At 40.9% G+C, this 57,671-nt stretch carries 52 protein-coding genes and 1 pseudogene (2 of these 53 only partly in view); 25 read left to right on the top strand and 28 right to left on the bottom strand.

From position 1 onward, the window contains the following. A protein-coding gene (locus ACT29I_RS18085) for a PEP/pyruvate-binding domain-containing protein (protein ID WP_430935789.1) crosses the window boundary here: on the bottom strand, positions 1–231 show its 5' portion. 2,742 nt of this gene lie to the left of the window's left edge; 231 of the gene's 2,973 nt are visible here — the first part of the coding sequence; the start codon lies at positions 229–231; its stop codon lies beyond the left edge, outside the window. 129 nt (positions 232–360) lie between these two features. Between ACT29I_RS18085 and ACT29I_RS18080 the strand changes: the two genes are divergently transcribed. Further along, positions 361–762: a thiol-disulfide oxidoreductase DCC family protein gene (locus ACT29I_RS18080; protein WP_430935787.1), complete on the top strand. Its 402-nt coding sequence runs from the start codon at positions 361–363 to the stop codon at positions 760–762. A gap of 1 nt (position 763) precedes the next feature. On the opposite strand, the gene ACT29I_RS18075 is transcribed toward ACT29I_RS18080, so the two are convergent. Continuing rightward, positions 764–1,549 (bottom strand): PhzF family phenazine biosynthesis protein, encoded by a 786-nt coding sequence (locus ACT29I_RS18075; protein WP_444794060.1) that lies wholly within the window; start codon positions 1,547–1,549, stop codon positions 764–766. 359 nt (positions 1,550–1,908) lie between these two features. Between ACT29I_RS18075 and ACT29I_RS18070 the strand changes: the two genes are divergently transcribed. The 15 genes from ACT29I_RS18070 (at position 1,909) to hisIE (ending at position 14,338) form a co-directional block, all read left to right on the top strand. Next, positions 1,909–2,100, top strand: a complete 192-nt coding sequence (locus ACT29I_RS18070; RefSeq protein ID WP_430935783.1) for a hypothetical protein — start codon at positions 1,909–1,911, stop codon at positions 2,098–2,100. Between the two features lie 260 nt (positions 2,101–2,360). After that, positions 2,361–3,776, top strand: a complete 1,416-nt coding sequence (locus ACT29I_RS18065) for an anthranilate synthase component I family protein (protein WP_444794059.1) — start codon at positions 2,361–2,363, stop codon at positions 3,774–3,776. 78 nt (positions 3,777–3,854) lie between these two features. Continuing rightward, entirely contained in the window at positions 3,855–4,427 is a 573-nt protein-coding gene (locus tag ACT29I_RS18060) for an anthranilate synthase component II (RefSeq protein WP_430935779.1), read from the top strand. A 41-nt stretch (positions 4,428–4,468) separates the two neighbouring features. After that, the gene (trpD, locus tag ACT29I_RS18055) at positions 4,469–5,464 is read left to right on the top strand and encodes an anthranilate phosphoribosyltransferase (RefSeq protein ID WP_430935777.1); all 996 of its coding nucleotides are present in this window, start codon (positions 4,469–4,471) and stop codon (positions 5,462–5,464) included. Between the two features lie 77 nt (positions 5,465–5,541). Continuing rightward, positions 5,542–6,351 (top strand): indole-3-glycerol phosphate synthase TrpC, encoded by an 810-nt coding sequence (trpC, locus tag ACT29I_RS18050; protein WP_430935775.1) that lies wholly within the window; start codon positions 5,542–5,544, stop codon positions 6,349–6,351. Between the two features lie 42 nt (positions 6,352–6,393). Further along, positions 6,394–6,996 carry a phosphoribosylanthranilate isomerase gene (locus tag ACT29I_RS18045; protein ID WP_430935773.1) on the top strand — a complete coding sequence of 201 codons (603 nt, stop codon included), beginning with the start codon at positions 6,394–6,396 and terminating at the stop codon, positions 6,994–6,996. A gap of 69 nt (positions 6,997–7,065) precedes the next feature. Then, positions 7,066–8,253 carry a tryptophan synthase subunit beta gene (gene trpB / locus ACT29I_RS18040; protein WP_430935771.1) on the top strand — a complete coding sequence of 396 codons (1,188 nt, stop codon included), beginning with the start codon at positions 7,066–7,068 and terminating at the stop codon, positions 8,251–8,253. A 4-nt stretch (positions 8,254–8,257) separates the two neighbouring features. Continuing rightward, positions 8,258–8,890 carry a LysE family translocator gene (locus ACT29I_RS18035; protein ID WP_444794058.1) on the top strand — a complete coding sequence of 211 codons (633 nt, stop codon included), beginning with the start codon at positions 8,258–8,260 and terminating at the stop codon, positions 8,888–8,890. A gap of 67 nt (positions 8,891–8,957) precedes the next feature. After that, positions 8,958–9,731, top strand: coding sequence for a tryptophan synthase subunit alpha (gene trpA / locus ACT29I_RS18030; protein ID WP_430935767.1), 774 nt, complete (start codon positions 8,958–8,960; stop codon positions 9,729–9,731). Between the two features lie 257 nt (positions 9,732–9,988). Next, a complete protein-coding gene (gene purU, locus ACT29I_RS18025) occupies positions 9,989–10,855 on the top strand; it encodes a formyltetrahydrofolate deformylase (protein WP_430935765.1) in 867 nt (288 codons plus the stop codon). Positions 10,856–10,862: 7 nt separating this feature from the next. Beyond that, positions 10,863–11,390, top strand: a complete 528-nt coding sequence (locus tag ACT29I_RS18020; RefSeq protein ID WP_430935763.1) for a TlpA family protein disulfide reductase — start codon at positions 10,863–10,865, stop codon at positions 11,388–11,390. Between the two features lie 56 nt (positions 11,391–11,446). After that, the gene (gene hisH / locus ACT29I_RS18015; RefSeq protein ID WP_430935761.1) at positions 11,447–12,046 is read left to right on the top strand and encodes an imidazole glycerol phosphate synthase subunit HisH; all 600 of its coding nucleotides are present in this window, start codon (positions 11,447–11,449) and stop codon (positions 12,044–12,046) included. Between the two features lie 105 nt (positions 12,047–12,151). Beyond that, positions 12,152–12,877: a 1-(5-phosphoribosyl)-5-[(5-phosphoribosylamino)methylideneamino]imidazole-4-carboxamide isomerase gene (gene hisA, locus ACT29I_RS18010; protein WP_444794057.1), complete on the top strand. Its 726-nt coding sequence runs from the start codon at positions 12,152–12,154 to the stop codon at positions 12,875–12,877. Then, positions 12,877–13,635, top strand: coding sequence for an imidazole glycerol phosphate synthase subunit HisF (gene hisF, locus ACT29I_RS18005; RefSeq protein WP_430935757.1), 759 nt, complete (start codon positions 12,877–12,879; stop codon positions 13,633–13,635). Before hisA ends, hisF begins: the two co-directional genes overlap by 1 nt. 106 nt (positions 13,636–13,741) lie before the next feature. After that, positions 13,742–14,338 carry a bifunctional phosphoribosyl-AMP cyclohydrolase/phosphoribosyl-ATP diphosphatase HisIE gene (hisIE, locus tag ACT29I_RS18000; protein ID WP_444794056.1) on the top strand — a complete coding sequence of 199 codons (597 nt, stop codon included), beginning with the start codon at positions 13,742–13,744 and terminating at the stop codon, positions 14,336–14,338. Positions 14,339–14,351: 13 nt separating this feature from the next. Here the strand turns inward: hisIE and ACT29I_RS17995 are convergent, their stop codons facing one another. Beyond that, positions 14,352–16,583 (bottom strand): sensor histidine kinase, encoded by a 2,232-nt coding sequence (locus tag ACT29I_RS17995; protein WP_444794055.1) that lies wholly within the window; start codon positions 16,581–16,583, stop codon positions 14,352–14,354. 202 nt (positions 16,584–16,785) lie between these two features. Here ACT29I_RS17995 and hydF point away from each other — a divergent pair, with 202 nt between their 5' ends. Beyond that, positions 16,786–18,003, top strand: a complete 1,218-nt coding sequence (hydF, locus tag ACT29I_RS17990; protein WP_430934391.1) for a [FeFe] hydrogenase H-cluster maturation GTPase HydF — start codon at positions 16,786–16,788, stop codon at positions 18,001–18,003. A 162-nt stretch (positions 18,004–18,165) separates the two neighbouring features. On the opposite strand, the gene ACT29I_RS17985 is transcribed toward hydF, so the two are convergent. From ACT29I_RS17985 to carA, 8 genes are all read right to left on the bottom strand, one after another. Further along, positions 18,166–19,611: a lyase family protein gene (locus ACT29I_RS17985; protein ID WP_430934392.1), complete on the bottom strand. Its 1,446-nt coding sequence runs from the start codon at positions 19,609–19,611 to the stop codon at positions 18,166–18,168. 14 nt (positions 19,612–19,625) lie between these two features. Continuing rightward, a complete protein-coding gene (locus tag ACT29I_RS17980; protein ID WP_444794054.1) occupies positions 19,626–19,946 on the bottom strand; it encodes a hypothetical protein in 321 nt (106 codons plus the stop codon). A 146-nt stretch (positions 19,947–20,092) separates the two neighbouring features. Beyond that, positions 20,093–21,256, bottom strand: coding sequence for a sigma-54-dependent transcriptional regulator (locus tag ACT29I_RS17975; RefSeq protein ID WP_430934394.1), 1,164 nt, complete (start codon positions 21,254–21,256; stop codon positions 20,093–20,095). 8 nt (positions 21,257–21,264) lie between these two features. Next, entirely contained in the window at positions 21,265–22,197 is a 933-nt protein-coding gene (locus tag ACT29I_RS17970) for a Ppx/GppA phosphatase family protein (protein ID WP_430934395.1), read from the bottom strand. A 9-nt stretch (positions 22,198–22,206) separates the two neighbouring features. Continuing rightward, complete coding sequence (locus tag ACT29I_RS17965; RefSeq protein WP_444794053.1) at positions 22,207–23,544, bottom strand: ABC transporter permease; 1,338 nt, start codon at positions 23,542–23,544, stop codon at positions 22,207–22,209. Between the two features lie 18 nt (positions 23,545–23,562). Then, positions 23,563–24,489 (bottom strand): ABC transporter ATP-binding protein, encoded by a 927-nt coding sequence (locus ACT29I_RS17960; RefSeq protein ID WP_430934397.1) that lies wholly within the window; start codon positions 24,487–24,489, stop codon positions 23,563–23,565. A 190-nt stretch (positions 24,490–24,679) separates the two neighbouring features. Then, on the bottom strand, positions 24,680–25,096 hold the full coding sequence (locus ACT29I_RS17955) for a DUF6146 family protein (protein ID WP_444794052.1): 417 nt from the start codon (positions 25,094–25,096) through the stop codon (positions 24,680–24,682). A gap of 95 nt (positions 25,097–25,191) precedes the next feature. Beyond that, positions 25,192–26,295: a glutamine-hydrolyzing carbamoyl-phosphate synthase small subunit gene (carA, locus tag ACT29I_RS17950; protein WP_430934399.1), complete on the bottom strand. Its 1,104-nt coding sequence runs from the start codon at positions 26,293–26,295 to the stop codon at positions 25,192–25,194. A gap of 220 nt (positions 26,296–26,515) precedes the next feature. Between carA and ACT29I_RS17945 the strand changes: the two genes are divergently transcribed. Further along, entirely contained in the window at positions 26,516–27,616 is a 1,101-nt protein-coding gene (locus tag ACT29I_RS17945; protein ID WP_444794051.1) for an acyloxyacyl hydrolase, read from the top strand. Between the two features lie 53 nt (positions 27,617–27,669). Here ACT29I_RS17945 and ACT29I_RS17940 read toward each other — a convergent pair whose 3' ends face one another. The 15 genes from ACT29I_RS17940 to ACT29I_RS17870 form a co-directional block, all read right to left on the bottom strand. Continuing rightward, complete coding sequence (locus tag ACT29I_RS17940; RefSeq protein WP_430934401.1) at positions 27,670–28,362, bottom strand: DUF6261 family protein; 693 nt, start codon at positions 28,360–28,362, stop codon at positions 27,670–27,672. A gap of 129 nt (positions 28,363–28,491) precedes the next feature. After that, on the bottom strand, positions 28,492–29,832 hold the full coding sequence (locus tag ACT29I_RS17935) for a citrate synthase (protein ID WP_430934402.1): 1,341 nt from the start codon (positions 29,830–29,832) through the stop codon (positions 28,492–28,494). After that, positions 29,829–31,181: an argininosuccinate lyase gene (gene argH / locus ACT29I_RS17930; RefSeq protein WP_430934403.1), complete on the bottom strand. Its 1,353-nt coding sequence runs from the start codon at positions 31,179–31,181 to the stop codon at positions 29,829–29,831. Before argH ends, ACT29I_RS17935 begins: the two co-directional genes overlap by 4 nt. A 222-nt stretch (positions 31,182–31,403) precedes the next feature. Beyond that, positions 31,404–32,468 (bottom strand): M20 family metallo-hydrolase, encoded by a 1,065-nt coding sequence (locus ACT29I_RS17925; RefSeq protein WP_444794050.1) that lies wholly within the window; start codon positions 32,466–32,468, stop codon positions 31,404–31,406. Continuing rightward, positions 32,468–33,247, bottom strand: a complete 780-nt coding sequence (argB, locus tag ACT29I_RS17920; RefSeq protein WP_430934405.1) for an acetylglutamate kinase — start codon at positions 33,245–33,247, stop codon at positions 32,468–32,470. The genes ACT29I_RS17925 and argB overlap by 1 nt, the downstream gene beginning before the upstream one ends. A 152-nt stretch (positions 33,248–33,399) precedes the next feature. Beyond that, positions 33,400–34,347: an N-acetylornithine carbamoyltransferase gene (locus ACT29I_RS17915; protein ID WP_444794049.1), complete on the bottom strand. Its 948-nt coding sequence runs from the start codon at positions 34,345–34,347 to the stop codon at positions 33,400–33,402. 45 nt (positions 34,348–34,392) lie between these two features. Beyond that, positions 34,393–35,643, bottom strand: coding sequence for a glutamate-5-semialdehyde dehydrogenase (locus tag ACT29I_RS17910; RefSeq protein WP_430934407.1), 1,251 nt, complete (start codon positions 35,641–35,643; stop codon positions 34,393–34,395). Positions 35,644–35,674: 31 nt separating this feature from the next. Then, positions 35,675–36,748 (bottom strand): glutamate 5-kinase, encoded by a 1,074-nt coding sequence (gene proB / locus ACT29I_RS17905; RefSeq protein ID WP_430934408.1) that lies wholly within the window; start codon positions 36,746–36,748, stop codon positions 35,675–35,677. Positions 36,749–36,800: 52 nt separating this feature from the next. Then, positions 36,801–37,601 carry a pyrroline-5-carboxylate reductase gene (gene proC / locus ACT29I_RS17900; protein WP_430934409.1) on the bottom strand — a complete coding sequence of 267 codons (801 nt, stop codon included), beginning with the start codon at positions 37,599–37,601 and terminating at the stop codon, positions 36,801–36,803. A 128-nt stretch (positions 37,602–37,729) separates the two neighbouring features. Next, entirely contained in the window at positions 37,730–38,317 is a 588-nt protein-coding gene (locus tag ACT29I_RS17895; protein ID WP_430934410.1) for an NUMOD4 domain-containing protein, read from the bottom strand. Between the two features lie 47 nt (positions 38,318–38,364). Beyond that, positions 38,365–39,489 carry an aspartate aminotransferase family protein gene (locus tag ACT29I_RS17890; protein WP_430934411.1) on the bottom strand — a complete coding sequence of 375 codons (1,125 nt, stop codon included), beginning with the start codon at positions 39,487–39,489 and terminating at the stop codon, positions 38,365–38,367. A gap of 329 nt (positions 39,490–39,818) precedes the next feature. Beyond that, entirely contained in the window at positions 39,819–40,784 is a 966-nt protein-coding gene (gene argC / locus ACT29I_RS17885) for an N-acetyl-gamma-glutamyl-phosphate reductase (protein ID WP_430934412.1), read from the bottom strand. Between the two features lie 154 nt (positions 40,785–40,938). Then, positions 40,939–42,141 (bottom strand): argininosuccinate synthase, encoded by a 1,203-nt coding sequence (locus ACT29I_RS17880; RefSeq protein ID WP_430934413.1) that lies wholly within the window; start codon positions 42,139–42,141, stop codon positions 40,939–40,941. Positions 42,142–42,192: 51 nt separating this feature from the next. Next, the gene (locus tag ACT29I_RS17875) at positions 42,193–42,873 is read right to left on the bottom strand and encodes a GNAT family N-acetyltransferase (RefSeq protein ID WP_430934414.1); all 681 of its coding nucleotides are present in this window, start codon (positions 42,871–42,873) and stop codon (positions 42,193–42,195) included. 24 nt (positions 42,874–42,897) lie between these two features. Then, positions 42,898–43,374, bottom strand: coding sequence for an arginine repressor (locus tag ACT29I_RS17870; RefSeq protein ID WP_430934415.1), 477 nt, complete (start codon positions 43,372–43,374; stop codon positions 42,898–42,900). A 281-nt stretch (positions 43,375–43,655) separates the two neighbouring features. On the opposite strand from ACT29I_RS17870, the gene carB reads away from it, so the two are divergent. From carB to ACT29I_RS17840, 6 genes and pseudogenes are all read left to right on the top strand, one after another. Next, the gene (carB, locus tag ACT29I_RS17865; RefSeq protein ID WP_444794048.1) at positions 43,656–46,880 is read left to right on the top strand and encodes a carbamoyl-phosphate synthase (glutamine-hydrolyzing) large subunit; all 3,225 of its coding nucleotides are present in this window, start codon (positions 43,656–43,658) and stop codon (positions 46,878–46,880) included. A 474-nt stretch (positions 46,881–47,354) separates the two neighbouring features. After that, positions 47,355–48,590 carry a hypothetical protein gene (locus ACT29I_RS17860; RefSeq protein WP_444794047.1) on the top strand — a complete coding sequence of 412 codons (1,236 nt, stop codon included), beginning with the start codon at positions 47,355–47,357 and terminating at the stop codon, positions 48,588–48,590. A 633-nt stretch (positions 48,591–49,223) separates the two neighbouring features. Then, positions 49,224–50,336, top strand: coding sequence for a C1 family peptidase (locus ACT29I_RS17855; RefSeq protein WP_444794046.1), 1,113 nt, complete (start codon positions 49,224–49,226; stop codon positions 50,334–50,336). Between the two features lie 15 nt (positions 50,337–50,351). Then, on the top strand, positions 50,352–51,026 hold the full coding sequence (locus ACT29I_RS17850; RefSeq protein ID WP_430934420.1) for an HD domain-containing protein: 675 nt from the start codon (positions 50,352–50,354) through the stop codon (positions 51,024–51,026). 251 nt (positions 51,027–51,277) lie between these two features. After that, positions 51,278–51,358, top strand: a pseudogene (locus ACT29I_RS17845) (HepT-like ribonuclease domain-containing protein); the annotation flags it as partial. Between the two features lie 75 nt (positions 51,359–51,433). Then, on the top strand, positions 51,434–53,824 hold the full coding sequence (locus ACT29I_RS17840; protein ID WP_444794045.1) for a penicillin-binding protein 1A: 2,391 nt from the start codon (positions 51,434–51,436) through the stop codon (positions 53,822–53,824). Between the two features lie 34 nt (positions 53,825–53,858). On the opposite strand, the gene ACT29I_RS17835 is transcribed toward ACT29I_RS17840, so the two are convergent. Next, positions 53,859–55,253 carry an aminopeptidase P family protein gene (locus ACT29I_RS17835; protein WP_430934422.1) on the bottom strand — a complete coding sequence of 465 codons (1,395 nt, stop codon included), beginning with the start codon at positions 55,251–55,253 and terminating at the stop codon, positions 53,859–53,861. Between the two features lie 136 nt (positions 55,254–55,389). After that, positions 55,390–56,241, bottom strand: a complete 852-nt coding sequence (locus tag ACT29I_RS17830) for a hypothetical protein (RefSeq protein ID WP_430934423.1) — start codon at positions 56,239–56,241, stop codon at positions 55,390–55,392. Between the two features lie 595 nt (positions 56,242–56,836). Between ACT29I_RS17830 and ACT29I_RS17825 the strand changes: the two genes are divergently transcribed. Continuing rightward, on the top strand, positions 56,837–57,671 hold the start of the coding sequence (locus ACT29I_RS17825; protein ID WP_444794044.1) for a SusC/RagA family TonB-linked outer membrane protein. The gene runs 2,201 nt beyond the window's last position; only the first 835 of its 3,036 coding nucleotides appear in the window; it begins with the start codon at positions 56,837–56,839; the stop codon falls past the right edge of the window.

The raw sequence follows: 57,671 nt of genomic DNA, 5'->3' as shown, positions 1-57,671 counted from the left end.
CGCATTGGATACCGAAGTCACACGAGGAGCGGTATAAAGGTTGAGCTGCAGGAATTCACCATAGATGCGGTCAAAAAAACGTCCTTCCCTTATAATAGAATATGCGTCGTAGTAGTTGGCTATCAGCAAAACCTCTTTTACCTTAAACTCCATTAACTCGGTAAAAATATCCTGGTCGCTCTTTTTCCGATTGTAAATGCTACTTAATCCCGATGGGGTATTGGTTTCCATTGTCTCCTGCTTTTTCGTGACTCGAAGTTACTAAGTTACTAAAATAGGTTAATCCTACCATGATAGATGTTAGTCCGGAAAATAACAATTTGCCGGATGTATTGTTAAATGGATAGATAGCAGAAGAATATGGAAAGCAAATTAATCCAACCAATTTTGTTTTATGACGGCGATTGCGGCCTCTGTAGCTTTGCCGTGCGTTTTATTCTTAAATACGAGAAGGCGAGTAATCTTACATTTGCCCGTTTGCAATCGGATGTGGCCGGCAGGCTGCTGCCCGGCGAATTAACCGGGGAATTGGATTCGGTGGTACTCATGGAGAACAAACAACTGTATATAAAAAGCAATGCCTTGGTTCGGATATCAAACTACCTTAAGTTCCCTTATAACTTATTAACGGTATTAAAGCTTATTCCAAGGCCAATGCGGGACTGGTTGTATGACTTGGTGGCCAGGAACAGACATCGCCTCTTTAAACAAAGTTGTTTGTTGATGAATGAGGAAATAGCAAACCGGTTTGTCAACGAATAAATTAAATAAAGAGTTCACCCTTTAAAAAGGTCTTGCAGGTGCCCCCAATAAATACGCGATCTCCTTTTAATTCACAAGTTAAATTTCCACCTCTTCTGCTTAGTTGAGCAGCTGTAAGGCTGTCTTTTTTCAAACGCTTTGCCCAATAAGGCGTCAGTGTTGTATGGGCAGAACCGGTAACCGGATCTTCGTTTATGCCTGTTTGAGGGCCAAAAAAACGGGAAACAAAATCTGTGTTTTCTCCCGGAGCCGTAATAATCAGTCCTCTGCAATCCAATTGCCGGATCAAGTCGAAATCCGGAACGTATTCCGCTATGTGCTTCTCCTTTTTAAATACAAACATCAAATCCGTTTTTCCTCTATACACCTCTTCTACCAGATATTCGGTATCCAGCTTCTTCAGTTCGGGCAGTTGGTTGACTTGTTGGATGGTGTCAACAGGAAAATCCAAGGTGAGATATTCAAAATTGTTATCTACCTTTAGTATTCCACTTTTGGAGTGGAAAATTACCTGATCCCCTTCGAAATCTTCGTGGGTAAATAAAATGTGTGCTGCAGCTAAAGTTGCATGACCACATAAATCCACTTCCGTAGTCGGAGTAAACCACCTTATATGAAGTTTGTTATCAACAGGTGCAATAAAACCGGTTTCGGCAAGGTTATTCTCGCTTGCGATTTTTTGCATCAAGTCTTCGTCCAGCCATTTGTTAAGTTTGACAATAGCGGCCGGGTTGCCCTTGAAAAGCTCATCCGCAAAGGCGTCTACAAGATAAATTTGGGTATGCATAAGGTTTATTTTTTTTTACCCGGATTGCGTAATAGAAAAATCTTTAAAACGTTATACGATAAGTAACTTTACCTTTTAATATCTATTTGCAATGGGGATGTCGGGTTATTCATATTTGTAATATACAATAAAATAAGAAAATCTCAAGAACATCACAGCAAAAAAAACATACATCAAAACAAAGTAACCTTTTGCGAATAATACACGTTATAAAAATTAGGTATGGCTTAGCTTAAACACAATTATTTGGAATGAAATTAATTAAACCACTAATAACATTCTAATATGAAATGTTTAACGTTGCATATGCACCTTTGTACGCAGAAAAGCCAAGCGATTTTTAATCAAAATTGTTGACTATGTTAGAGCATCAAAAGAAAGTTTTACTGGGGGTGGCCAAAAATCCTCGACGTTTTAGAAAAGAGATAGTTAAGTCTTTAAGCTGGCTTAGCCAGGCGGAAGCCAAAGAACTATACGAGTGGGTTAAAAAGGAATTTGGAACATACTACTCACAAATGTTAAGCGAGGTGTTTTTCGGAATGTCCGCGTAAAACAATAAAATCCTGTCAAATCAATTTAAAAGCAAATTAAATTTTGATATTTCAAAAAATATCTTAAAATTTGCCGTTGCTAACAATTTATAAGCAAATGACAAAAATAATGAACAATACATGGTGGTGGCACTGGCTTTTTCTAATCTGGAAGAGGTGAGACGCTACGCTATGATATAAGATATATAAATGGCTTGCCGAAACCTCGGTAAGCCATTTTTTTTTCAATGAATTCAAACCGCAAAAAATTAAAAAGACGAATGAAGTCGATAAATATTAAAAGTTTAGCAAAAAAAGTTCCGGCCAATATAGCTGACATCATAACGCCGGTTAGCATTTATTTAAAACTTCGCGATTTGTACCCCAATACGATTTTGTTGGAGGGCTCCGATTACCATGGAAACAACAACTCTCAATCGTTCATCTGCTTTCAGCCCATAGCGGAATTCAAAGTGAGCCACGGGGTAGTAGAAACAACCTTGCCCAATGGTAAAATTGTTAAAGGAGAAAACCCGGAAATAAAGGATGTACCTGCGCAATTAGATGCATTTTTGAATTTATTTAAAGTGGAATTACCGGATCATGCGCCAAAAGTCAACGGTTTGTTCGGCTATTCGTCATACGATGCGGTGCAATACTTTGAATCCATTAAGTTTAAAAATGAGGTAGTAGAAGAGTACGAGATACCCGAAATAAGATATAATTATTACAAGTATGTTTTGGCTTTCAACCATTTCACGAACCAGTTAAATTTAATCGAGAATCTGCCCGTTGGCGAGGACAGTGAATTGGACGAAATACTGGATTTGCTGCACAACCGTACGGTACCCAATTTTAGTTTTCAGCCTGACAGTGATGAGGTTTCCAATGTAACTGACCATGATTTTATAGAGATGGTAAAAAAAGGCAAAGATCATTGTTACCGGGGCGATGTGTTCCAGATTGTGCTTTCGCGACAGTTCAAGCGCAAGTATTCCGGTGATGAGTTTAATGTTTACAGAGCTTTGCGCAATATTAATCCATCGCCTTACCTATACTTTTTCGATTACGGGAGTTATAAAATATTGGGTTCGTCGCCTGAGGCCCAGTTGGTAATTGAGAACGGTGAGGCAACCATTAATCCCATTGCCGGCACATTTAAAAGGACCGGTGATGATATAAAAGACAAGGAGCTGGCCGAGAAGCTGAGTAACGATCCCAAAGAAAACGCCGAGCATGTGATGTTGGTCGATTTGGCCCGAAACGATTTGAGCCGTAACTGCGAGGATGTAAAAGTGAAGACCTACAAAGAGGTACAGTATTATTCCCATGTTCTTCACTTGGTGTCTGATGTTAGAGGTCAATTGCAAAAGGATTCCAATACCTGCCGGGTCATGGCCGATACCTTTCCGGCAGGAACCCTTTCGGGAGCGCCCAAGTTTATGGCCATGGAGCTGATTGATAAATATGAAAACCAAAACCGCGGATATTATGGGGGGTGTATTGGTATGTTAGGTTTCGACGGCTCCTTTAATCAGGCCATCATGATTCGCTCATTCCTATGTAAAAACAACACTTTATATTATCAGGCCGGAGCCGGAGTGGTTTCCGAATCCGTTCCGGAGAGTGAGTTGGCAGAGGTGAACAATAAGCTGGGAGCGTTGAAAAAGGCAGTGGAATTGGCGACCGAGTTTTAATTTTAATTTTTTTTTGAGCATTGATATACGAATAGAATAAAATCTGTATCTCCGTGTTCTTGTATAGATATTTTAAAGATGAAAAAAATATTAGTCTTCGATAATTACGATTCATTCACCTACAACCTGGTACATTACATCGAGGAAATTGTTGGTTATAAAATAGATGTGATCCGTAACGACCAGATTCCGTTGGACGAACTTGAGAAATACGATAAAATACTGCTGTCTCCCGGGCCGGGCATTCCCCGTGATGCTGGAATTTTGATTCCCTTGATTCAAAAATATGGGGCAACAAAAAGCATTATGGGCGTGTGCCTCGGACATCAGGCCATCGCTGAGGCATTTGGAGGTTCTATCTCAAATTTGCCCAAGGTTTATCATGGTGTCGCAACTCCCGTATCAATAATAGCGGATAGCGAAATCCTTTTTAAGAACATTCCTAAAGAAGTAAATGTGGGAAGATACCACTCATGGGTAGTGAACGAGGAAGATCTGCCGGATTGTTTTACCGTCACCTCGCGCGACAAGGAAGGGAGAATAATGGGCATCCATCACAATACATATGATGTGCGCGGAGTTCAGTTTCATCCGGAATCCATACTGACGGAACACGGTAAAACAATGATGAAAAACTGGTTGGACGCATAAGTGTCCCGAATTGATTATCAAACGTCTAATAATCTTATAAAATGATTAAAGATATTCTTAAAAAGCTCTTTGAGTATAAAAAACTGACCCGAACGGAGGCCAAGGAGATGTTAATTAATATAGCTGCCGATAAGTACAACGGCTCGCATGTGGTGGCGTTTCTTTCGGTTTACATGATGCGACCCATCAGTGTGGAAGAATTAAGCGGTTTCAGGGATGCCTTGTTGGAACTTTGCCGAAAAATAGACCTTTCGGAATTTGATGCAATAGACATTGTGGGTACCGGGGGTGACGGAAAAAACACCTTCAATATTTCCACTTTGTCGTCGTTTGTGGTGGCCGCCGCGGGATATAAGGTGACCAAGCATGGAAATTATGGCGTGTCATCGGCAAGCGGATCATCAAACGTAATGGAGTATTTAGGGTACAAGTTTACGAACGATGAGGATGCCTTAAAAAAACAGACCGATAAAGCGGGAATCTGCTTTTTGCATGCGCCACTGTTTCATCCTGCCATGAAGGCGGTGGCCCCTTATCGCAAGGAACTGGGCTTGAAAACATTTTTTAATATGTTGGGGCCGTTGGTAAACCCGTCTTTTCCTAAGAGCCAGTTATTGGGTGTTTACAGTTTAGAACTGGCAAGGTTGTACCAGTATTTATTTCAGGGCACAGATAAAAACTACGCAATCATTCATAGCTTAGACGGGTACGATGAGATTTCCCTGACAGGTGATTTTAAGTCCATCACCAACGGGGGAGAACAGTTGATTTCTCCGGAACAATTGGGCTTTGAACGCATAAGTCAGGAAGCTATTTTTGGAGGGGACACGGTACCCGAAGCAGCCAAGATTTTTACCGATATATTGAAGGGTGACGGAACCGAAGCGCAAAACTCGACTATTTTCGCCAATGCGGCAACAGCCATCCAATGTATAGATAAGTCCAAATCCATGGAAGAAGCAATAGATCTGGCCAAGGATTCTTTGCTTTCAGGAAAGGCTAACCAAGTGTTAAAATCATTAATAGAAATAAATTAGATAAGGGGAGGTTTTGTATTTTGAAGCTGCAAATCGTCTCATGTCAGGATACCTACATATCGATACTTTAACAGGAAATGAATATTTTAGAGAAAATAGTTGCTCAAAAAAAGATTGAAGTTCAGCGGCAACAAGAGTTTACTAGTGTAGAAAAACTTAAAGGTTACGATTCCTTTCAAAAGGAAGTGCCTTCATTAAAGGCTTTTCTGCAAGATAAAAACCACAATGGCATCATATCCGAATACAAAAGAAAATCGCCGTCAAAGGGCGTGATCAACAGTATGTCAACAGTGGAGGATGTAGTGCCTTTGTACGAAAAGGCTGGCGTAAGCGGGATTTCGGTTTTAACGGATTCCGAGTTTTTTGGCGGTAACAAAAGCGATTTGGTAGCCGCGCGCAGGGTCACTACCGTTCCCATCCTCCGAAAAGATTTTATGATTTCACCTTATCAGGTATATGAGGCCAAAGCGATTGGGGGAAGTGCTATTTTATTGATCGCTGCCATATTATCATATCAGGAGGCGGAAGAATTGTCTAAATTAGCCAAGGATTTAGGGTTGGACATTCTGATGGAAGTTCATAGCAAAGAAGAGTTGGATATTGTAAATTCGCTGGTAGATGTGGTTGGCGTCAATAACCGTAACCTGAAAACTTTTGAGGTCAGTTTACGACAAAGCATCGATTTGGCACAAGCCATGCCTGATGAGATGGTGAAAATATCGGAAAGTGGGATTTACACACCCGAGGATATCTTCCTGCTTCGGGAACATGGCTTTCAGGGATTTCTGATAGGAGAGAATTTCATGCGTACCAAGAATCCGGGTCAGGCCTGTATCGAATTTTCGGAAGCCATTAAACAAAACGGCGTGACCCGAACGGCAAAATAAATGTTTTACATGATATATCCACCTAAAATAAAAGTCTGCGGAATGCGCAACAGGGAAAACATTGATGCCATTGCCGCATTGCAGCCAGATTATATGGGCTTTATTTTTTACGCCAAATCGCCTAGGTATATCGGAACGGATTATTCTCCGGAGAATATTCATCATTTGCCGGAAAGGATCAAGAGAACGGGCGTTTTTGTAAATGCTTCGGAGCAGGAAATAGCCAAAGCAGTTACCCGGTACGAGTTAAACGCGGTGCAATTGCATGGTAGTGAGTCGGTGGAGCTTTGCCTGATGGTAAAGCAAATGGGGGTGGAGGTGATTAAAGCATTTCAGGTGGATGAGGATTTTGAGTTTTTCGATTTGAAACCATATACAGAGGTCTGCGACTTTTACCTTTTCGATACCAAAACCAAAAACTATGGTGGAAGTGGGCATAAGTTCGATTGGAAGATTCTGGACAGATATGATAATAACAAACCCATTTTTTTAAGTGGAGGAATCACCAAAGATGATGTAGAAGACATCAGGAAACTTCAGCATTTGAATATTTTTGCAGTGGATATCAACAGTAAATTCGAAACCGAACCGGCCATGAAAGATGTGGAGTCGGTTTCCGATTTTGTAAGTAAGGTAAGAAGCTAGTCAGCGGTTATGAGAAAATAGAATTGCGCAGCAATTTCGATTATTTATGAATAGATAAAGTAATACACAATGAGTTCAAAATATAATGCAGATGAAAAAGGGAACTACGGCCGTTTTGGAGGTGCATGGGTTCCTGAAATGTTACAACCCAATATTGACAACCTGAAAAAAGTTTATCTGGATATTATCAATACCGAAAAATTCCAGAAGGAGTATGTTCAATTGTTAAAGGACTATGTGGGTCGTCCTTCCCCGCTGTATTATGCCAAAAGGCTTTCGGAAAAATATGGGACGCATATTTATTTAAAGCGCGAAGACCTGAATCATACCGGTGCGCACAAAATCAACAATACCTTGGGCCAGATATTATTGGCAAAAGAAATGGGTAAGGAGCGTATTATTGCCGAAACGGGCGCCGGTCAGCATGGAGTGGCTACGGCAACGGCATGTGCGTTAATGGGTTTGAAGTGTGTGGTGTATATGGGCGCTTTGGATATTCAACGTCAAGCACCCAATGTGGCCCGCATGAAAATGCTGGGGGCTGAAGTAATTGCGGCAGAATCGGGAAACCAGACCCTGAAAGATGCAACAAACGAAGCCTTACGTGATTGGATCTGTAACCCGGAAGATACTTTTTATATCATTGGATCAGTTGTCGGACCGCATCCTTATCCTGATATGGTGGCCCGTTTTCAGAGCATCATAAGCAAGGAAATAAAGGAGCAGTTTAAGGAAAAAACAGGAAGCGAATATCCCGATTATGTGGTGGCCTGTGTGGGAGGCGGAAGCAATGCCTCAGGTACTTTTTATCATTTTTTGGACGACAAACAGGTAAAACTGGTAGCGGTTGAGGCCTCAGGATTGGGAATAGAATCCGGAGAAACTGCCGCGACAATAGCATTAGGTGATGTGGGTATCATTCACGGTAGCAAAACGTTTTTAATGCAGGATAATGACGGCCAGATTACAGAACCATATTCGATTTCGGCGGGACTGGATTATCCGGGGATAGGGCCACAACATGCCCACCTAAAGGATACCAATAGAGCTATTTTTCTGGATGCCACCGACCAGGAAGCGTTGGATTTTGCATTGGAAGTAACCCGTTTGGAAGGAATTATCCCGGCCTTGGAATCGGCCCATGCTTTTGTGGCATTAAATAAACTAGATCTAAAAAAAGATGAATCGGTAGTGATCACATTATCAGGAAGAGGAGATAAGGATATGAGTACCTATATGGAACACTTTAAATTGTAGAATCGTGGAATCAGGGGCTATATTATCATTTTTGGGAGCGGCTATATTGCTGACCCTTATGCCCGGGCCGGATAATATTTTTGTGCTTACGGAAAGCCTTACCAAAGGGCAACGCAATGGAATCGCTATTTCTATTGGGCTGTGTTGTGGAATCATGATTCATACCATCGCTGCTGCAACCGGTGTTTCCATTATTATTCAAAGATCGGCAATGGCATTTTCCATTGTTAAATATTTGGGTGCGGCATATTTGTTCTATCTCGCTTATCAGGCTTTCAAAGAGAAAAGGAAACGGATTGAAATAGAGCCGGCAATAAAGAATGAAGCCGAGAAGAGCTTCTTAAAGTTAGTACGCACAGGCCTGTTGATGAATGTGCTGAATCCCAAAGTTGCTTTATTCTTTATGGCTTTGTTGCCTCAGTTTGTATCGCAGCAAGGGATTCCGGTGGCCTGGCAAATGATAGTGCTGGGAGCTGTGTTTATGGTTCAGGCCTTGGTGATATTTGGCTTAATTTCAGTTCTGTCAGGAAGATTGTCAGGTTATTTGAATAGCCGTAAATTCTGGAAAATCACAAAGTATAGCAAAGTCGGTGTTCTGTCATTGCTGGGCTTAGGGTTGGTATTGGCAAAAAAGTAAATAATACGTTATAAATTTTAAAAGCGAACGCAGAGTCTCTGTGTTCGTATGGTAAACAATGTTCGTTATGAATCGCATAAAACAATTATTTCAAGATAAAAAAGATATACTATCCATCTATTACACGGCAGGTTACCCAAACCTGAGCGATACCGTGCCTATTCTGGAATCGCTTGAACAAGCCGGGGCAGATCTGGTTGAGATCGGCATACCCTTTTCAGACCCATTGGCCGATGGGCCAACCATTCAACATAGTGGCGAAACAGCACTAAAGAACGGAATGAGCCTGAAGGTGTTGTTTGAGCAACTTGCCAATGTTCGTTCAAAGGTGAAAATGCCGCTGATTTTAATGGGATATATCAATACCGTGCACAAGTATGGTATCGAAAACTTTGCTGAAAAATGCAGCGAAGTAGGGGTAGATGGAGTAATTCTTCCTGACTTACCATTTCAAATATACTTGGATGAATACAAAGAAACATTCGATAAATACGGTGTTAGCAATATTTTTTTAATCACGCCACAAACGCCTGATGAAAGAATCAAGTTGATAGATGAAAAGACCAATGGCTTTATTTATATGGTTTCTTCTGCTTCGGTAACAGGGGCCAAAAAAGGGTTGAGCGAAGCTCAGCTGGCTTATTTTGACAGGGTGAACAAACTGAATTTGGACAACCCCGCCTTAATCGGTTTTGGAATAAGTGACCACGCTTCTTACAAAGAAACCTGTAAATATGCCGATGGCGCCATCATTGGAAGTGCATTTGTTAAGCTTCTGGGTGAGCCTGGTGATATGCATGCGAATATCAGGTCATTTATAAAAAGCATTAAAGGCTGTTAGGATTCGGCGCATGATAAACAATTTAGCTTAAATGGCGAAATTCGCGGTTGAAAATTAAATGGAATGACGCAGCAAATTCTGTTGTGAAAACGGAAATTGAAGTTTTATAGGTATGTCAAATATCAGCTAATTGTTTTTCATCTTACAATAAATAGCTATTTTAGCGGGCTTAAGAAATAATTATACTGGTAATACCGTCTTAACGGGGTATAGGAACGAGTATGATTTTCGAAATTTTTTGAGAAATTTCTAACAGAATGGAAAATAACGCAAATACTGCAATTGTTAAAATACACTGTCCCGACCAAAGCGGAATTGTGGCTCGGGTGACAGATTTTATCAATCTTCATCACGGAAATATTATTAGTGTGGATCAGCATGTCGACCACGAGGAAAACCTGTTTTCAATGCGTGTATCCTGGGACTTAACGGATTTTAATATGCCTCGTGAGGAGATTAGGCCGATGTTTCAAAAATTTCTGGGCGATCCGTATCAAATGAAGTGGACCTTAAATTTTACGGATGAGATACCTCGAATGGCCATTTTTGTGTCAAAAGCTTCGCACTGTTTGTACGATCTTCTAGCGCGTTATCAAAGCGGTGAATTTAAAGTGGAGGTGCCGGTCATCATTGGAAACCATGCAACACTGGAGCCTGTAGCCAAGCAATTTGGAATCGATTTCGTACATATACCGATTACTGCAGAAACCAAGGCTGAACAGGAGAAAAAAGAGCTTGAAATATTAAAGAAATACAAAGTCGATTTTGTGGTGCTGGCCCGATACATGCAAGTACTTTCGCAAGATTTTATTAATCATTTTCCAGAGAAGGTCATCAATATCCATCATTCGTTTTTGCCTGCGTTTGCAGGAGCAAAGCCTTATCATGCGGCGCATAAACGCGGGGTTAAGATTATTGGTGCAACCAGTCATTATGTTACCTCCGATTTGGATGCAGGGCCGATTATTGAACAGGATATCAATCGAATTTCGCATCATGATTCCATTAAAACCCTGATTCAAAAGGGTAAGGACGTAGAAAAGATTGTGTTGTCGCGGGCGGTAAAAGCACATATCGAACGTAAAACTTTGGTGTATAAAAACAGAACCATCATTTTTAATTAGTTGGATAATGGTTAATAAGATTTCATTCGTACTATTGCTGAGCATGTTCACACTTGTGTCGTGCGCCACAAAAAAAGAAGACGATAGAGGTTATATCGTAAAGGTTGGTGATCAAGCTCCGGATTTTACCGCTATTTTGGATAACGGTAATACCTTTCGGTTATCAGACTATAAAGGCAAGGTGGTGATGCTGCAATTTACTGCAAGCTGGTGTGGTGTGTGTCGTAAAGAAATGCCGTTTATAGAGAACGAAATATGGCAGGTTCACAAGGATAATGACTTTATATTGGTAGGGATTGATAGAGACGAACCCATAGAGAAACTGAATATATTGTCAGAAGCTACAGGAATTACCTATCCCTTGGCTCTGGATCCGGGTGCAGGTATTTTTTGTTTGTATGCACTGAAAAAAGCAGGTGTTACCCGAAATGTTATCCTCGACAGAGATGGTAAAATAGCTTATATGACGAGGCTTTTTAATAAGGAGGAGTTTGATGCGATGAAAGTCAAAATTGAAGAGCTTTTAAATCAGTAGTTGGAGGTCTTTGCTAAATCTTAAATTGATACTCACATCTCGATACTTTTAAATGAATGAAAATAGCGATCATAAAATACAATGCAGGTAATATCCGTTCCGTGAGTTTTGCTTTGGAACGATTAGGTGTTGAACATACCGTTACGGCTGATCCCGAAGAGATAAAAAAGGCCGATAAGGTGATCTTTCCAGGCGTTGGCGAAGCCAGTTCGACCATGAAATATTTAAAAGAACACCAATTGGATGAGTTGATTGTAAGTCTGAAACAACCTGTGTTAGGTATCTGTCTGGGGATGCAGTTGATGTGCAGCCATTCCGAGGAAGGCAATGTGGATTGTTTGGGCATTTTCGATGAGAGGGTAAAAAAGTTTGAACTGCCCAAACCCAATCCTGATTTAATCAAAGTGCCGCATATGGGTTGGAATGCTATTACGAATGTCAATAGCCGGTTGTTCGACGAATCCCTGGAAGGGCAGTATGTATATTTTGTTCATAGTTTCTATGTGGCTTTGGGGGAGCATACCGCAGCAACAACCAACTATATCTTGCCCTATAGCTCGGCGCTGCACAAGGACAATTATTATGCAACCCAGTTTCATCCCGAGAAAAGTGGGGATGTGGGTTCCCGGATATTGGAAAACTTTATAAAACTGTAATGCCGATTGTAATTTAAAGGGTCGTATTCGAGTATTGCTTTGCGCACCAATTAAATTTAACCCGGCATTGTACGTATAATATTATTAATATATAACTTGTAAAACATGGCTTTGATAGATATAATTCCGGCAATAGATATTATCGATGGCAAGTGTGTAAGGCTAAGCCAGGGCGATTACGAGCAAAAAAAAATATATAACGAGAATCCTCTGGAAGTGGCGCAAATGTTCCAGGACCATGGAATAAAACGACTTCATCTGGTGGATTTGGATGGAGCCAAGGCCAGTAAAATTATCAATTATAAGGTGTTGGAAAAAATTGCCAGCAAAACTAGTTTAATCATAGACTTTGGTGGTGGGTTAAAGACCAATGAAGACTTGCGGATTGCCTTTGAGAGCGGCGCCCGGATGATTACCGGGGGAAGTATTGCGGTAAAAAACAAAGAAGTATTTACAGGATGGATCGAAAAATACGGTTCCGAAAAAATAATACTTGGAGCCGACGTAAAGAATGAAATGATTGCCGTTTCGGGTTGGACAGAAACATCGGACCTTGAATTAATACCATTTGTGCAGGATTATATATCAAAAGGAATCTCAAAAGTAATATGTACTGATATTAGCAAGGATGGTATGTTACAGGGACCGGCCACTGAACTATATAAAAAGATGCTGGATGAGTTTCCCGAATTATATTTGGTAGCAAGTGGGGGACTGAGCAGTCTGGAAGATATTGACCGCTTGGTTGAAGCTAAAGTATCTGCGGTTATAACGGGAAAGGCGATTTACGAAGGAAAGATAGGATTGAAACAATTAGAAAAATACGCATAATGCTGGCAAAAAGAATCATACCTTGTTTAGACATCAAAAACGGCATGACCGTTAAGGGAATTAAATTTGTGGGTATTAAAGAGGTAGGCGATCCCGTTGAATTGGGGGCACTATACGCCCAACAAGGTGCAGATGAACTGGTTTTTTTAGATATCACTGCCAGTCATGAGGGGCGAAAAACCTTTGTGGATCTGGTGAGGCGAATTGCACAGCATATCAACATTCCCTTCACTGTAGGTGGTGGAATCAGCGAACTTAAAGATGCAGAAGCCTTATTAAATGCGGGAGCCGACAAGATTAGTATCAATTCATCAGCAGTTAAAAATCCGCAGCTTATCAACGATATGGCACAGAATTTCGGTAGCCAATTTGTGGTGGTGGCCATCGATGCCAAGCATTTTGATGGTGATGAATGGATTGTAACGGTTAATGGAGGACGTATTCCTACAGAAAAAAGACTGTTCCCTTGGGCCAGGGAAGCGGAAGAAAGGGGAGCAGGCGAAATATTGTTTACCTCCATGGATCACGACGGGGTAAAAAAGGGCTTTGCCAACGAGGCTTTAGCTAAAATGTCGAGTGAGTTATCCATTCCGATTATTGCCAGTGGAGGTGCCGGCAGTATGGAACATTTTAAAGATGTGTTTACGGCAGGCAAAGCCGATGCAGGTCTGGCAGCCAGTATTTTCCATTATAAAGAAATTGCCATCCCCGATTTGAAAGGTTATTTGTACCGGGAGGGAATAAACGTAAGATTGTAAAAAAACAGCGTATCAATATTGAGATTTTTAAAGAAAACAATAACCCAGCGTCTTTGTGTTCGATTGTCTTGATACTTGATACTTTTATCTTGATACTTAAAACAAAATGAAAATAGATTTCGATAAATTAGGAAATGGTTTGGTGCCTGCTATCATTCAGGATGCCAGTACCAGCAAGGTGTTAATGCTTGGTTTTATGAACCAGGAGGCATTTGATAAAACCCAGGCGGAAGGTAAGGTGACTTTTTATAGCCGGACTAAAAACAGGCTGTGGACGAAAGGAGAAGAATCCGGGAATTTTTTAAATGTGGTATCCATCATGATTGATTGTGATAACGACACATTACTGATAAAAGCCAACCCTGCCGGGCCTACCTGCCATACCGGATCCGACACCTGCTTTAATGAGAAGAACGATACGGATATCGCATTTTTAACACACCTGCAAGATTTTATTGACAAGCGCAAGGCCGAAATGCCGGAAGGTTCGTATACAACATCCCTATTCAAAAAAGGAACCAGAAAAATTACGCAGAAAGTAGGGGAAGAAGCCATAGAAACCGTAATTGGAGCCATGGCCAACGACGACGAAAATTTCCTATACGAAGGAGCGGATTTGCTTTATCATCTGATTGTGCTGTTAGCGCACAAAGGGTACAGGATTGAAGATTTGGCCAGGGAATTAAAGAAAAGACATCAATAATAAAAAAGCACCTTTAAGGTGCTTTTAATTTTATGGGCAACGTTATTCTAAATTCGGATCCGACATTTACAGCGCTTGTAACGGATATTGTCCCGCCATTTAATTCCACCATCTCTTTGGATAAAGAAAGTCCCAATCCGGTACCTTTCTCGGATGAGGTACCTGCCGTAGAAAGAAAGGCGTCCAGGTTGAACAGAACCTTAAGTTTTTCAGGATTAATGCCAACCCCATTATCTTTTACGTAAAAAGTGATGGTACCCGGGTTCTCATTAGTTAGTGTACCACATTCCACAATGGAGTTTGGATGAGAGAATTTAATGGCGTTGTGAACCAGGTTTCTAATCACAAACTTAAACATATCTATATCTGTTTCAATGCTGGTAACGCCAATGGTTTTATTCCGGAGCTGGATGTTCTTGCCACTTGCAAGGGAAAGTAAAGACTCAAAACAGTCGTTGATAATAATATTAGGGTCAAAAACAATTTTTTTAACTTTCAGTTGACCCAGTTGTGATTTTGCCCAGGTAAGCAGGTCTTCCAGTAATTTATAGGTCTGTTCACTGGCTTCCATAATCCTCTTGGTAAACTCCCTGATTTCATGAGGCCCAAATTCATCAATTTTTTTGTTCAGCAACGTTGAAAAACCAAGGATGGCATTGAAAGGATTTCGGATGTCGTGGGCGATAACCGAAAAGAGCTTGTCTTTTGTGTCATTTAGCTGTTTCAACTTCTTTTCGCTGGCCTTGAGTTCCTCCTCCATGAGGTGCTTTTGCGTAATGTCGATAATCAGGCCAACCGCCTCGGTATGGTTACCGTTGACTGTAGATATGGAGGACGCAAATAAATCGGCCCAAAACGTCTTGCCGGTTTTAGTGATGAATCTTCTTTTTACATTAAAATTCGTAAAAGTGTTGTTCTCGAATACCTGATTAAATTTCACTACGGCATCCTGTACTTCTTCTTTTAAAACAAAGTCGAAATAGTTTACGCCGGCGATATCGTCATCCTTATCGAAATCAAACATATCTTTAAGGCGGGAATTGGCCATTTTTATATTTCCTTTGTTATCGATTACGCCAATTCCCATTATGGAGTTCTCGAAAATCGCATTGAGCCTGTTCTTCTGTTCCTCCAATGATTTTTCGGCCATCTTAAGTTGCGAAAAATCCATGCCCACACTTTGATACTCAACGATGTTTCCATCTGAGTCTATCAGTGCCCGATCAACCCACTTTTGCCATCTTTTAGACCCATCCGGAAGTTGAACTTCCTGCTCGTATTCTATGAAAGGATTCCTGGGCGACAGTTTTTCTAATTGTCGTTTGTACGATCCTCTTTCGTCTTTTTCAAGTAAATTGAAAATATTAACCCCAATAAATTGTTCAGGTGTTTGATTGAAATATTTGGCATAATAGCTATTCACATATCTGATCATTCCCTCGGTGTTAAACCGTCTAATGAGCGCTGGAGAATCCTCCACTAATGTTGAATAACGTTGCTCGCTTTTCTGGAGGGCCGAAATGTTGTTTTTATATTGAGTGACATCGTGAACGTACATGCAGAATCTTTCGTTTTCCAGAGGAAAAGTGCGCATGTTTAAATGTTTGTTGATGCTGTTGAAATAAAGTTCGAAGTCCTGTTTTTCTATCAGCATTTCAGCTGTGCGGGCAGCGATATCTGGGAAATCAGGGAGAAATTGCTTTAAGGATAATCCAACCAAGCCTAATCGATTAAAGACCCCTCCGGCTATGGGGTTGGCTTTTAAAACAATTAAATCGGTAATCACATCATCGGTGAAAATAGGTCTAAACAGTATTACTCCAACTGGCGCATTGTCAAATAATTCATCTAACAAAAACTTTTCCTTGTGAAATTGCTCCTCCAGTTCTTTTTTGTAAGTGATATCATCTTTAATCGCTATAAATCCATCTAACTTGCCATCATTTTTAATAGGGGATATTTTGGCATCCTCCCATATTAATCTTCCCGACTTAGACTTATTTAGGAATACGCCCTCCCACGTTTCGCCACTCATTATCGTCCGCCACATTTCTTTGTAAAAATGCTCGTCGTGGTAATCGGTTTTCAGTATTCTGGGATTGATGCCAATCACTTCTTCGCGCGAATAGCCATACTTGCTTACGAAAGCATCGTTGACATACCGCATGTTCCCCTTTATGTCGGTAACAACAACGATTGTCTCAAGTTCATTTAAAGCTAATTGCAGTTCCTCAAATTGAATCATAATCCCGTTTGTGCAGTGCGAATGTAATAATATACAATAACGGAATTTTATTCTTTTTGTGCAATATTAAATGATGAACCTGGGGGGTATAAGGGTGAACCGGCAAAAGAGGCTGGCTAAAAACTATCATTACGGGGTTGGGCGAGGATTCTTTTCTTGCAGGTCGTATAATAATGGGAAATTACTTACTTTGTAAATAAAAATGGCTAAGGACAGACAACCCCATATCGGAATTTTTGGCAGAAGAAATTATGGTAAAAGTACGTTGATCAATAAGCTTGCAGGGCAAGAAATAGCCATAGTTTCGGAAGTGGCAGGTACGACTACCGATCCTGTTAAAAAATCTTTTGAAATTACAGGTTTCGGTCCGGTTGTCCTGATCGATACGGCCGGATTTGATGACCAAGGCGACCTTGGCCAAAAACGAATTGAGAAAACAGATAAGTGTATTAAACTGATCGATTTGGCAATTCTTCTGATAAGCGATAATGTAATTGATGAAAAGGAGCTTCAGATAATTCAAAAGTTTAAAGATCACGATGTTCCGTTTATCATTGTGTACAGTAAAAGTGACCTGACAACCCCAATAGATTCTATTGTAGCTAAGGTAAAAGCCTTACAATGCGCCGATTTTTTAATTTTTAATAAAGACGAAGACATCACTGATTTAATCAAATCTATTAAAACAAGTATTCCGGAATCTGCTTACACCAACCCCAGTTTACTGGGCGATGTTGTTAAGCATGGGGATATCGTTCTGTTGATTACCCCCATAGATATTGAAGCACCCGAGGGACGTTTAATACTGCCACAAGTGCAGGCCATTCGCGATGTGATAGATAATGATGCGGTGTGCATAGTGCTAAAGGAGCGCGAAGTAGATGCTTTTTTGATGAAGACAAAGATAAAACCTGCTTTGGTCATTACCGACAGTCAGGTGTTTTTAAAGGCAGACGCATCCGTCCCTAAAGATATTCCTTTAACCAGCTTTAGTATAATGCTGGCACGTTTTAAGGGGGATTTTGGGAGCTACCTGCATGGGACACCCCAGCTATCAAAGCTTGAAGATGGCGACCGGGTATTGTTGTTGGAGTCATGTACACACCATGTTTCGTGCAACGATATTGGGCGAAGTAAAATACCGCGATGGATTTCCAATTTCACCGGAAAGCATCATGAATACGATGTGGTTTCGGGCTTTGACAATTTGCCCAAACCAATAGAAAGTTATGCCATGGTTATTCAATGTGGTGGCTGCATGATCTCGCGAAAGCAATTAATAAACAGATTGAAACCGGCTTTGGATGCGGGCATTCCTGTGACCAATTATGGAATGGCCATTGCTTATGTATTAGGGATTTACAATAGGGCGGTCGCGCCATTTGTGCGAATTGAAGAGAATGCTGAGGATTATTTGTAAAAGCGATGCTTCAAGAATATTGATTTCATCGTAAAGGTTATACCTGAATCCGATATAATCAACTTCCAGGCGGCAGTGCCAAGTGGTTGAATGCGATAAATATGCCGGACTGGATCTCATGCAGATTCATGCTGAAAGAGTGGTTAAAAACATAACATTCGGCTAAGTTTTATGGTTCATCACATCATTCAACCGGTAGCCTAGTTTTAAAAGTTGTTCCGGTTTTAGTAACTGCTGGAGTGTTTCCGGGTCCACTAACTGAAGCCTTTTGTTAGCTTCTAATATGTTACATTTTTCTTGGTTCATCAGGTCGGCCAGTTTGGCTGCTTTATGATAGCCTATGTAAGGTGACAAAGCGGTGGTGACCGATGGATTCAGAAGAATAGACTCTTCGTCGGGGACTTTTTTAAACTGCAAACCGTCAAGTAAATTGTCTTTAATGGTCTTGTTACAGGAGATCAGTAGTTTAATGCTTTCCAATAAGGCATGGCCAACGGTTGGAAGGTAGGCGTTTAAATCCAGGCATCCCTGGGCGCTCAGGCTACTTATCAATTGGTCGTTGGCATATATTTTATGCGCCGATGAAATAACATATTCCGGAATAACGGGATTTACCTTTCCGGGCATGATAGAACTGCCTATTTGTTTTTTAGGCAAGAATAACTCCCTGTTTTTAAACAGATCTGATCCCAAAAGCCTCAGGTCGGAAACCATCTTTTCCAAATTTACGGCATGCGCTTTAAGGGTAGCGTGCACTTCTACAAAACTATCCAGATTAGCTGTGTTGTCTGATAAGTTTTCGGAACGCGTTATGGGCAGTCCGGTCAGTCGTTGAAGTTGGTTTACCACCTCCATAATAAAAAATCCCGGGATTGATATTCCGGTCCCAATGGCACCGCCGCCCAGGTTTACCTCCTTAATTCGCTCGAAACACTTGCTTACCCGCCACCAATCGCGCGACAGGGCATTGTTGTAACCGCTAAACAGCTTATCGTATGAAGAGGGGACTGCGGCCTGCATTTGGGTATAAGCCTGTCGAAGTGAGTTGCGGGTTTGCCCCTCGGCTTTTTCCAGAGCCAGCAGCACTTGGTTGATTAATTCATCCAACTCTTTAAAAAGGGTTATTGCAGCAACCTTTAAAGCAGTAGGTATAACGTCGTTTGTAGATTGATAAATATTGGCATGCTCAATGGGGTCAACCGTTTTGTAATCCCCCAATTCCCTACCCATTTTTTGTAAGGAGCGGTTGGCAATAATCTCGTTTACGTTCAGGTTAATACTGGTGCCTGCACCACCCTGCATGGCAGGGACTATAAAATGTTCAAAACAGTTTCCTTTACTGACTTCGATGGCGGAATCAATTAAAGCATTAATGACTTCATCGGAAATATAATTCAGGTCTTTTTGGGGATATTTGTGCCGGGCGGCCTTTTTAAACTTTAGGTATGTCTCGTAACAAGCTTGCTTTACGGTTCCTACTGCTCTATACCACTCTATATGGAAAGTTGTTGAATCCGGAAAATTTTGCCTTGCCCGCACGGAATTTATTCCGTAAAGAGCATCCGCTGGTATTTCACAAGAACCGATAAAATCTATTTCTGTGCGCATAGGTTTTTAAGGAGCTAAGGTTTTCTAATGAGATTATCAATAATAGCAATCATTTCGTGGCATGGTTTAAACAGCGGTTCAACAGTCTCCTGGTTCAATTGATAAAGATCTTCGTAATCTCCTGTTGCCAGTTCCAACTCATAAAGCTTATCTCTGAACTTACATTCTGTTTCTAAATCTGCAGTGTAATAGGTTAAGATTACAACATCCCAATCCGAATAATGTCTTTGATCGATCCTGGCTTTGGAGCCGTAAAGTATGTTTTCGGCATTATGATCAATTTCGGCAACATACTCGCGAATTAACATACTCATTTGTTGTGTTTCGCGTTTCATGAGCTAATAATTTTACCTCTTTGTAAATTTAAGGAAATTATCTTTTTAACCTGTTTTATACATGAAAATTACGAATAAGGCACCCAAGGGCGAACCAGCTAAGGCTGGATCGAGGGATAATCAATCAACCAACATTTTTAATTTATTTATCCCTGATGTACCGCATACATCTTCACATCATCTGCCGTAATATTTTCGTTACTCAGGATAATTAACCTTTCAATCACATTTCGGAACTCTCGGATATTGCCTGTCCAACTTAATTTTTTAAGTTCTTCAATCGCCGAATCCTCTATCTGCTTTTCGGCTATGCCCAACTCGGCACAAATAATAGTATTAAAGTGAGCTGATAGCAAGGGAATATCTTCTTTTCGATCGTTAAGTGCCGGAACGTGGATAATGATTACGCTTAGCCGATGGTACAAATCTTCACGGAAGTTATTTTCTTTGATCTCCTCTTTTAGGTTTTTGTTGGTGGCCGCTAACACTCTAACATCCACCTTTATATCCTTGTCGCTACCTACGCGGCTAATCACGTTTTCCTGCAGTGCCCTAAGGACTTTGGCTTGGGCGTTCAGGCTCATATCGCCGATCTCATCCAAAAAGATAGTGCCTCCATTGGCCTGTTCAAATTTGCCTTTACGTTGTTTGTGGGCAGAAGTAAAAGCGCCTTTTTCATGACCAAACAGTTCACTTTCGATAAGTTCCGATGGAATAGCTGCGCAGTTTACCTCGATAAAAGGTTGACCGGCACGATTGCTTTTTTCGTGAAGCCATCGAGCCACCAATTCTTTTCCCGTACCATTACTTCCGGTAATCAGAACCCGCGCATCGGTGGGGGCTACTTTGTCAATCATGTCCTTTACCCTGGTGATAGGCTCCGATTCACCAATCATATCGTAGGTTTTGCTCACCTTGCGTTTAAGTACTTTGGTTTCAACCACCAGATCTTTCCGCTCCTGGGCATTGCGGATGGTGACCAACAACCGGTTCAGGTCAAGAGGTTTTTCAATAAAATCATAAGCTCCTTTTTTGATGGCCTCCACAGCAGTATCGATATTTCCGTGCCCGGAAATCATCACTATGGGGATGTCGCGGTTTTTGCTCATGATTACATCCAATACCTCCATGCCATCCATATTGGGCATCTTGATATCGCACAGGACAATATCGAACTTATCTTTTTCAAAAAGTTCAATGCCTTCCTCGCCATGTTCGGCCAGTGCAACCTCATGTTTTTCGTATTCCAAAATATCTTTTAGCGTATTGCGGATACTCCTTTGATCGTCGATTACCAATATTTTTGCCATACCGTATTCTACAATTTATGATTTAATATCTGATAAATAGCTCCTTCCTTCAATGCATAGTTGCATTGATAAAGTTCGTTTAATCTTAAATGTTCGACCATAAACTTAATAAAAATAGTAGCCAACACAATCATCTCAACCCGGTGTGGATCCATTCGCTTCATTTTCAGGCGCTCTTGGATGTTGCTATTGAGGTATTTAGCATGAAGGTGTTCAAAATGTTCTTTGTTGATTTGGTAGCTGGTCAGTTTGCTCATATCTAAATATGGGTGTTCAACCGCCGCAATCATCGCGGCAATGGTATCAAACGAGCCGGAAGAACCTATTAGTTTACAAATTTCATGTTTCTTCAGTTCATCAAATAATAGGCCCAGATTCTCGGCAATAATTTCTTTAACGTGTTTTACTTCCGATTCTTTTATTGGCTCAGAAGGTTGCACCTGATCCAGCATTCTGGCAGCTCCCAGATCAAAACTATGTTTCCAAACAATCCCATCTCTATTGGCGATGATAAACTCGGTACTTCCCCCGCCAATATCCATAATCAGCACCTTTTCTTTTCCAATGGGTACAACCTGTTTAACACCATCATAAATTAATTCGGCTTCCTTGGAACCCTGAATAACCTTGATATCCAGATTAAATTTTTCTTTTACGGCGGATACAAATTCTTCCCCGTTATCGGCTGACCTGATTGCCGAAGTGGCAAAGCAATGAATGGATTCTACGCGGTATTCATTAATCGTATCTAAATGCGTTTGAAGAGCTGTAAATCCACGCTCAAATGCTTCCGGAGTAATGGTTTTGTTGTTGATCCCCCCCTTACCAATCTTGGCGGGATATTTTGTTTCGAGAAGAATGGTATAGTTGTTGTCTTTATTTACGTTGGCAATCAACAGATTAAATGTGTTGGTGCCTAAGTCTATGATTGCAATTTGCATATTTAAAATCTATTTTCCGGCTTGAACAAACCATTTCCAAATTTCTTTATAGCTCACTTTTTTGCCGTACATCAATATTCCGGTCCTGTATACCCTTGCGGCAAACCAAGTAAACAATATGAACGAAGCCGTTAGGATAGTCATGGATAAAATAAGTTCCCATGTATCCACATCGTACGGTATTCTCGACATCATCACCACAGGAGAGGTTAACGGTATCATGGAAAACCAGAAAGCAATATCGCCATGTGGATTTCGGAACACGGCCATGGCCACGTATATGGAAAGTATCAATGGCAGCAAAACCGGCATTACAAATTGTTGCGTTTCTGTTTCGTTGTCGATGGCAGATCCGATAGCAGCAAAAAGTGCCGAATAAATCAAATATCCTCCGATAAAATAAAAAATAAACATTCCCAATATCAAAGGGAGGTTGGCATCCTTGATGATTTTTATTATTTTATTGATGCTTGCTTCAACGTTTTGCGCTTTACTGCTGGTGGCTGAAGTTGCTTTATGGTCGTTATTTGTTTCAGAAACCTCCACTTTATTTACAGTGGTTAAAAAAGTGGACTGAACGGTGGTTACAACGCCTACGGTAAGTATAATCCATAAAAAGAACTGCGTAAGTGCCACCATCCCAATACCGATAATTTTTCCCATCATCAATTGAAAGGGTTTTACGGATGATATCATCACCTCAACTATACGACTAGTCTTTTCTTCAATAACCCCTCTCATTACCTGGGTGGCATAAAGAATCATGATCATATAGATAAGAAAAGCCGAAGCCATTCCGATAAAAATGGCGAATTCGGCACTACTTTGTTTTTCGGAACCATCCTCGTCGAGGCGAATGGTATTGATGCTTACCCTTAACTGATTGATTTCTTTTATTTTGGAATCTAATCCTTCAATGTTGTAGCTCTCTAACTTAAGCTGGCGCAGATGACCATTTAAATTACTTTTGATGTTCTCGATTACATCCATGGTAATTTGACCATCGGAATACAAATGAACGTTGGTTTTTTTTTCCAGTAAATCCTCGCGTATTACCAGCAAAGCATCAAATTGTTTGGCCAGCTTTTGCTTGTCCTGGCTGCCCTGTTTGTCGGTAAGGGTTTGGTATTTTATGTATTGCGTGCTTTTTAGGGCTGTCGCATAATTTCCGGTAGTATCATCAATGGCAATAACTTTTTCCTTGGTGTCCTCCTGCGATGTTAACCAGGCAGGCACAATCATCATGGCGGCGAATATAACGGGGCTTAAAAGAGTCATGATGATAAAGCTCTTCTTTTTTACCCGGGTAAAATATTCGCGTTGAATAATTATTAATATCTTGTTCATAATAGGCAGGTAAAAAAGTTATTGTTTGGAGTTTGATTTTTCAACGGCTTTAATAAACACCTCGTCCATGCTGGGCAAAATCTCCTGAAACGACCTAATTTTAAATTCAGGCAGTAGAACTGAGATAAGATGGTTAGTATCTTCGTGTTCACCCATTTTAATTTTGGCCATAAAGCCACCATGGCTTTTTTGGAGGGATTTAATTTCGTAGTTTCCGTTTAATATGCTTTTGAATAGATTATCGTCACCGGTAAATTCAATCATCACTTCATTATTCTTGAAGGTCTGTTTTACTTCATCCACATTACCCTTCAGTATACTTTGGGATCTGTTGATCAGGCAAATGTCGTCACAAAGTTCTTCAACGGAACTCATATTATGCGTAGAGAAAATAATGGTGGAACCTTTTTCTTTTAACTCTAATATTTCGTGCTTCAGTATACTGGCGTTAATAGGGTCGAAACCGCTGAAAGGTTCATCAAAAATCAGTAATTCGGGTTCGTGCAACACGGTTACAATAAACTGTACTTTTTGCTGCATGCCTTTTGATAGCTCTTCCACCTTTTTGTCCCACCAAGCCCCAATCTCAAATTTCTCAAACCAATATTTAAGTTTTTTGAAAGCGTCCTGTTTCTTCATCCCCTTTAAGCGGGCCAGATACATGGCTTGCTCACCAACCTTCATTTTTTTGTACAAACCCCGTTCCTCCGGCAGGTAACCGATACGGTATATGTCCTCGGGGTTTAAAGGAAGACCATTAAAAAGGATCTCGCCTTTATCCGGCATCGTGATGCGGTTGATAATTCTTATAAATGTGGTCTTTCCTGCACCGTTGGGGCCAAGCAGCCCAAATATTTGATTTTTAGGAATCTGAATGTCGATGTTGTCGAGTGCCAGGTGGTTGGCATATTTTTTTACCACCCCCGAAGCTTCCAATAAGTTCATAATGGGAAATTAGGTAATAAATTTTCTCAAAAATAAGATTTTAACCCGAACTATTTAAGAATTGAGGCATATAATAGTACATAGTATTTACCCCGGAGATATGGAGGTATAAGTAAAAAGTAATAACGTATCCGCTCAAAGCTAACGGGTAGCATCCTTATTTGCAAGATGCGGATTCAGAGTGACATCCTTATCTGGCCGTTTTACCCCTTCTGACCAGAACTATTCCATATTCCTTTTCGATAAATAAAAAATAGTTGTAGAGTTGATAGTTAAGGTCAATGCCATAATCGATATGGGGGCTGTAATCAATCTGGGTTTCAAAGAAGTCGCCATACCTCATCGGGTTATTGTGGCGGATATTCCATTCGGTAACATACTGAATATTCCAGGTTCGATAATATTCGTTTGAATAGAAGTCTTTGGGTGGTTGGGTTACCAGAAAGCTATCGTATCTGGTGTCGAAGATAATTAACTCGTACTCCGTAGTATCGTTTTCGCTTTCGTTGATTATGGCAGTCTCGGTGTCTCCTTTTGATACTGGTTTGGTGCTGTTGCACGCAATGGCAAGCAGACCCGTTAATAGAATGTATATTGTTAGTTTCATAGCTGTAATAATAAGGTGGATATTTCCTTAAAGTTACAAAAAAAGCCCCAAGAATGAACATCTGAGGGCTTTGCTATTTTTGAACAAGGGATGTTTTATTTTTTGCTTTCTTCTATCAATTTGATAAATTCATCGAACAAAAATTCGGTATCCGTTGGCCCACTGGAAGCTTCCGGATGAAACTGAGTGGAGAAAAACGGTTTAGATCTGTGTTTGATGCCCTCGTTACTTTTATCGTTAATGTTGATAAACAAAGGCTCCCAATCATCAGTTAATGAATCATTATCCAAGGCATAACCGTGATTTTGCGATGTGATATAACAGCTATTGGTGCCTACCTTAATGGCTGGGTGATTATGGGCACGGTGACCGTACTTTAGTTTGTATGTGCTTCCTCCTGAGGCTATTCCTAATAACTGATTACCAAGACAGATTCCAAAAATAGGCTTGCCGATTTCAATAGCTTTCTTAATGTTCTCCACCGTTACAGAACACATTTCAGGATTGCCCGGTCCATTTGAAAGCATGATGCCATCATAATCCTCCTGGGTAAAATCATAATCCCAAGGAACCTGAACGACCGTGGTGTCTCTTTTTAACAGACAGCGTAATATATTATACTTCGCTCCCGTATCTACCAGTATAACTTTGTGTTTTCCTTTGCCAAAAACCTTGCGCTCTTTTGTACTTACCTGAGCAACAAGATTATCGCAGTTAGGGTCATATTGTTCAATTTCTTCGTCATCAATTAATATCTTTCCTAACATTGAACCTTTTTCACGAAGGATTTTTGTCAATGCGCGTGTGTCAATGTCAAAAATACCAGGTACCTCGTTTTGGATCAACCATTCGCGAAGCGAGTTTTTGGCATTCCAGTGACTGTACTCAAAAGAATAATCGGAAATAATTAATCCTGAAATATGAATTTCGTCCGATTCGTAAAATAATGGAATCCCGTGTTCCTCGGTTTCATCTTTGGGCACACCATAGTTCCCAATCAACGGGTAGGTAGAAACCAAAATCTGTCCCTTGTACGATGGGTCTGTTAAACTTTCGGGATAACCGGTCATGGCAGTGTTGAAAACAACCTCACCGGAAATTGATTTATGATATCCGAACGACTTTCCTTCAAAGACAGTTCCATCTTCGAGTACCAATTTAATTCCTTTTATTTCAGGCATAACATCAAGATAATCCATTAATTAATACAGAGTTGTTTTAAGTAGCAACACTCAAAACCTCCATTGTTTATTCCGGGCGCAAAGGTAGTAAATAATTACATTTTGAGCTAATAAAAGATACCGTTATGTATAAATATTAGGTATATTAAATAATTGCGTATAAATATGCATTCGTTGCTTGGGTTATTCTTGTGTCACAAATTCTGATATTGTGAGGAAGTTGTCTTAACTTTAAAGTATGTGTAGTTTAGATGTTCAATACAGGTCCAGTAACTTTTTTAGGGGTTTGAGATATTCATTATGTTGGTTTCTTTGGTTTTTACATCTTACAACGGCATCTCAGATTAAACCTGCCGACAAACCGATTTTTATAAGTTTAGGTGCATACTATGGTTCTTTTCGGGTTCATACCGATAAACTATCGGCATTTAAAGGGGTTACACCTCGAGGGGTAGAGGTGGAATTCAGTCGATGGATACTGACCGAACAGGCCAGGCAATCCTTTGGTATCTTTCCCAAATGGGGTGTAGGGTTAAATTATGTGGATTTTGGTCATGCCGATCTGGGATATTCCATTAATGGGGTAGCCTATGTGGAACCTTTTTTAAAGGCTCATGGCAATTTGCGCTTGTCGGGCAAGCTGGGAACAGGTTTTGCCTATCTGAACAGGCCATACCAGGCCCAATCAAACCCGTTAAACAGGACTTATAGTACAAATTTTTCGTTTCCCTTGGTTGGGGGTATCAGTGCTTATTATTTTTTTACTAACAGTTGGGCGTTAAAAGCCAATGCGTCGTTCCGTCATATTTCAAATGGCGGAATCAAAAAACCTAATTTGGGGATTAATTATACAGTAATCGGGCTGGCCATAGAGCATACATCAAACACCTATGTTATGCCTAAAGCTTCCAAACTTAATCCGTATGAAAAAAACAAAAGAAGTGAAATCTTAATGGGTTATTCTTGGAAAAAGGATACGGTAAATGATCATAAAAAAAACGTGGCAATGCTTTGCTTCAACAGAAGTTTCAGAGGTGGTCGAATAAATGCCTTTACGCTTTCCGCAATGATGGAGTACCAACAAAATCCGGGAACCCGAATTGCAATTGACCAGTGGAGTATAGCACCTTTGATAGGCAATGAATTTTTAATTGGGGATGTAAGGTTCGGACAGCAGTTGGGGGTATATCTGCTGCAAGGTGCGACGGCAACCAACAATGTATTCCAGCATTACTATTTGCGATATTTATTCAGGAACAAGTTTACTGCCGGAACAAATTTAAAGGTGCATGGAAGGGTGGCGGATTATTTGGCTTTTCAGGTTGGGATTATACTTTAGTTTATAGGTTTTATGATAGAGTATATGAATGAACCAGGATAGGACATCTGATTTTATTTTTTTATCGTTTTTACATGATTGTTATGGGCGGCAATTATTTGAGCGATGGAGTTGGAGAAATCTCCGTAGGCGTCATTCGCTTGCTTCATGGTATGAAGGTAAACGATTAAATGGTTGTTTATAGTATTCAATATTTGTTTTTTAATGGATGTGGCACTTTCTTTCATACCCATCCTAACCATTTTTGATTTGTCACGTTTTTGGGCCTGTTCAAAATCTTTTTGTGCTTTCTTTAAACTTTCGCAAATCTCAAAACAGGAAGGTAGCTCAACAATGGTAGCTTGAATATCCGGCTGAGCTAAATCTTTAAGCAATGCATTAATTATTGACGACTCAATTGCATAACCTTCGTTAATCATACCCATACCGTATTTGTCGAATATCAGTTTTAACTTTTCGGCCGCTTTTTTAATGGTATTGTTGGGATGGTGTTTAAAACCTTTTAGCAGGTGATTGAATGAGCGGATTATATCGTCACGGTTCATGTCTTTTTCTTCGAGTTTCGAATCGGAGTTTGTTTGATTGATTGCTTCTGATAAATCCTCCGATTGTATGGCCAGTTTACCGAACAGGTTGCTAAGGTACACATCTGCACTCAAATTACTCTGATCAAATGCGGTTATCATAAGTTTGATGCTGGCGCATACATCCGTGTTTCGGCTGTGATTTATTAGTTTTTCTGTCATGGCGCGATGAATTATAAATGCAGACTGATATTGTATTATCAATGTACAACAATTTACCCAATAAATAAAAAAGGCTGTCTGATATTTCCCCCACAGACAGCCTTTTCATTACCCAATCAACAAAAACACTTATCTCGATTCTAATGGAAGATAAGTAGAACGGTCAATTACACACTTGTATGCCGGACGGATAATTCGTCGGCTCGAGAATGTAACCTCCTCTATACGATGCGCAGCCCATCCTGCGATGCGGGCAACAGCAAATATCGGAGTATATATTTCTTTAGGGATTTTGATGCATTCGTATACAAATCCCGAATAAAAGTCCACGTTGGCGCAGACAATCTTTGCGTTTTCTCCCTTAAAGTTATAAAAAACTTCGGGTGCTAGCTCTTCAATTAGTTCATATAGCTTAAATTCATCTATTCGACCCTTTTCTTCGGCTAGTTCGCGTGCCTTTTCTTTCAATAAAACGGCCCGAGGGTCTGAGTAAGTGTAGATGGCATGTCCAATTCCGTATATTTTTCCGGTATGGTCAAAAGCCTCTTTTTTCAAGAGTTTTAGCAGATAATCCGCAACCTCTTTTTTATCGCTCCAATCCTTAACGTTTTCTTTGATATTTTTCATCATATCAATCACTTTTAGGTTGGCTCCACCATGGAGTCCACCTTTCAGCGAGCCTAGTGCCGCAGCGATGGCAGAATAGGTGTCGGTTTGCGCCGAACTTACCACTCTTGTTGTAAACGACGAATTGTTACCTCCGCCATGCTCGGCATGAATTACCAGGGATAAATCCAACAAGTCGGCTTCGAGTTTGGTATACTCATTTCCCTTTAACATATACAGGAAGTTTTCCGCTAAACTCAAATGTTTTTGCGGGTGGCGAATAATCAGTGATTTGCGCTGGAAAGAATGGCGCATGCCGTAATACGCATATGCTACAATCACAGGGAATTTAGCAATCAAACTGATGGCTTGCTTCATCAGGTTGACGTGGCTGTAATCTTCCGCATCTTCGTCGGCAGCATATAATCCAAGGACGGAACGAGCCAGCATGTTCATCACATCGCGCCCTCGCAACGACAAAATCATATTTTTTGAAAAAAATGGAGGCAGTTCGCTTTGTTCAGCAAGATACTCGGTAAAGTCGTTTAGCTCAGTTTGGTTTGGCAGCTGGCCTGTTAATAAAAGATAAGCTGTCTCCTCGAACCCGTGCCGACCGGTGGAAAGAAATCCTTTGGCCAGGTCCTTCAGTTCGATGCCGCGATAGTAAAGTTCACCTTCGCAAGGCACCACTTTGCCATCTATATTTTTGTACCCAACCACATTTCCAATATGGGTTAAGCCAACCAGTACACCAGAAAAATCGTCGTTTCTTAAGCCCCTTTTAACTCCCATTTGGTTAAAAAGGTCTTTTTCGATTTCGCAAGATTGAACGGCCATCTTAGCCAGGTTTTCCAATAATATCATTTTATCTCTCCTATTTTTATTTCTGTTAAAGAATTCAATGCCCTGTGAACGGTATCAAAACTGAAAGAATCAATCAGGCTTTCCATCTTTTGTTTCACCTCGGCATTGCACAAATTTCCTATGGTTCCCTCATGTGAATGTTTTAAGGTTGGTTCGGGTTCGAATTTTCCTTCCTCAATCAGCGCTCCAATTTGCTTGTAGGCATCTCTAAAAGGAACGCCTTGCAAAACCAACTTATTAACCTCCTCAACACTAAATGCATATTTATACATTTCGTTGTTGAGCACATCTTTTTTTACGGTGATGTTATTTACCGCAAAAGTAGCTAAATCCAAGCAGCTAATTAGTTCATCGAAGGCAGGCAAAAAGTTTTCTTTAATCAATTGTAAGTCCCTGAAGTAACCGGATGGGAGGTTTCCCGTAATCATCCCAATCGTTTCGGGAAGGGCCTGAATCTGATTGCATTTGGCCCTGATCAACTCAAATACATCAGGGTTTTTTTTGTGCGGCATGATGCTCGACCCGGTGGTCAATTCTCCCGGCAACGTTAAAAAACCAAAATTCTGACTCATATATAAACAAGCGTCCATGGCAAATTTTCCGACCGTATAGGCAACGGAACTTAAGGCCATAGCCACATTTTTCTCTGTTTTACCTCTGCCCATCTGTGCGTAAACTACATTGTAGTTCAAGTTGTCAAAGCCCAGTAAGTCCGTGGTTAACTGACGGTTTAATGGAAAGCTGCTGCCATAGCCTGCCGCCGCACCTAGCGGGTTCTGATTGGTGATTTTCCATGCGGCCTTCAACATCTGCATGTCGTCAGTTAAACTTTCGGCATAAGCACCAAACCATAAACCAAACGATGATGGCATAGCTACCTGTAAATGCGTATAACCAGGAATAAGGTAATCTTTGGTGTTTTCGCTTTGGGTTTGTAAAGCTTCAAAAAAATCATTGACTGCTCCTACAACTTCTTCGATTTTACTACGGATAAAAAGTTTTAAATCTAACAGCACCTGGTCGTTCCGAGACCTTCCGCTATGCACCTTTTTGCCTGTATCTCCCAAGCGTTCTGTTAACATCATCTCAACCTGGGAGTGAACATCCTCCATTCCGTCTTCAATTCTGAAATCTCCCTTAAGCGTTGTTGAATAGATGTTCTTTAGTTCATCCATCAATTGACTTAACTCATCTTTCTGCAACAGCCCAACGCTTTCGAGCATTGTGATGTGAGCCATGGTTCCAATTACATCAAACGGTGCCAGGTATAAATCCATTTCACGGTCTTTACCCACGGTAAAATTTTCAACCTTCTCGTTTACTGTTATGCCTTTATCCCAAAGTTTCATTTATTTCCTATTCACTTTATAGCATACCAATTGCTATCCGCAATCGGTTGTTTATCATTGCGTATTTCCCCAAGTAATGTAAAAAGATGGTAATTACGAATTGCTAACTGCGTTATCACTATTTCTTATAGTTGAGGCAAATATAAATTAATAAACTAACAATTTCAAATGGAGTTGTTAAATTAGTGACATTTGTCACATTTTTTAACGTTTACTGTAATGTTATAATATTAAGCCATTTAGGAGCTCAAAATAGATTTTAATTCCTTCTTCTATTTCACCTATTTTGATGTACTCATCAGCCGTATGAGAACGCGCGGAATCGCCTGGCCCCATTTTTAAAGTGGTAAAACTCATAAGTGCTTGGTCAGATGTAGTTGGAGAACCATAATATGTCCTACCTAGTTTCAATCCCTTACGAACCACAGGATGCTCCAAAGGAATATATGAACTGTTTAATCTGACGCTTCTAGGTGTTACTTTACAATCAACCTTGCGCTGAATAATATCTGCAGCTTGCTGGTTACTATATTTCTCATTTAATCGCACATCCACCACAAACTTACAGGAATCAGGAACCACGTTATGCTGAGAGCCAGCCTGCACTTGGGTAACCGTCATTTTTACCGGTCCAAATAATTCCGAAACCTCCGGGAATTGAAAGTTTTTAAACCACTCAATATCCGGCAGTGCTTGATAAATGGCATTGATACCTTCGTTTCTGGCAGCATGACCCGCCTTTCCTTTGGCTTCGCAATCCAAAACCAACAATCCTTTTTCGGCCACTGCCATTTGCATTTGCGTTGGCTCTCCTACAATGCCCAGGTCAACAGGGCCGAGTTCATCCAGAATCATGGCAATCCCGTTTTTACCTGATATTTCTTCTTCAGCAGTTGCAGCATATACCAAATTATAGGGTTGTTCCGTTTCTGATAACAATAAGAAAGTAGCCAACAATGAAACCAACGGGCCTCCCGCATCGTTGCTTCCCAGACCGAAAAGTGTATCGCCTTCTGATGTGGGTTTAAATGGCGGGTAAGTCCATTTTGACGAAGGTTTCACCGTGTCTAAATGCGAGTTCAACAAAATAGTTGGTTTGTCGGCGTTTTTCTCCCCCGACCATACCCAAACGTTGTTGCCTTTTCTGTGAACAGGTAATCCTTTCCCTTTTAAGAACGATTCCATTAAATCGGCAGCTTTATCCTCTTGTCTGCTAAATGATTCGGTAGAAATCAGTTTTTTCAGCAGCTCAATAACATCGTTACTATAGGTTTGAATGTTTATCATTATTCGTTTGTTAGTGTAGTTCCTGAATTCAAACCAGCCTTTAAACCTTGTGTATTGGTAATGTTTATTTTTTTAACGCCACTTTTCAGCGCATTAAATCCATTATCGAGTTTTGGTATCATTCCTTCGGCAATAATGCCACTCTCTTGATATTCTTTAAACAACTTGTGTGTTAAGTTTTCAATAACAGAATCGTCGTCGTCAGGATTGCTCAATACCCCTTTTTTTTCGAAGCAGTACACCAAGTTTACATCAAACGTTTGGGCCAATGCGCATGCTAACGATGATGCCATGGTATCCGCATTGGTGTTGAGCATATTACCCATGCCATCATGTGTTAATGGAGCTATCACTGGAACCACGTTTTTGTTAATCAGTTCTGTTAGCTCTTCGGTTTGTACAGATACAACATCTCCTACGTAACCGTAATCGATATCTTTAACAGGACGTTTGATGGCTTTGATGAGGTTTAAGTCGGCACCGGTTAAACCAACCGAATTGGCACCTTTTGCTTGTAATGAGGCCACTATGTTTTTGTTGACCAATCCTGCGTACACCATGGTAACCACTTTCAGGGTTTCCAGATCGGTGATTCTTCTGCCATCTACCATTTTGGTTTTTATGCCCAGCTGTTCCGCTATTTTGGTGGCTGAACGTCCTCCGCCATGAACCAGTATCTTATGGCCTTCGAGTGCCACGAAATCGGTCAGGAGTTCTTGCAGTGATTCAGGTGTTTCGACTACTCTGCCGCCTACTTTGACTATGGTTATTTTTTGCATGGATTAATCAATATACGTTGAACCCCTTCAGGGTTCATGATTTACATTATTAGCACCATGGGTTTCACCCGTGGTATATTCAAAATTCTTGGTGAACCCTGAAGGGGCACAATTTACTTGTCAGTATACTTTTGCATGATTCAACTTGTGATTTACAAACTTTCCAATATCCTCTTTATCACCGTCTGTGCTGAAACAACCCTGTTGGCTGCTTCCTCTACCACCAACGAATTTTCGCTTTCGATTACCCCATCTGTTACAATCATGTTTCTGCGAACAGGCAAACAATGCATAAACTTGGCATTGTTGGTCAAGGCCATTTTTTCTTCGTTAACGGTCCAATCTTTATCCTCACAAGTTACTTGACCATATTCTTTAAAGGAAGACCAGTTTTTAGCATAGATAAAATCAGCCCCTTCAAATGCTTTACGTTGGTCGTATTCAACATTTACGCCTTCCGTAAATTCATCGGCTAGCTCATATCCCTTGGGATGGGTGATGACGAATTCCACATCGGCTTCTTTCATCCATTCTGTAAATGAATTGGCTACAGCTTGCGGTAAGGCACGTGGATGCGGTGCCCAGGTCAATACCACTTTGGGACGTGCTTTTTGTTTGTGCTCTTCAATGGTAATTAAATCGGCAAAAGCCTGTAAAGGGTGACGGGTGGCCGATTCCAGACTAATCACTGGAACCCCTGAATATTGTATAAACTGGCTGATGACTTTCTCATTACAGTCGTCCTCTTTGCTTTCGAAGGTAGCAAAAGAACGAACTCCAATCATATCGCAATATTGTCCGATTACCGGAACCGCCTCTTTGATGTGTTCGGGCTTGTCGCCGTCCATTACCACGCCCATTTCTGTTTCCAGTTTCCAGCCGTTTTTGTTAATGTCGAGCACCATCACGTTCATACCCATGTTCATGGCTGCCTTTTGCGTGCTTAAACGGGTGCGAAGACTGGAGTTGAAAAATACCAAGATGATTGTCTTGTTTTTTCCCAATTCCTGAAATGCATAGGGATTTTGTTTTACCTCGAACGCATCTTTCAACGCTTGTTTTAAATTACCTATATCTCCAACTTTTAAATATCTATTCATTTTTTATTGTATCAAGTATTAAGTATTCAGAATAAGCAGCCGGTTTTAAGCTGGGCGAATATTCCCATCACCCTTAATCAGCCATTTGTAACTGGTAAGTTCCTTTAAGGCCATGGGGCCACGGGCATGAAGTTTTTGGGTGCTTATGCCTATTTCGGCTCCTAACCCAAATTGAGCTCCGTCGGTGAAGGCTGTTGAGGCATTGGAATACACCGCTGCAGCATCTACCTCGTTAAAGAATCGAGCGATAGCTTCAATATCTTCGGCCACGATGGCTTCGCTATGTTTTGAGCTGTACTTATAAATATGGTTGAGGGCTTCATCTATACTGTCCACTGTTTTTATGGACATTTTATGTGATAGAAACTCGGTTCCAAAAGATTTTTCGGTTGCTTTTTGCAATAGTTCGGCAGGGTAATTTCCTTCCAGTTTTGCAAAAGAATTATCATCGGCAAAAACCTCAACTTTAAAAGCTTTCATTCCCTCCACTATTTGAGGTAAGTTGTTTAACTGACTTTTGTGTAAGACCAGGCAATCGAGGGCGTTACAAACACTCGGTCTTCTGGTTTTGGCATTGACCACGATGTCGGTTGCTTTTTTTACGTCAGCCGAAGCATCCACATACGTATGAACGATGCCCGCTCCTGTTTCGATAACAGGAATATTGGCGTTCTCACGAACCGAATTGATCAGGTTCTGCGAGCCGCGAGGGATCAGGATATCCACATAACCGATCGCATTCATCAACTCAGTGGCGGCAGATCTATCGGGAGGCAACAGTTGCAGCAGTTCGGGATTAAACCCTTGTTTTTTTAAAACCTCATGAATTAAAGCTGCTATAGCTTTGTTAGAAAAATCAGCATCGCTACCACCTTTTAAAACACAGGCATTCCCCGATTGCAAACAAAGTGAAAAAACATCGAAGGTCACATTGGGGCGAGCCTCATAGATAACTCCTATTACGCCAAGCGGAACACGAACTTTCTGCAATGACATGCCGTTATCCAGTACTTTCTCCTCCAAAACTTCTCCAATAGGGAAGGGAAGTTTAGCCACATTTCTGATATCTGATGCAATGCCTTCGATTCGTTCTTTGGTTAACTTGAGGCGGTCGTATTTGGGGTCGTTTTCATCCATACGCTCCAAATCCTTTTGATTGGCGACTAAAAGTTGGGGAATGTTTTTCTCCGCTTCATCCGCTAACTTGTTCAGCAAGGTTACGATATCGTCCTTCTTTACTCTGGACAATCCACGTGCGGCTTCTTTAACTTTTTCGAATTGATGTAAACACTGCATGATATTTGTGATTTAGAATTTCAACGTATAATTAATACAAGTACAAGTAATCGTAATGAATAAGGGGCTGGTATTTTTCATCGTACAGATGCGCATCAGCCTTGGAGCGGTCATACTTGGCTTGTCCGATTCCTATAGCTTTTCCATCTTCCGATATGATTTTTAGCAAGTCACCCTTTTTAAAGTTGCCTTGCATTTGGGTTACGCCCGCTAACAATAAGCTGGTGGCCCGTTTTGCGTTTAATGCATCCAAAGCTCCCTGGTTGATGTGCACCTCGGCATTCGCAAAGGATTCCGAGTAGGCCATCCATTTTTTTACCGCTGGATATTTTTCTCCTTTGATAAATTGGGTATGTTCTACTTTTTCCGGGTTGCGGTTAAGGTCAACCAGAATGTTTTCTTTGGTACCATTGGCTATGTGTACCGAAATTCCTGAGGAAGCTGTTTTTTGGGCGATATGGCACTTGGTCAGCATGCCTCCACGTCCAAAATTAGATTTGGTTGTGGAAATATATTCCGATAAATCGGCATTGGAGCTGTCGATAGTCCTGATGACTTCCGAGCTTTCATTGTTGGGGTCGCCGTTGTAAATACCGTCGATATTACTCAAGATAAACAGCGCTTCCGAGCTCATCATGGTGGCTAAAAGCCCTGCCAGCTCATCGTTATCGGTAAACATCAGGGCCGTAACCGACACCGCATCGTTCTCGTTGATAATAGGAACAATGCCATTGTCCCACAGCGTGGTCAGGCAGTTCTTCATGTTCAGGTAGTGCTCCCGCGACCTAAAGTCTTGTTTTGTCACCAACACCTGGGCGCACTGGATATGGTGGTTTTCGAACAGTCCTGAATAGGTGTTCAGTAATTTTACCTGACCAACCGATGACAGTAACTGGCGCGAAGAAACAGTGTCCGTCTTTTTGTTCACTTGAATCATTGACCTTCCTGCCGCAACAGCACCGGAAGAAACCAAAATGATTTTTTTGTTTCGTTGATGTAATTCGGCTATTTGGTCAACCAGGTGCGAAACCCTTTCTTTATGAAGGGTGCCATCGTCTTTGGTTAGGACGTTGGAGCCTATTTTTATGGTAATGGAATTAAACACGTTTTTTTGACTAATAGATTAGAGACATTAGACCCGGTAAACATCGGGTAGACTACTTCCCGTTCTCAATTTTATTGAACGAGGTTAACAATCCTTTGATTAGAGCAGAGCTAAAACCTTGATGCTCCATCTCGTTTAATCCGGAAATGGTTACGCCACGGGGTGTGGTTACTTTATCTATTTCTTCTTCGGGGTGGGTGCCGGCTTTTATCAAGAGGTCGGCAGCTCCTTTCACGGTTTGGGCAGCAATTTGTAGCGCCAAATCAGATCCGAAACCAATCTCTATCCCTCCTTGCGTAGCAGCACGTATAAATCTGAGTGCGTAGGCAATTCCACAAGCTGCCAAAACCGTGGCGGATGACATGAGCTCTTCCGGAATAATAATGGCTTGTCCGACTTGCTCAAAAAGCGTGAGCACAATCTTTTCTTGCTCTACATTGGCATTATGTGCCGAAACGCAGGTCATCGATTCACCAATGGCAATAGCCGTGTTAGGCATCGCCCTGAAAACAGGCAGTTCTTTGCCAAAATATTTTTCGATGGAAAGTGAATCAACTCCTGTGGCCAAAGAGATAATAATCGTATTTTCCTTAACGGATGAGCTAATTTCTTCTACAATTTGTTGGATCTGGTAGGGTTTAACGCCCAGAAAAATAATATCTGCGTCGGCAGCAGCTTGTTTGTTGTTGGAGCCGGTATTGATGCCAAGTTCTTTAAGGTTTTGTATAAGTTCCTTTCTGCGTCGGGTTACAGTCAGGTTCGACGCTTCAACAATTTTAGAGTTTACAATGCCTTTGGCGATGGCTTGCCCTAAGTTTCCGCCACCGATGATGGCAATTTTTTTGCTTTCCATAGTATGCCTTTGTTTGATTTCGAGATTTATTCACGAACAACAAACAGACGGTTATTCCATGAATCAATAACCCGAGTTCGAATTAAAATCAGCTTAAACTGTTGCCGTATTTCTGGGTCGATCTCAGGTTAATACTCTACACCATTAATTTCAACTTTAACATGCCCCCAGTTTTCTCCCGATTTAATTCGGTATAACTGCATCTCGCTAATGCCAAACTGTTTGGCTATAATTTTTAAGCGAGATTTGCGCTTGGGGTCAAATATTTTTCGTTTTAAACGAATCACTTCTGTCGACGAAAGTTTGTGGCCTTGTTCCGTTTTTCGTCCTTTTTGTTTTTCTCTGGCCTCTAACACCGACGGGTTTTGTTGCTGATGTTCAAAAACCTCGTCCTTGTTACTCCACTTCAGGTTATCGATAAAGTTGTTGTTCTTGTTGTAATCCACGTGAATCACAAATTTAGCATCTTCCCTGTCGTTTTCTAAAAAATATTGGGCGACTAATTTATGGATGTAAAAAGTTTTTGACTTTCCGAACGGTCGAACAGGTAACGTGGCATAACCTCTTAGTCTACCACCTTTTATAATATCCCCTTCTTCCAACTTGTCGGTGTAACTGATTACTCTTCCGTAATTAGAAATGGCATACTTCTTTTTAAGTGCGCCTTCCTCAAAATCAATGTCTTTCCACTCTTCGTTCCAGAAAAATCTAATCATGGCCTGCGTATGTTGATGTAAATTTAATAACGCATCAAGCCACTAAATTATTGAATGGATTTTACCAATTTATCTATAAACAAATCAGCTTCGCCAATACTAAGATTTAATGGAGGTAAAATTCTAATGGTTTTAGTGCCTGATACTCCGGTAAATATTTTGTCTTCAAAAAGAAGTTTCTTTCTTAATTCCACAATTTCATCCGCAAATTCTACGCCAATCATTAGCCCATAGCCACGAACACTGCATCCTTTTAACATCTTTTTAGCTTTGGTGATAATGTGCGCTCCGACTTTTCGGGCATTTTCTATCAAATCTTCCTTTTCCATTACCTCTAAAACTGCCAGCGCAGCTGCACAGGCCAGGTAATTTCCTCCAAAGGTGGTACCCAACATTCCAAACCAGGGTTCGAATTTATGGGATATTAAAACCCCTCCTATGGGAAAACCGTTTCCCATCCCCTTAGCCATGGTCACTAAATCGGGTTTTACCTTGCTGTATTGAAAAGCGAAGAATTTACCCGAACGTCCATAGCCTGATTGTATTTCGTCCAGAATCAATACGGCCTCATATTTATTACAAAGCTGCTCCAGTCCTTCCAAAAAATCGGCATCCGGTACAATGATGCCGCCAATACCTTGAATACCTTCAATAATAACGGCACAAATATCATTGTTTTTTAATTCTTTTTCAACAGCATCGAGATTGTTGAGCTCAAGAATAACCGACTCGTGGTTGCTATTGATTGGAGCAATTATTTTGGGGTTGTCGGTAATGGCTACCGCAGCTGAAGTACGTCCATGAAAGCCTTTTTTAAAGGCGATTACTTTCTTTTTGCCCGTTGCAAAAGAAGCTAGCTTTAAAGCATTTTCATTGGCTTCGGCTCCCGAGTTGCAGAGAAAGAGATCATAATCGTCCAAGCCGGATACTTCGCCAAGCTTTTGGGCCAAATCCTTTTGAAGTTGATTCTGAACCGAATTTGAATAAAAACCAATTTGATTCAACTGCCGTGTAATACGCTCCACGTAATGGGGATGTGTATGCCCAATACTGATGACGGCATGACCGCCGTATAAATCCAGATATTTATTGTCGTCTTTGTCCCAAACGTAGCATCCCTGAGCCCTTACAGGCTCTATGTTAAAGAGAGGATATACATCAAATAGTTTCATTCTTTTTAGATTTTTAGTTAAGGGATGAATTGGTGACAGGCTCTATTCTCCCTTAGATGCTTGAGCCCCGCCGGGATTCAATTACAATTGTTCCACAAATACCGGATTATTATCCGGAGCTGATTCATGGTTGTTCTAATTTATTATTCCTGCAGGGTTTTGGCTACCCTGCAGGAATATAAGCATGTCTTCTTTTTGTCCACATCTAAATTAAACCTTTTTTTGCATTGTCTTTTTAATTAGATGGGTGGTTCTTTCCTACCGAAGGTTTTGATATTGGTTATGTTTCGGTATAATCTATTTTTACAACCACAGGTTATAAAAAAAGATCAAAAGGCCACGGATTTAAGGCGAAGACCTGCTTTTTCATCCAGTCCGAACATCAAATTCATATTGTGCACGGCTTGTCCCGATGCTCCCTTTACAAGGTTGTCGATCATGCTGATGATGAAAACCTTGCCATCATGTTTTTCAACAAACACCATTGCTTTGTTTGTATTGACCACCTGTTTCAGGTTAGGATTGGTATCTGTAACCGTAACAAAGGGATGGTCTTTATAATAATCTTTATATAATTGTACAGCTTCTTCCTGGCTGAGGTCACTGTCGGAATAAGCCGTTGCCATAATGCCACGGGCAAAATTCCCGCGTACCGGTACAAAATTGACAGGCTTATCAAAGCCGTTCTGCAATTGTTGGATCGATTGTTTTATCTCGCCTAAATGCTGGTGCGAAAACGCCTTGTAAACCGAAACATTGTTATTTCGCCAACTGAAATGCGAAGTGGATGTCGGTTTTTGTCCTGCACCTGTTGAACCGGTGACCGCGTTCACGTGAACTTCATTTAATTTTCCGGCAGCAGCCAAAGGCAACAGGGCTAATTGGATGGCCGTTGCAAAGCAACCCGGGTTGGCAATCTTAGTGGCCGACTTGATGGCTTCCATATTTAATTCGGGCAAACCGTAAACAAAGTCGTTCCCTTCTGCTTTAATACGATAGTCGTGACTGAGGTCGATGATTTTGATGTGCTCAGGAATGTTGTTTTCTGTCAGAAATTCCTTTGACTTGCCATGACCCATGCATAAAAATATCACATCTACTTTGTCGGTATCCAATTTAGGGGCGAAGTTCAAGTCGGTGTCTCCCAGCAAATCAGTATGAACCGCAGCTATTGGATTCCCGGCATTACTTGTACTTTGAACGCATGTGATTTCCACATTGGGATGAGTCAGTAAAATTCTTAATAACTCACCTGCGGTATATCCGGCGCCCCCAACTATTCCTACTTTAATCATTTCTTATTAGCTATAGAGTGAAACGATACCCGTCGCATGCCATTTGTTATGGACGTGAATCGATTGTTGCATAGAGCCGTTTTGCGTTGGTCTCGTATGCTATAATGGTTATTATTTTATAACGTTCTGCATTTTTAGGGCCTACCCACGAACATTATTTGATATCTAGCTGTCCTTTATTAACTGCGTTAAAAATTTTAAGCTGATTGCCCAGTATGGTCGTAAACCCTTTTACATCATCACCGCTCCAACCTTTGTTTACTTCGCCATAATCTCCAAAACCTGAGTTCATCAAATCATTGTCTGATTCAATCCCTACCAATTCGAAGCGATAAGGCATCAACTTGAGGATCACCTTTCCTGTTACATTCTGCTGGGAATTGTCAAGGAACTTCTCGATGTCCCTCATCACAGGCTCCACATATTGTGCCTCGTGCAGTAGCATTCCGTACCAGTTACTCAGTTGCTCTTTCCAGTACATCTGCCACTTGGTAAGCGTATGTTTTTCCAGCAGGTGATGCGCCTTGATAATTAACATTGGTGCCGCAGCTTCAAATCCCACTCTACCTTTGATGCCGATAATCGTATCTCCCACATGCGTATCGCGCCCGATAGCATAGGCCGAACCGATGGCTTCTATTTTTCGGATGGCATCTACCGGTACATCAAAAGTTTCTCCATTTACGGAAGCTATCTCACCTTTGGCAAATTCAATAATCAATTCGGTTGGCTCTTTCTTCTCAAGTTGACTTGGATAGGCATCTTCGGGTAGGTTTTGGTTGGAAGTCAAAGTTTCCTTGCCGCCAACACTGGTGCCCCAAAGGCCCTTATTAATGGAATATTCCATCTTTTTCCAGTCTCTTTCGACCCCATGTTTCTTTAAATATTCGATTTCCGCTTCACGCGAAAGGGTTAAGTCACGGATGGGTGTGATAATTTCAATCTCAGGCGCAATAATCTGGAAGGTCAGGTCGAAACGAATCTGGTCGTTACCGGCACCGGTGCTTCCGTGCGCAATGTATTTGGCTCCTATTTTACGCGCATAATCCACAATGGCATATGCCTGAAAAATTCTTTCGGAACTAACTGACAATGGATAAGTATTGTTTTTAAGGATGTTTCCGTAAATCATGTAGCGGATACAATTACGGTAGTAAATATCCGTAACATCTAACGTTTCGTGCTTGGAAACACCAAGTTTGTATGCGCCTTCTTCGATGGTTTTCAGCTCATCGTCAGAGAAACCTCCTGTGTTAGCAATGGCAGAATATATGTCCAGATTCTTTTCGTGCTTTAAATATTTAACACAAAATGAAGTATCTAATCCACCGCTAAATGCTAAAACTACTTTTTCCATTATTATAATTATTTATTGAGCGAATCAAACTTAATCTCCTCGCATTGTTGTTTACGATATTAATTTTGCTTGCAACCTCTTAAAATAAGATACTTTGTTGCTGTCTTTCTTTCTGTTTCCTTTAAGGAACACGGACTGTTTGAACCTTAACCACCTTCCGTACACGCCGAGGCTTTTTTCTTTTTCTAATTTTACGGCGTGTTTGGGATCGTAAAGCATGCCGGTACACAGGCAATGTTTACGGTTTGTCCTGACTAATATGTCATAATTCACACAGCTTTGGCAACCTTTCCAAAACATCTCGTCATCGGTCAATTCCGAAAAAGTGACTGGTTTGTAACCGAGTTCCGAATTAATTTTCATCACGGCCAACCCGGTGGTCAACCCAAATAGTTTGGAATTCGGGAATTTGTCCCTCGACAGTTCAAAAGCTTTGGATTTAATCGCCTTAGCCAAGCCTTGTCCTCGATAGCTATCCACCACTATTAAACCTGAGTTGGCTACAAACCTGTCGTGTCCCCACGATTCGATATAGCAAAAGCCGGCAAACGCTTCTTTGTACAAGGCAATGATGGCCTTCCCTTCGTTTATTTTTTGAATGATGTAACCAGGGCTTCTCTTGGCAATACCAGTCCCTCTTACCTTTGCTGCATCAGCGATTGTATCGAGAATCTCATCTACATATTTTAAATGAGATTCGTTGGCAACACTTATTTTAAAATCGTTATTCATTTATTTTCAACTCCTACAAATCAACTACAAAGTTTTGTTCTTTAACCCAGGAATAAACATTGACAATACTTCAAGAATATGACCTTTTGAAACACCTTCCCTGTTAATCAAAAGTATGGTGTCATCCCCTGCAATGGTCCCCACGATCTCGTAAGGGTCGTGGCTGTCAATTATCGAAGCTATGCCACCTGCAAATCCAGGTCGTGTTTTGATGACCGCCAGGTTGCCAGTAAAATCAATTGAGTCAACGCCGCCAATTGGAAAATCATCTTGCACATCCTCGTTTGATTTTGCGCCGCCAAAAGGTAATTCATAAATATATCCCTTATCAAGATGCGGGACCTTCGCTACCTTTAAAAATTTTAAGTCTCTGGAAAGGGTGGCTTGTGTTGTCATAAAACCTTCCTTCTCTAAAAGTACTAACAGATCTTCCTGACTGCTCACTTTCTGAGAACTGATAATGTTTTGAATAGCGGTTAGTCTTTGTGCTTTGATTTTCATTGCATAAATATTCAATTGCACTGCAAAAATATACACTTTTTAAAAATATTCAAAAGGATTTTGCAAAATATTTGTATTTTTGCACCCAATATATCTTGGCAAAATATGTGTTGTTGGTTTATTTACAGTTAATAATGCTGTTTTTGAAGGTGCTGGTTTAGGAAGATTATCTGGGATATGGCATAGGAATTCAGGAACTTGTGATTTCTTTAACGCTATTTTGTTGAGAATAAAAATGCATAAGAATACGTTTACATCAATTTTATAATAGCCAATTACAAATGAACAAAGACATTAAAAAAGTAGTAATACTTGGTTCGGGAGCGCTAAAAATCGGCGAAGCAGGAGAGTTTGACTATTCAGGTTCACAAGCCCTTAAGGCATTGAAAGAAGAAGGTATTGAAACGGTTTTGGTCAACCCAAACATTGCTACTGTTCAAACTTCGGATAAAATTGCCGATAAGATTTATTTCTTGCCGGTGACCCCATATTTTGTGGAGGAAGTCATTAAAAAAGAAAAGCCGCAAGGTATATTATTGGCATTTGGTGGTCAAACTGCCTTGAACTGCGGTACCAAGCTTTATTTATCGGGAGTGCTGGAAAAGTACAATCTGGAAGTGTTGGGAACACCGGTTCAATCCATTATCAATACCGAAGACCGTGAGATCTTTGCCAATAAGCTAAAAGAAATTGATGTAAAAACACCTATCAGTATAGCGGTGACTTCTGTTGAAGAAGCGGTAAAAGCTTCCGATGAGATAGGGTTTCCGATTATAGTAAGAGCTGCTTATACACTAGGGGGTATGGGTAGCGGATTTTGCTACAACAAAGAGGAACTGGTAACGCGTGCCGAAAATGCCTTCTCATACTCAAACCAGATCCTGGTCGAGGAATCGTTGAAAGGATGGAAAGAGGTGGAATACGAGGTGGTTCGCGATAAATACAATAACTGTATTACGGTTTGTAATATGGAAAACTTCGACCCGCTTGGAATCCATACAGGCGAGAGTATTGTTGTTGCACCATCGCAAACGTTATCGAATTCAGAATATCATAAACTGCGTGAGTTGGCCATTAAAATCATCCGTCATATCGGGGTGGTTGGGGAGTGTAACGTTCAATATGCGCTCGACCCAAAATCGGAGGATTATCGTGTAATCGAGGTGAACGCCCGTTTGTCTCGTTCCAGTGCCCTGGCTTCCAAGGCGACAGGTTACCCATTGGCATTTGTAGCGGCTAAACTTGGGTTGGGTTACGGATTGCACGAACTGAAAAACTCCGTTACCAAAACAACAACTACCTTTTTTGAGCCTGCCTTGGACTATGTGGTTTGTAAGATTCCGCGTTGGGATTTGAACAAATTTAACGGTGTGAGCAAGCAGATTGGCAGTAGTATGAAATCGGTAGGTGAGATTATGTCTATCGGCCGTACTTTTGAGGAAGCCATTCAAAAAGGACTAAGGATGATTGGTCAGGGGATGCACGGTTTTGTGGCTAACCAACCGTTGAAAGGAATCGATGTTAAAACAGAGCTTGCCGAACCAACGGATCAACGGATTTATGCCATTGCCGAAGCCTTTAAGATGGGTATGAGTGTTGAAGAAATCCATACATTAAGTAGGATTGACCACTGGTTTTTGGAGAAGCTAAAGAATATACATGACCTGGAAGTAGAGTTAAGAGGATATACGCACCTGGAAGACTTACCCGATGATCTGTTGAGAAATGCCAAACGTTCCGGGTATTCCGATTTCCAAATAGCCCGCTGTGTGTTTAAGAGCACAAGCGAGGTGATTGGAAACGATTTGCTAAAAGTAAGAGCTGAGCGTAAAAAGCGTAACATCTTGCCGGTGGTTAAGCAAATTGATACCATGGCCGGGGAGTTTCCTGCGCAAATCAACTATTTGTATATGACCTATAGTGGCAGCGAACACGATATAGATTATGAGAATGATGGCAAGTCGGTAATCGTTTTGGGCAGTGGCGCTTATCGTATCGGAAGTTCGGTGGAGTTCGACTGGTGTAGCGTAAATGCACTAAACACGATACGCGACCAGAAATACCGTTCGGTGATGATTAACTACAACCCTGAAACGGTAAGTACCGATTATGATATTTGTGACCGATTATATTTCGATGAGCTTTCGTTTGAGCGCGTTTTGGATGTGGTTGATTTGGAACAGCCCAAAGGGGTGATTGTTTCTGTGGGAGGTCAAATTCCGAACAATTTGGCGATGAAGCTGAATGGACAGAATGTACCTATTTTAGGAACTTCGCCAGAAAATATTGACAACGCGGAGAACCGACAGAAGTTTTCGGCTATGCTCGATAAGCTGGATATTGACCAGCCACGTTGGAGTGAGTTGACTTCGGTTGACGATATCTATACTTTTGCCGAAGAGGTAGGTTTCCCTGTTTTGGTTCGTCCAAGCTATGTGCTGTCGGGAGCTGCCATGAATGTGGTGAGTAACAAAGATGAGCTGGAGCACTTTTTAACGTTGGCTGCTAATGTTTCCAAGGAATACCCTGTGGTAGTTTCCGAGTTTATTGAGGAAGCCAAGGAGATTGAAGTAGATGCAGTAGCTAAAAACGGCGAGTTGGTGGCTTATGCTATTTCGGAGCACGTAGAGTTTGCCGGGGTGCACTCGGGTGATGCTACCATCGTTTTCCCTCCGCAAAAGTTGTATATCGAAACCATGCGCCGGGTGAAGAAGATTGCCAGGGAAATTGCCAAGGCGTTAGATATTTCAGGGCCATTCAACATGCAGTTGCTGGGTAAAAACAACGAGCTTAAAGTGATCGAGTGTAACCTGAGGGCGTCGCGAAGCTTCCCATTTGTGTCTAAAATCCTTAAGGTTAACCTGATTGATATAGCTACGCAGGTAATGTTAGGTATGGATGTGCAGAAACCGAACAAGAACTTGTTCGACCTGGATTGTGTGGGTATCAAAGCCCCGCAGTTCTCGTTCGCGCGCCTGGCCAAGGCCGACCCGGTGTTGGGAGTTGATATGTCATCAACAGGTGAGGTGGGTTGTATCGGAGATAATTTCGACGAGGCAATCTTAACTTCAATGCTTTCTGTGGGGTATTCCATTCCGGAAAAGAATGTGTTGATTTCTTCAGGTCCTTTACGTTCGAAGATGGAATTGCTGGAAAGCGCCAGAATGCTTAAAAAACACGGGTATAATATTTTTGCGACAGGCGGGACTCACAAGTTTTTTGCGGAAAACGGTGTGGAGACCACCCATATTTACTGGCCAAGCGAACCGGACCAGCATCCGAATTCGTTGGAAATGATTCGTAAGAAGGAAATTGATCTGGTAATCAATATCCCGAAAAACTTAAGCACCAACGAGCTGAAAAACGGATATAAGATTCGCCGGAGTGCCATCGATTTTAATATTCCTTTGATTACCAATGCTCGTTTGGCAAGTGCTTTTATTCATGCATTTTGTAAAATGGGCAAGGAAGATATCCATATTAAGAGCTGGCAAGAGTATAAATAGGATAATTAGTAAATCAAAGAAAACTCTCTGTTTTATTAATATCCCTTTGTAACCCCTAACCCCTAAAGGGGAATTCGCTCTCTCCGCGAGGTTCTGGTTCTCCCTTTAGGGAGTTAGAGGGTGTTGATGGACAAAATGAATACCCCTTTGTAATTACCCCTAAAGGGGAATTCGCTCTCTCCGCGAGGTTCTGGTTCTCCCTTTGGAGCCTGTCCCGAACTCGTAATCGGGGGAGTTAGAGGGTGTGGATGGACAAAATGAAGCGTTTTCTTATAGCCACTAATTAGATATTAACGATTGAAGCCACAGGGAATTTTCTCTGTGGCTTTATTTTTTATTCCTTTATCAAGTTGACGTAAAAACCATATCTTTGTCAACTGCATTTTATACCGCTTTTACAATGAAGTTAGTACTTGGTTTTATACAGTACGATGCATTAAAATATGTATAACCGCTTAGAGAGAATTTAGACACATGAAAAAACAACAACTTAATCTGTTTGGAGAGGTAGTTGAACCGACTATTAATGATTCAATTATAATTAAAACAAAAAATACAAGAAGTAAAACCCTGTCTAAAGAGCAGAAGCAGTTTAATCGTCTGGTTAAAAAAATAGAGAAACTTACTGACGACATTGAAAAAAAAGAGCAAATACTTGAAAATACCCTTGCTAAATACCATACAACTATAAATCCGGTAAAAATAGAGATTGCTCAATCGCTGATAGAGTTTGCAAAAAATACACATCAACTTTTGCAAAAGTTTAAATACACCAATGCCCAGCAAAGAGATTTGAGCGGAATGATAGTCAGTCTTCTGGATTCTGCTTTTGTAGAAATTGAACCTGATGAAGAAGTGAGAAAACTATACGACCAATATTCGTTTGAGGGCACCTACGATGAAGCGGTAGAAGAAGATATGGCTTCTCAACTTGAGGATTTAGTCGAAATATTGGAGTTTCAGTTTGGCATAGAACTCGACCGTGACAGTATTCCTGACCCGATGACAGCGTCGCAGGAAGATATTGCGGCTTTTGTTGCATCACTACATCAAAAAATAGATGCAGAACAATCTACAGCCAACACCCGGGAGCCTTCGGGCCAAGAGAAAAAACGCAAAACATCAAAAGCTCAGCATGAAAATGAATTAAAAGAAAAAGCTGCCATGGAGCTTAAAAATAAAAGCCTTAGGTCATTGTACCTCTCCCTGGCCAAAGCCCTGCATCCCGACACCGGGGGTACCGAAGATGAGATTATTCAAAAAGAAGAACTGATGAAGCAAGTTACGCAGGCTTATGACGACAAAGACCTCTCGAGCTTGCTAAAACTTGAGGTTACATGGCTTAAGGGAGAGGTAGGACACACCGGGAATTTAGCCGACAAACAACTCAACGTATATAACCAGGTATTAAGGGAGCAGGTTAAGGAATTAGAACAAAAGCAGTTTAGTATGTCTGTAAATCCGAGATTTTTCGAGATTGAAGATTACTGCTTTGCACAAACTAAAGATATACCTGCGATGTTAGACGAAGAACTTGAGGAATTAAATGTTAGACTGGTTGAATTACAGAATGATATGCTTAAGATCAAAAACAAAAAAACATTGTTGGATTTTTTAAAAACCATTAAAGAAAGTGCCATGCAGAGTACTTCGATTAATTTGCTTGACAACCTTTTTGATGATGAGGAAATGGAAGACTTCTTTTTTTAATGAACTAGTACGAAGTTCGTAAAGTTAGAAAGTAAAAAGTTCGTAAAGTTAGAAAGTAAAAAGTTCGTAAAGTTAGAAAGTAAAAAGTTTATAAAGTGTAATTACTTATCGAAGTTAGATGCTGACATTTACAGCCATTACTTTTGACCTAATGATATTAATCCCGCAATATGCATTAGAAAATCTATTACACATTGAAATTGTTTCAAAACAAGACACTTCGCTGCTTCACTTCAACTCACCAGAACGATGAAAACCTAGTAAGATTGCACTTTCAATGTTCACGACGAAGTGCTAATGCATAATCCGGGTTAATGCAATTTATTGAACGCGCTACTTGTTAGTGCATCTAAGAAAACGCTCTATTTAATAAATTCTCCTTTGTGATTACCCCTAACCCCTAAAGGGGAATTCGCGCTTTCCGGGAGGTTCTGGTGCTCCCTATAGGGAGTTAGAGGGTGTGGATGGACAAAATGAAGCGTTTTCTTATAGCCACTAATTAGCTATGAACGATTGAAGCCACAGGGAATTTTCACTGTGGCTTTGTTTTTACCCACGAATTACACTAATCGTCATGAATTGTTATTTAAAAAATTCTTATTTTCGTTGAGTTTGTTTTTAAAATAGTATTAAATGAGAATTATAAAGGTAAATATATTAATGGTAGTAGCATGTCTGCTTTTTTCAGGAATACATGCGCAAGATAATTTTGAGTTTGAATCCATCGCGGAAACTAAAACAACGGCAGTCAAAAGTCAGGGCAGTACAGGCACCTGCTGGGCCTTCAGTACAGTCTCGTTTATTGAATCGGAAATAATGCGAATGGGAGGTCCGGAACTTGATCTCTCGGAAATGTATATTGTAAAACATACTTATGAAGACAAAGCGCAACAATATGTATTGCTTCACGGCATGGGTAATTTTAGTCAGGGCGGCCAGGCACATGATGTAACCAATGTGATAGAGGAGCATGGTTTTGTGACCGAAAGTGATTTTTCGGGGATGCCGGATACACACATGATTCATAATCATTCGGAGATGGCAACTACGTTAAAAACCTTGTTGGATGCTTACATCAAACAAAAAGGAGCCTCACCTTCGGAGATGTGGTATAAAAATATTCACTCGGTACTGATCAATTATATGGGGGAAGTACCATCTCAGGTTCAGTTTAATAAAAGGACATACTCGCCTGTACAGTTTGCACAAGGTTTTGGGATAGACAAAAACAATTATGTGGAGCTTTCATCGTACACACATCATCCCTTTTATACGCCTTTCGATTTAGAGGTGCCGGATAACTGGTCGCACGACAGATATTACAATTTGCCCATTGATGAACTGATCAATACCATGAAGAGTGCATTGGAAAAAGGTTATTCCATTGTATGGGACGGAGATGTTTCGGAAGATTTCTTTTCGCATAAGAAAGGGGTGGCATTGGTTCCGGAAGATGAATCCAAGGGTTTTGTTCCACAAACGGAGAAGTCAGTGACGCAAGAAGACCGACAAAAAGCTTTTTACTCCTGGAAGGCAACCGATGACCACTTAATGCATATTGTGGGAATGGCCAAAGACCAAAACGGAACGATATATTTTAAAACCAAAAACAGTTGGGGAACAAAAAGCAATCCTTACCAAGGCTATTTATATATGTCGGAACAATATGTTCGCATGAACACTGTTGCCGTGATGCTGCATAAACAAGCTTTGGGAAAGGAGCTTTCAAAGAAACTTTTTAAGTAAACATTTCTCTTCTGCATGAATGAGCTGCAATCCTCCATTCTAAAAAAAATAGAAAGTTACGTTTCGGATAAAATGAACTCGGTGGACGCGGGCCATGATATGCGCCATATTTACCGGGTACTGAAAAATGCCCAAAAGATTAACGAAACGGAGCAAGGTGATGGGTTTTTAATTAAAGCCGGGGTTCTACTTCATGATATAACCGACGAAAAACTTTTCGATAAAAATCAGGCAGAAATAGATTTAGAAATATTCCTGGAGAAAATAGGGCTGGGTGAGCCATTAATTAAAAATATATTTAAGATTATTAATGCCGTTTCTTTTGGTTCTGAGATAGATGGTTCGGGCGATTTGACTTTGGAGCAAAAGGTAGTGCGCGATGCCGACCGTTTAGATGCTATGGGCGCCATTGGCATCGCGCGTACATTTCATTACGGAGGAAGTAAAAACCGGGAAATATTTAATCCTGATTTCCCACCTCAAACATACCGAACTACGCAAGAATACCGAAAAAGTGTTTCTCCTACCATCAATCATTTTTACGAAAAATTGTTGTTGCTAAAGAATAAAATGGAAACTAATACAGGCAGACAAAGGGCAGAAGAGAGACATAACTATATGGTGGGTTTCTTAAGGCAATTTTATAAGGAAATGGATGAGGAAGGATTTTCTTTGGATGGCAATAATTAAACAATTGTGCTGTTATTATAAAACAATTAACTTTGATCTATGTCTAAACGTGAATTGAAACTTCTTCTTGAAGATAATTAAAAATCTGCCTTAAAGATTAAGAAGTATATGAATGGTTATACTTATGAGTCATTTGTAGATAATGATAGGATAGTTGATGCCGTAGCCCGAAACTTTTAAATAATTGGGGAGGCGGCAAACCACATCGATCCAAAGTATAGAAATGAAACCCGGAATTACATGGGCAAAGACTTAGCGGTTTCAGGAATAGGATCATTCATGAATACTTTGGTATAGATTATGAAATAATTATGGGACATAATGGAAAATGACCTTGATTTGTATATTAGTTTAATAGGTGATTTGCTTAAGAATGAGTAATAGCCTACGCAACAAACACACTCCAAATGACCAAGAAAAGAACCACAAAAAAAACGACCAGGCGAAAGTCGTCTGCAAAAAATAAAAAGCAGGCTTCAATTGGGAAAAAGGTTATCGTACTATCATTAAAGGCAGGCGTTTTCTTTATTGGTGTTGCCTTTGTATTTCTGCTATTTGTTTATCTGGGCGTATTTGGCCGCTTGCCCAATACGGAAGATCTGGCCCGGATTGATAATGATATAGCTTCGGAAGTATATGCCGAAGATGGGGTGCTCATGGGCAAATACTACTATCAGAACCGAATGAGTATCGAGAACAAGGAGATTTCGCAACATGCCAAAAACGCCTTGGTCGCCACTGAGGATAAACGTTTCTTTCAGCATCAGGGGTTGGACTTGTTAAGTCTGGGGAGGGTAGCGGTCAAAACTATTTTGTTCAGGGATAAATCGCAGGGTGGAGGAAGTACCATCAGCCAGCAGTTGGCAAAGAACTTGTATCCGAGGAAAAAGTATGGGCCGTTTACCATGTTGGTCAATAAATCGAAAGAAGTTTTTGTAGCTTCAAGATTGGAAGAGGTATATAGCAAGGAGGAAATTCTGACACTATATTTAAATACGGTTCCTTTTGGTGAAGATGTTTATGGGATTGAGGCTGCATCACAACGCTTTTTCAGTAAACACTCATCGGATCTGGAACCAAAGGAAGCGGCGGTTTTAGTAGGTATGTTGGCGGCCAATACCGCGTATAACCCCCGGGTGAATCCGGAAAGGTCTGCTAAGCGCAGAAACATCGTGCTGGACCGGATGACCGAATTCGGTTTTTTGAATAAAGAGGAATCAAAACTGATAAAGGAGTCGGATCTGGGACTGGAATATCATAAAATTGACCATAACACGGGAATCGCACCTTATTTTCGTGAGATTATCCGTAAAGAGGTAACCCGGGTTCTGGAAGAAAAATATGGGGAGCAATATGATTTGTACAGAGATGGACTAAAGATTTATACCACCATTGATCCCACTTTGCAGAAATATGCCGACGAGGCGGTTCAGCAGCATATGGCTTCCTTGCAAAAGGAGTTTAAGTATCATTGGGAAAACCGCGACCCCTGGAAAAAGAAACCATCGGTTTTTTTGAGCGCATTGCATTCGTCTGACAGATATAAAACTTTAAAATCGTCGGGAAAAACGGAGGCTGAGATTCTTGCCGAGATGAAAAAACTCACCAGGATGAGCATATTCGCCTATCCTGATGAAAAAGAGGTGACCCTCTCTCCGTTGGACTCTGTAAAGCATTATCTGAAAATACTCAATACGGGATTTATGGTGATGGATCCGCATTCGGGTAAAATACTTTCCTGGGTAGGCGGTGTCAACCACAAGTATTTTCAGTACGACCATGTTACTTCGCGACGACAGGTGGGCTCCACGTTTAAGCCAATAGTTTACACGGCGGCATTAATGGAAGGAATGTCGCCCTGCGAATATATATCTAATGAGCGCAGGATTTACGAAGATTACGACGACTGGTCGCCAACCAACGCTGACGGTAACCATTTGGGCTTTTATTCATTGAAAGGAGGCCTGTCCAACTCGGTGAATACGATTACTGCTGAAATTATGATGAGAACGGGTGTGGATGAGGTATTGAACCTGGCAGAAAGAATGGGGGTTGAATCGAAGCTGCCGGCCGTTCCCTCCCTGAGTTTGGGTGCCGGGGAGATTTCGTTGCGGGAGATGCTTACGGTATACACTTGTTTTGCCAATAGAGGTTCCAGGACAGAACCATTTGGGTTACTCCGAATCGAAGACAAAACAGGAAAAGTATTGTATGAGTATAAACCTCAAATCAAAGGGTTTCCTGTGCTGGATAATCAGACGGTGAACCTGATGAACCACATGTTACAGGGGGTGGTGGAGAACGGTACAGGTAAAGGGTTGCGCACAACATATAGGCTAAGAAGTCAGATAGCCGGCAAAACAGGAACCACGCAAGACAATGCCGATGGCTGGTTTATTGGTTTTACGCCAAATCTATTGGCGGGAGCCTGGGTTGGGGCCGAAAGTCCAGTCGTTCATTTTCGCACAACAACACTGGGCCAGGGAGCGCACATGGCCTTGCCGATTTATGGCTTGTTTATGAAAAAGGTAGAACAGAACCCTAGATACAGGAAGTATACCAATGCTTACTTCCCAAATTTGGACAGTAAATTAACTGCCATGGTGGATTGTGCCGATTATTCCGAAAACGATCCTGACCGTTCCTTCTTCGATATTTTTAAAAGAGGGAAGGAAAGGCCCGATTCACTTAGCTTAAAGGAATGGAGAGATATCCAGAAAGAAGAAAAAGAGCAGAGAAAAGAAAAGCGCAAAGGATTGCTCAATAGGATGAAAGACTTGTTTAAGAAGAAGAAATAGCTTGTAGCAGGTAGCCACAAGCTATTTGCTTAAATTAATACCCCGATCTCACCATCTGCTCCACATCTTCAGGGTCAATGGGAATTCTTTCCCCAAGTATCCTGCTGCCTGTTTCTGTTACGAGTACATCGTCTTCCAACCGAATACCGCCAAAAGATTTATAGGACTCCAGCTTCTCATAGTTGATAAAATCGTTGAATTTACCTTCGGCTTTCCATTGGTCGATTAATGCAGGGATAAAGTAAATACCGGGTTCGTTGGTAACCACAAAGTTCGGTTCTAACCTGCGTCCCATTCTAAGCGCCGAAAGCCCAAATTGAGAACTTGGTTGAACTTCATCGTTGTATCCTACCAGGCGTTGGTCGTAATCTTCCATATCGTGCACATCCAGACCAATCATATGTCCCAAACCATGCGGCATAAACAGGGCATGTGCACCTTGGGCCACCGCTTCGTCCATGTCGCCTTTCATTAAACCTACTTCCTTTAATCCTGCAGCAATGGTTTTACAGGCTAATAGGTGTACATCTTTGTAGCGAACACCTGGTTTTGTAGCTGCTAATGCATTGTTATTAGTATCTACAACTATTTGATAAATTTCTCTTTGCTTTTGCGTAAACCTGCCGCCAACAGGTGATGTGCGTGTATGATCGGTGGCATAGTGCAGCGGAGATTCACTGCCGGCATCCACCAATAACAAGTCACCTTGCTTCAATGTGTTGCCATGATAGTGGTTGTGCAGGGTTTCGCCCCTGACCGAGCAGATTACGGGGAATGAGGTCATTCCACCACCCGACATGGAAACCCCTTCGATGATACCGGTTACTTCCTGTTCTGTTTTTCCGGGAAGAGCCATCTTCATGGCTGTGGTGTGCATCGCATAGGCAGTGGCCATATGGCGTTCCATTTCCTCAATTTCGCAAGGCTCTTTTACCGAACGAAGTGTAATGCATGCTTTGATTAATTCGGTGGATGCTTTTTCTTCTACCTTGGCAGGATGAACATCCAGCAATTCCCCCAAGGTTATCATATTTTTGCCGCGATAGGGGGGAGTAAAATGAACGGTACGGCCCGAGGAAACAGCTGCACGGACAATCTCTTTTAACTTAGAAAGTGGATAGGTGCGGAAAATCCCAACCTTTTCTGCATTTTCCGTTAGCTTGGCTTGTGGCCCCATCCAAATTATATCGTCCATGGTAAAGTCATCGCCAAAAATCATTTCTTCACCACGATCAAAATCGATCACACCTGCCAGTCCTTGATAATCTAACCCGAAAAAATATAAAAATGTACTGTCCTGCCTAAAATGATAGGTATTGTGCGGATAATTCATGCTGGCATCCACATTGCCCAATATCAATGCAATTCCCTTATTTAACTTGCTCTTTAACCGCTTGCGTCGGTTTATGTAGGTCTCTTTTGTAAACATAGCGTAAAAAATTTTACGGCAATATAAAAAATGACGGGGAAGAAAAATATGTGATAGGTCAGGGAATATCTAATAATAAAGGCAAAAAAATCCGGCTTAGTCATTCAAGCCGGATAAGATATTCTTATTGGTTAATTTATTCGCAATCAACATCATCAAAATTCGAATCCCAACAATGCCATCCAGTTTTATTATTAATCCAGTTGGTTGCTTTTATCCTTCCGGATAGGTCTGTTCTGTTCATTTCTATATTCAGGTCCTCAAATTGTTGGGTATTGTCGTCGTAAACATGCACATTGTAAAAATAAACATTGTCCGTGCTATTGACGCCATAACCCAGATAGCTGCCATAGCCCAATTCGGTTTCCCTGTCGTTATCCAGTTCCCTGACGTAAGTAATTCTGGTGTCGTTGATCAAATCATCGGTAGCTTCCCAGTCCAGGGTCAGCATGGGTTCATTAAAGTCATAGCTATGATTCATGGCCCATGAGCCTCCGGATCCATCAAGGTCGGAGGTGCCTTCAAACCAAAGGAAATCATTATAGGGCTCCGCGCCTGAGTAACTGACTCTCATTTCCCATTTAATATCGCTGGTTCTTATTTCACCTGTGAGCCGGGCAGAATAATCCGAGAAAAAACCACCGAGAGAATAAGACCATTGCCATTTTTTATTTCCAAGATACACAGGGCTTTGTGTGAAGGAGTGCCGGTAGGCTGCTACTGGAACTGCCAAAATAATATTAATGTAGGTGTTCCAGACTAAAACGTTAATGCGGGCAACGTTATAGTTGCTGATGAACTCGGCATTGGAACTTTTAAGCTGCTCTGCCATAGCAGGGTTGTCTGTAAATGCGCTGAAATCAGGAATTAGACTTTCTTCCGGTGGCAGAATGGGGGCGGTATCCTCCTTGTTTTCATCATCGGAACAAGCAGTGGCAATTAATAATGCAGCAATGGCAAGGATTGAAATAAATTTCCTCGTTTTCATCTGAATTTAATTTTAGTTAAAAGTAAAGATTACGATAGTTTGTAAATAACGTTGCCATGTTGCAAAAAATTGTTTGGCGTGAAGAAGTTGAATTTTACTCCAGGCAGTAGTAACCGCTGTATATCAATGTGCTAAATAAAGCATATTACTTATAATATGATAATACCGTTTTGACTATTCACCTCGAGTAAACATTTTACTCAGGGGGAGTTTTTTGGATTGGAATAGCAGGGGTAGCTGAGAAATGAAATGGGGTAATTTATGTCGGAAAACCAATGTTTTAAAAGAAAACTAGTGTGATGAATGTCCTGAGGGTAAGAACGGAATTTGTATTGGGAAAATGAAATATATGAGATATTTCCACAACATTGTTGTTTTTTTATAATAGCCTCTTATATAATATTAACGAAGTGTTAAAAAAATTAATACAAATTAACATATGTAAAAAGCACAAAACCAAATAGATAATAAAAAATGTAGTGGTAAAGATGAGGTATAATAAATATTGTTGTGGTTTAATAGGTGTTCTTTATTAGGCAAAAGTACCTATATGTACCGATATTTGCACAGTATTAACAATCTAAAATCATATGGAATGAGGTTACTAATTTTAAATCTGATGCTTGTACTGTTTTCAGTTTCTGTATTGGCCCAGGACATTATTAATGTTTCCGGGAAAGTTACAGACCAAACAGGCGAGTCAGTTATAGGTGTTTCTATATCTATAAAAGGAACTATTCAAGGTACTATAACCGATATTGATGGTAACTATAATATTAGTGTACCATCCAATGGAATTCTTGTATTCAGTTTTATCGGTTTCGATACACAGGAAGTACCGGTAAATAATCAAGCTAGTATAAATATAACGTTAGTAGAATCGGTTACCGGGTTAGACGAAGTAGTCGTGGTTGGTTATGGTACCCAAAAGGTAAAGGATTTAACTTCCTCCATCGCTACGGTAAAAGCGGATGAAATTGTTAAAACTCCTGCGGGACAAACCATGCAGGCGCTGCAAGGAAAGGTGGCAGGTATGCAAATTGTTAGTGCCGGTGCACCGGGTGATGAGCCAACTGTTAGAATACGGGGTGTCGGTTCTTTTCCTAGCAGTAGTGATTCTAAGCCTCTTTATGTGGTGGATGGGATGTTTTTCGACAATATCGACTTTCTTAATCCGTCAGATATTGAAAGCTTATCAGTTCTTAAGGATGCTTCAGCTTCAGCAATATATGGTGTCAGGGCAGCAAACGGCGTGGTTTTAATAACGACAAAGAAGGGTAACCTAAAAACGAAATCCACTATCACCTATGATGGTTATGTCGGTGTTCAGGTGGCTCAAAATGTATTGAAAATGGCGAATGCCGAACAGTTTGTCGACTATGCCAACCAAACCGGATCGGCAGCGGATATAAGTTTCGTGGAGAGTGCCA

It is taken from the genome of Saccharicrinis sp. GN24d3 (assembly GCF_052400645.1).
Taxonomy (GTDB): domain Bacteria; phylum Bacteroidota; class Bacteroidia; order Bacteroidales; family Marinilabiliaceae; genus Saccharicrinis.
The sequence above is the reverse complement of the archived record's forward strand: the minus strand, read 5'-3'. Positions and strand labels throughout refer to the sequence as shown.

What these genes read in the sequence shown, in the direction of transcription:
- ACT29I_RS18070 (WP_430935783.1), top strand. Translation starts at nt 1,909, where the DNA reads ATGTTAGAGCATCAAAAGAAAGTTTTACTGGGGGTGGCCAAAAATCCT.
- ACT29I_RS17970 (WP_430934395.1), bottom strand. Translation starts at nt 22,197, where the DNA reads ATGCAAATTGCAATCATAGACTTAGGCACCAACACATTTAATCTGTTG.
- trpC (WP_430935775.1), top strand. Translation starts at nt 5,542, where the DNA reads ATGAATATTTTAGAGAAAATAGTTGCTCAAAAAAAGATTGAAGTTCAG.
- ACT29I_RS17965 (WP_444794053.1), bottom strand. Translation starts at nt 23,544, where the DNA reads ATGAACAAGATATTAATAATTATTCAACGCGAATATTTTACCCGGGTA.
- carB (WP_444794048.1), top strand. Translation starts at nt 43,656, where the DNA reads ATGAACAAAGACATTAAAAAAGTAGTAATACTTGGTTCGGGAGCGCTA.
- ACT29I_RS17975 (WP_430934394.1), bottom strand. Translation starts at nt 21,256, where the DNA reads ATGGCAAAAATATTGGTAATCGACGATCAAAGGAGTATCCGCAATACG.
- ACT29I_RS17850 (WP_430934420.1), top strand. Translation starts at nt 50,352, where the DNA reads ATGAATGAGCTGCAATCCTCCATTCTAAAAAAAATAGAAAGTTACGTT.
- ACT29I_RS17915 (WP_444794049.1), bottom strand. Translation starts at nt 34,347, where the DNA reads ATGAATAGATATTTAAAAGTTGGAGATATAGGTAATTTAAAACAAGCG.
- hydF (WP_430934391.1), top strand. Translation starts at nt 16,786, where the DNA reads ATGGCTAAGGACAGACAACCCCATATCGGAATTTTTGGCAGAAGAAAT.
- ACT29I_RS18045 (WP_430935773.1), top strand. Translation starts at nt 6,394, where the DNA reads ATGCGCAACAGGGAAAACATTGATGCCATTGCCGCATTGCAGCCAGAT.
- ACT29I_RS17960 (WP_430934397.1), bottom strand. Translation starts at nt 24,489, where the DNA reads ATGAACTTATTGGAAGCTTCGGGGGTGGTAAAAAAATATGCCAACCAC.
- hisA (WP_444794057.1), top strand. Translation starts at nt 12,152, where the DNA reads ATGGCTTTGATAGATATAATTCCGGCAATAGATATTATCGATGGCAAG.
- trpA (WP_430935767.1), top strand. Translation starts at nt 8,958, where the DNA reads ATGAATCGCATAAAACAATTATTTCAAGATAAAAAAGATATACTATCC.
- hisF (WP_430935757.1), top strand. Translation starts at nt 12,877, where the DNA reads ATGCTGGCAAAAAGAATCATACCTTGTTTAGACATCAAAAACGGCATG.
- ACT29I_RS17855 (WP_444794046.1), top strand. Translation starts at nt 49,224, where the DNA reads ATGAGAATTATAAAGGTAAATATATTAATGGTAGTAGCATGTCTGCTT.
- trpD (WP_430935777.1), top strand. Translation starts at nt 4,469, where the DNA reads ATGATTAAAGATATTCTTAAAAAGCTCTTTGAGTATAAAAAACTGACC.
- carA (WP_430934399.1), bottom strand. Translation starts at nt 26,295, where the DNA reads ATGGATTATCTTGATGTTATGCCTGAAATAAAAGGAATTAAATTGGTA.
- ACT29I_RS17935 (WP_430934402.1), bottom strand. Translation starts at nt 29,832, where the DNA reads ATGATATTATTGGAAAACCTGGCTAAGATGGCCGTTCAATCTTGCGAA.
- ACT29I_RS18060 (WP_430935779.1), top strand. Translation starts at nt 3,855, where the DNA reads ATGAAAAAAATATTAGTCTTCGATAATTACGATTCATTCACCTACAAC.
- hisIE (WP_444794056.1), top strand. Translation starts at nt 13,742, where the DNA reads ATGAAAATAGATTTCGATAAATTAGGAAATGGTTTGGTGCCTGCTATC.
- ACT29I_RS17840 (WP_444794045.1), top strand. Translation starts at nt 51,434, where the DNA reads ATGACCAAGAAAAGAACCACAAAAAAAACGACCAGGCGAAAGTCGTCT.
- ACT29I_RS17940 (WP_430934401.1), bottom strand. Translation starts at nt 28,362, where the DNA reads ATGACAGAAAAACTAATAAATCACAGCCGAAACACGGATGTATGCGCC.
- argC (WP_430934412.1), bottom strand. Translation starts at nt 40,784, where the DNA reads ATGATTAAAGTAGGAATAGTTGGGGGCGCCGGATATACCGCAGGTGAG.
- ACT29I_RS17910 (WP_430934407.1), bottom strand. Translation starts at nt 35,643, where the DNA reads ATGCAGTGTTTACATCAATTCGAAAAAGTTAAAGAAGCCGCACGTGGA.
- ACT29I_RS18020 (WP_430935763.1), top strand. Translation starts at nt 10,863, where the DNA reads ATGGTTAATAAGATTTCATTCGTACTATTGCTGAGCATGTTCACACTT.
- ACT29I_RS17925 (WP_444794050.1), bottom strand. Translation starts at nt 32,468, where the DNA reads ATGATAAACATTCAAACCTATAGTAACGATGTTATTGAGCTGCTGAAA.
- ACT29I_RS17985 (WP_430934392.1), bottom strand. Translation starts at nt 19,611, where the DNA reads ATGCGCACAGAAATAGATTTTATCGGTTCTTGTGAAATACCAGCGGAT.
- hisH (WP_430935761.1), top strand. Translation starts at nt 11,447, where the DNA reads ATGAAAATAGCGATCATAAAATACAATGCAGGTAATATCCGTTCCGTG.
- trpB (WP_430935771.1), top strand. Translation starts at nt 7,066, where the DNA reads ATGAGTTCAAAATATAATGCAGATGAAAAAGGGAACTACGGCCGTTTT.
- argH (WP_430934403.1), bottom strand. Translation starts at nt 31,181, where the DNA reads ATGAAACTTTGGGATAAAGGCATAACAGTAAACGAGAAGGTTGAAAAT.
- ACT29I_RS17870 (WP_430934415.1), bottom strand. Translation starts at nt 43,374, where the DNA reads ATGAAAATCAAAGCACAAAGACTAACCGCTATTCAAAACATTATCAGT.
- ACT29I_RS17860 (WP_444794047.1), top strand. Translation starts at nt 47,355, where the DNA reads ATGAAAAAACAACAACTTAATCTGTTTGGAGAGGTAGTTGAACCGACT.
- ACT29I_RS17830 (WP_430934423.1), bottom strand. Translation starts at nt 56,241, where the DNA reads ATGAAAACGAGGAAATTTATTTCAATCCTTGCCATTGCTGCATTATTA.
- ACT29I_RS17875 (WP_430934414.1), bottom strand. Translation starts at nt 42,873, where the DNA reads ATGAATAACGATTTTAAAATAAGTGTTGCCAACGAATCTCATTTAAAA.
- purU (WP_430935765.1), top strand. Translation starts at nt 9,989, where the DNA reads ATGGAAAATAACGCAAATACTGCAATTGTTAAAATACACTGTCCCGAC.
- proC (WP_430934409.1), bottom strand. Translation starts at nt 37,601, where the DNA reads ATGGAAAGCAAAAAAATTGCCATCATCGGTGGCGGAAACTTAGGGCAA.
- ACT29I_RS18065 (WP_444794059.1), top strand. Translation starts at nt 2,361, where the DNA reads ATGAAGTCGATAAATATTAAAAGTTTAGCAAAAAAAGTTCCGGCCAAT.
- ACT29I_RS17835 (WP_430934422.1), bottom strand. Translation starts at nt 55,253, where the DNA reads ATGTTTACAAAAGAGACCTACATAAACCGACGCAAGCGGTTAAAGAGC.
- argB (WP_430934405.1), bottom strand. Translation starts at nt 33,247, where the DNA reads ATGCAAAAAATAACCATAGTCAAAGTAGGCGGCAGAGTAGTCGAAACA.
- ACT29I_RS17895 (WP_430934410.1), bottom strand. Translation starts at nt 38,317, where the DNA reads ATGATTAGATTTTTCTGGAACGAAGAGTGGAAAGACATTGATTTTGAG.
- ACT29I_RS17890 (WP_430934411.1), bottom strand. Translation starts at nt 39,489, where the DNA reads ATGAAACTATTTGATGTATATCCTCTCTTTAACATAGAGCCTGTAAGG.
- ACT29I_RS18080 (WP_430935787.1), top strand. Translation starts at nt 361, where the DNA reads ATGGAAAGCAAATTAATCCAACCAATTTTGTTTTATGACGGCGATTGC.
- ACT29I_RS17880 (WP_430934413.1), bottom strand. Translation starts at nt 42,141, where the DNA reads ATGGAAAAAGTAGTTTTAGCATTTAGCGGTGGATTAGATACTTCATTT.
- ACT29I_RS17980 (WP_444794054.1), bottom strand. Translation starts at nt 19,946, where the DNA reads ATGAAACGCGAAACACAACAAATGAGTATGTTAATTCGCGAGTATGTT.
- ACT29I_RS17955 (WP_444794052.1), bottom strand. Translation starts at nt 25,096, where the DNA reads ATGAAACTAACAATATACATTCTATTAACGGGTCTGCTTGCCATTGCG.
- ACT29I_RS18075 (WP_444794060.1), bottom strand. Translation starts at nt 1,549, where the DNA reads ATGCATACCCAAATTTATCTTGTAGACGCCTTTGCGGATGAGCTTTTC.
- ACT29I_RS17945 (WP_444794051.1), top strand. Translation starts at nt 26,516, where the DNA reads ATGTGTAGTTTAGATGTTCAATACAGGTCCAGTAACTTTTTTAGGGGT.
- ACT29I_RS17995 (WP_444794055.1), bottom strand. Translation starts at nt 16,583, where the DNA reads ATGATTCAATTTGAGGAACTGCAATTAGCTTTAAATGAACTTGAGACA.